Origin of the sequence: Pelosinus baikalensis, from assembly GCF_020819555.1 — a bacterium.
GTDB classification, from domain to species: domain Bacteria; phylum Bacillota; class Negativicutes; order DSM-13327; family DSM-13327; genus Pelosinus; species Pelosinus baikalensis.
Genome location: NZ_JAJHJB010000018.1, coordinates 57,672 through 107,339, shown reverse-complemented (window position 1 = coordinate 107,339; position 49,668 = coordinate 57,672). Strand labels below are relative to the sequence as shown.

Genomic DNA, 49,668 nt, shown 5'->3' with positions numbered 1-49,668 from the left:
AGATTGTCGGAGTTGTAGAATATCGGGATGGAACCATTATTGATGTAATTAGACGACCAATATTCTGATCAAGAGGGATGATTTAGATATTCACAGCTGGTCTCCAATTACAGTGGAGACCAGCTGTGAATTTTCCAGAATAGGTTATGTTAATCGTTGATTCTTATTATTTTGATTGTAATTATCGATTGAAAAGAGGCTGCGTTTAATATAAAATTTAGGAAGATCATTTACATTGAAAGAATATCTTGAAATGTAAATGATGGATACTACTATATTGCAAATGCAGTGCATAAACGTTATGATTATTTTTTGAAGGCAAGGATGCAATCATAGAAGGGAAGTAAGGTTTTAGAAAAGTAGTAATGCAGTAAAGTACTGATATGAATAAAGCTAGGTAGGAAATGTCGGGATAGTAACATATAAAGGGAGGCTAATTTAAATTGAGTAAGGTAATTGGGGAAGGAACACAGCCATTGATATGTACTCCACTGGTGGGAAGAAATCAAGAAATTGTATTAGCTGAATTAGCAAATGTTTTAGAAAAAAAACCGGATATTATTGAATGGCGTGCCGATTTCTTTGAAGGTATTGCCAATACTGATGAAGTAGTTACCTTAGCGAATAAAATCAAAGGGATTGCGGGCGATTTACCGATCATCTTCACGATTCGTTCTACTCGGGAAGGCGGTCAAACTATTCCGCTGTCAGATCGTGAAGCGATTGAACTAAATGCAGCCATCTGCACGAATACAAGTGTAGAATATGTGGATTGTGAATTGAGCAATCTGCCAGAACACTTTCAGCAGTTATGCAAAGCAGCACGAGAAAATAGTACGAAAGTAATTGCATCCTTTCATAATTTTAATTGCACGCCAAGTAAAGAAAGCTTAGAACAAAAGTTCAAACAAGCAGAACAATATGGTGCTGATGTTGCAAAAGTGGCAGTTATGCCAAAAACATTAGAAGATGTTCTTACGCTATTGAGTGTAACCTTAGAAGCAAAAAATAAGTTGAAGATTCCTGTAATTAGCATGTCAATGGGAGGGCTTGGTGCCGTAACTCGCCTGTTTGGAGGCGTTTTTGGCTCGACCGTTAGTTTTGCAGTAGGTCAAAGCAGCTCTGCACCTGGGCAAGTGCCGATTGAAGATTTAAATACAGTGTTCTATATTGTAAAAAAATCCATGGGGATGTAGGTAAGATCATAACGATTCAAGACTAATGGGTGGATGTGATAGAGGAAGAATGACTAAAATAGAATCGTTAAAAGAAATGGCTAACCCTTATTGAATAGCATCAGTACGTTAGCTGGCACTGCAGAAGAGATAACCGCTCAGTCCCAAGAACGCAATTAGCTTTAGGTGTAATATCTTCTTAATAAACACAATGTATAGATCAATGTACAATGTGCTTATTAAGAAGTTTTTTATTTGTTGTAATTTAAAATAAAAAGCAGCGATCTTTCAGACAAAAATTATTGTACATTTCTAGTTTTAGAGTGAATATATCGTAGAAGGACGTTTGTGTTTTTAAAATAATGAAATGATAACAATTTATTAATGCCATCATTGCGTTTTGATAGATACTTGACAATTATTGTTTATTTGGTATAATAAAAACAGTATTATGTTGAGCGGAGGCTATTATAATGATTACATTCTTAACTAAGAGATTTCAAAATCAATATTTTAGTTTTTTTAGTTGGGGTTATTTTTATAGCGCTGGCTATTTTGGGATGTATCAAATGAATAGGCTGTTAAATGAGAACTTAAACACGAGCAGGTAAACAGATGACTGTTTTGTGATAAAAAATAAGACTCATTAGAGTCTTATTTTTTTTGTTTTATGGTATTGTGATTTGCAAATTTTGTAAGTGAAAAAACATAAGGAATTATGAACCACAAAGACACAATGCCGCTGCTGCGGCACACAAGGGAGAACATAAAAAATAGTAGGCGGTGTATTGTAATGAAATTTCATAATAATATTGTGTTGATTGGTATGCCAGGTAGTGGTAAGACGTCTCTAGGTGCGATTATTGCAGAACGATTAGAGCTTGATTTCTATGATATTGACCAGTATATACAGAAAAAAGAGAATAAGACTATTTCTGAGCTTTTTTTATTAGGAGAGTCACATTTTCGTCAGATTGAAAGTAATGCAGTTCGTGAAGTTAGCAGCAAGAAACCAATTGTTATTGCTACTGGAGGCGGTGTAGTGACTCGTCCTGAGAATATAGCTGTATTACAGCAAAAAGGTACTATCTTTTATATTGACCGACCAATCGAAATGATAATAGAAACGATTGACGTTGCAGCTCGTCCGTTGCTAGCAGATAATGTAAAGAGGATTTATAGCTTATACGAACAGAGAAAGCATTTATATGAGGGACATTGTCATTATCGAATTACCAACGGGCTGTCATTACATTCTGCAGCAGACCAGATTCTAAAAGTAATTATAAAAAGCCAGGATAGTGAGCAATTAGGCATTTCTGACAAATCTTTTTAAATTATTAGATATGATGAAATCGCAAATTTAAAATTAAAAATCAGCGTCTAAGGTAAATACCTAGACGCTGATTTTTTGTGATTTCAAAAAATCCAAAGGATCTTAAAATTTAAGTCGCCTATAATACATCCCAAATAGCCATTGCAGCTGCAGCTTCGATAACAGGTATCGCACGATGGACAATACAAGGATCATGACGACCTTCCACCGTAATAGAGACATTTTCACCCTTTGCATTCACAGTACTCTGTTCTAAAGAAATTGAGGGGGTTGGTTTTATGGCTACACGAAAAATAAGAGGCATGCCATTGGAGATTCCTCCTAAGATTCCTCCATTGTGATTGGTGGAGGTCACAACCACATTGTCTTTGCTATACATCGCATCATTGGCCTCGCTGCCGCGCATCTGGGCAAAAGCAAATCCAGCACCGAATTCTACACCTTTAACGGCAGGGATAGAAAATAACAGATGTGCCAGTGTGCTTTCTAGGGAATCAAAGAAAGGATCACCTAGGCCGGCCGGCAGATGTATGACAGCTGCTTCAATGATACCGCCGACAGAGTCTCCCGCAGTCTTGGCTGAGAGAATGCATTGTTGCATTGATTCGCCCACAGCAGGGTCAAGTACAGGGAATGATTTTGTTTTTAATTGTTCTAGTATTGTCTGGTCAATTGTAACCGCATCAAATTGAGATTCTGAAATAGAAGCGATACGCTGGATATGAGAACCAATATGAATGTTTTGTTGCCTCAAAAGCTGCTTAACAATCGCACCGGCGAATACGAGAGGGGCCGTGAGGCGGCCGGAGAAGTGTCCACCGCCTCGTAAGTCATTAAAGTGATTGTATTTTATAGAGCCAGTATAATCCGCATGTCCAGGACGAAATTTCCATGCTAAGGATTCATAATCAGCAGATCTTTGATCTTTATTTTCGATGATGGAACATAGTGGGCTTCCTGTTGTTTTGCCATTTAAAAAGCCACTCCAAATCGTAAATGCGTCTTTTTCATTGCGTGCTGTTGATAAGGGACTTTTCCCAGGGGCGCGACGCTCTAGCTCCCGAGTTACTTCAGCTAAGTCAATTGCGAAACCGGGCGGTAATCCGTCAATGGTAATACCGATCCCCTTTCCGTGACTTTCGCCAAAAATAGTATACTGAACCTTTTTACCCCATGAGCCACTCATTTGTTAACCTCCTGAAGTGTAAAATTAGATAGTGCGATTTTCAATTTTAGCAATCTGTTCTAAGGAACCCATCAATGAGGCGAAACGTTCAGGTGTAATGGATTGTGGTCCGTCGCAGCTTGCATTGGCAGGATCGTTGTGTACTTCAATAATCAATCCATCAGCACCGACGGCAATGGATGCCTTTGAAAGGGCCTCTACCATCCACCATTTCCCCGCAGCATGACTAGGATCAATAATAACAGGAAGATGGCTTAATTTCTTTATAGCGAGTACAGCACTCAAGTCTAGAGTATTACGGGTATAGGTTTCAAAAGTGCGAATGCCTCTTTCGCATAAAATAACATTGTCGTTACCTTCAGCCATAATATACTCTGCTGACATAAGTAATTCTTCAATGGTAGCACTTAATCCTCGTTTTAATAAAATTGGTTTATTAGTTTGTCCTACTGCTTTCAACAGGTCAAAGTTTTGCATATTTCTTGCACCAATTTGAATAATATCAACATCTTCAACGAATTTATCCAGTTTGCTTACGGACATAATCTCAGAGACAATTGGCAGCCCTGTTTCTGCTCTGGCAATTTTCAATAATTCCAGTCCTTCTTCTTTTAAGCCCTGGAAACTATAAGGTGATGTTCTTGGTTTGTAAGCTCCGCCACGCAAGAAGCCGGCACCTGCTGCTTTGACTTGATTCGCTACAGACAAAATTTGACTCTCGCTTTCAACCGAGCAAGGACCAGCAATAATTGTTAATTTATTACCGCCGATGGTTTGATTTCCAATTGGAATGACTGTATCTTCTGGATGAAAGACTCGATTGGCCTTCTTATAAGGTTCCTGTACAGATAATACTTTTTCTACATAGTTTTTACTTGCCAGCTTATCTTTATCAAGTTTATGAGTGCTGCCAACTACGCCAATAATCGTCTGAAATTCCCCATACGTAGGCCAAGCACTGCAGCCACCTTTTTCTAGTTCTGCCTTTAACTCTTCAATTTGCTCTGTTGTTACAGACGGATGTAATACGATAACCATAATAAATACCCCCTATTATTTTCTTTTATAACTTAAAATTGGATCTTTGGTGATGGATAAGCGCGACTAACTTCTGCTTGTAGAATGATGAGAGTTTTAGAGCGGTTAGCCATCGGGTAAAAAAAATAAGACTCAAATGAGTCTTGTAGAGATGGTGGAAATAAATTGTCCTTATCGGATTGCTGCTAGTTGACATTTCCATCTATAATGCTCATTGAAAAACCATATATTCACATTTTTCCATCCGAAAAAGTCGAAGCTAAAAAAGTAGCTCCAACCAAAAAAGTAAAAATATTGTTTTTGTTCGATGGCTTTATAGGTTAGATGTGTCATAAAAAACATCCTCCGATAATAATTGATTTTCCAGTAACTGTTTTCTATTATATCAAAGTATTGAAAAGTGTCAAGTAATAGTTTTAAATTAAAAATAAAATAGATAAATGTTACATATTAATTATAGAATAAAAACATTTGTATAGTAGAAAAAAACAAAAATAAAAAAACTCTTGACAGCATCGCAAAATTTGAATAAAATGTGCCTTAATAGAATGTGTAATCCGCTATGAGCAGGAGAAGTACATATACGAACTTTGGATCAGCGAGTCGGTGACCAGGCAACTGGAGGTGTGATGACCGACCCAAAGAGTCTATGGAATGGGCCTGTGAGCTGCTCACTGAACGCAATACGTCAGTAGGATGAGTCGGTTGCCCCCGTTATTGGGCTAGGGTATCAGATGTAGTATCTCGTACCTGAGTAGAGGGAAAGCATTAGCTTTCTAAATTAGGGTGGTATCGCGAATCATTTCGCCCCTTTCAGGGGGTGGAATGGTTTTTTTTATTATATATAGGTTAATTGATAAGGAGGAATGGCTATGTTCAAGGAGTTTTTGGCTCAGGTGGTAGCAGGGGTAAATTTATCGCGAGAAGATGCACAATTGTCCATGGATATCATTATGTCTGGGGGCGGGACTGAGGCACAAATTGGTGCTTTTATTACAGCTTTACGGATAAAGGGTGAAACTATTGATGAAATTGCTGGTTTTGCCCAGACCATGCGCAATCATTCATTAAAGGTACAATTTAGCAGCAGGGAAATGATTGATACCTGTGGTACGGGCGGGGATAAAACAGGTACCTTCAATGTATCTACAGCGGTAGCTTTTGTGGTAGCAGGTGCTGGGCTTGTTGTAGCTAAACATGGCAATCATGGTTTATCGAGTTCTTGTGGCAGTGCAGACGTCCTTAACGCTCTGGGGGTTTCAATGAATCTGCCGCCTCAAGGAGTACGTAAATCCATTCAAATGACGAAAGTTGGTTTTTTGTATGCTCCTGCTTTTCATAAAGCGATGAAATATGCTGCGAAACCACGCAAAGAATTAGGATTTCGAACTGTTTTTAATATGCTGGGACCATTAACCAATCCTGCAGAGGCTAATTATCAATTAATCGGTGTATATGAGCCGTCTTTAACTCGGAAATTGGCGGAGGCGCTTGCCATGTTAGGCGTAAAGCGGGCCATGGTAGTGCATGGTTTGGATGGTCTGGATGAAATATCCACTACTGCACTGACACAGATAACAGAAGTCAATGGTCAAGAAACTCGAACCTATACGATTGATCCTGCTGTCTACGGATTTAGTGGTGGTGGTTTAGAGGGGTACCGTGGTGGTACACCGGAGGAAAATGGGAAATTTATTTTGGATATTTTCCAAGGGAAGCTGCTAGGTCCAAAACGTGATATCGTTTTGTTAAATGCTGCTGCTGCCCTGGTAGTCGCTGGTAAGGCAGAGAGCATAAAAGAGGGATTGAATATTGCGGCAAAGAGCATTGACGATGGAGCTGCCTATTCTAAATTAGAAGAGGTAAGGCGCTTTACCCAGGAATATAAGGAGGGATTGATATTATCATAAAAATTTGTGGAATCACATCTGTAGAAATAGCGCAAGGGGCTAAAGATCTGGGAGCTGATTTGATTGGATTTGTGTTTGCAGAAAGTAAGCGCCGTATCGATGTAAAAGAGGCTCATCAAATTGGGCAAGAAGTGAAAGGAATCGGCAAGGTTGGTGTTTTTGTTAATGCGCCTCTTCAGGAAGTACAAAAGATTGCAGAGTATTGTCAGTTAGACTATGTTCAGTTGCATGGCGAAGAGACTCCAGAGTATTGTCGGTCTGTTGGTAGGCCCGTTATTAAAGCATTTCGGGTAGCTCCTGGTTTTAATCTAGAAAGAAGTAAGGAGTATCCTGCTGATTGGATTCTTTTAGATAGCTTTACCCCTGGGCAATATGGCGGAACGGGAATCACTTTTGATTGGCAGTCGCTGCAGGATTTTACTTCTCAGAGTCATACCCCAGTGATGGTAGCTGGCGGCCTTACTCCTGAAAATGTTGGAACAGCCATTTCTCTATTATCTCCTAATGGGATAGATGTTTCAGGAGGTGTCGAAACCAATGGGAAGAAAGATATAAAAAAAATCCAAGAATTTATGATTGCCGCTCGCAGGGCAGAAGGAGGCAAAGGGAATGCTAAATGAAATTGTAACGAAAAAGCGCCGAGAGGTAGCGATACAAAAAAGGGAGAGACCTCTTAGCCAATTTGAGAAGGATATTATAAGAGGAGATTTTCGTTTCCGTAAAGGGATTAAAGAAAAGCCATGGGCACTTATCGCAGAATGTAAGTTGGCTTCCCCGACTAAAGGAGAGCTGTGTACTGCATATACGGAATGTGAATTAGCTCAGATCTATACGGCAAATGGAGCAACAGCTCTTTCGGTACACACAGATAAACATTTTAAAGGGAAGCTGGAGAATATCAAAATGGTCAAGGCTGTTACTCCTTTGCCCATTTTACGCAAAGATTTTATTATTGATGCATACCAGATTTATGAATCCAGATGGGCAGGGGCAGATGCCATATTGCTGATTGCAGCAGTGTTAAGCGATGAAGAGATGAACGAGTATCTAGAGGTTGCAGCTATGCTTGGTTTGGATTGCTTGGTCGAGGTTCATACATTGGAGGAACTCCTGCGGGTGCAAAAGACTTCAGCGGTGTTAGTGGGGATTAATAATCGCGATTTGAAGACCTTTACTACTGACATTAGTAATACGTTTGCTTTAATGCCTTATTGCTCTTCGAAGATTGTACTAATTAGTGAAAGCGGCATCAAAAATCAAGAAGATGCTAAAAGACTGCAAGAGGCAGGAGTAAAAGGAATATTGGTAGGAGAAGGATTGGTTTGTGCTCATGATATTGGTATGATGACACAGGAAATGGCATTATGCCAAGGGCAGCGATGCAGCTGAAATAATAAGGAGGAATAGAATATGCCTGATAAAAATGGGAAATTTGGAGGATTTGGTGGTCGATTTGTACCAGAGACGGTGATGCCAGCTTTGATTGAACTGGAAGAACGTTATGAATTATTAAAGAATGATACATCTTTTCAGGAGGAACTACACTTTTATTTACAGGAGTATGCAGGTCGTCCCACTACCTTATATTTTGCAAAGAATTTGACAGCACATTATGGACGGGGGAAAATCTACTTAAAACGGGAAGATTTACTGCATACAGGAGCTCATAAAATCAATAACGCCATTGGGCAGGCACTGTTAGCTCGTCGTATGGGGAAAAAGAAAATTGTGGCTGAGACAGGTGCCGGACAGCATGGTGTAGCTTGCGCTACTGTTGCAGCTCTCTTTGGTCTAGAATGTCGCGTGTATATGGGAAAAGAAGATATAGAACGGCAGGCGTTGAATGTATTTCGTATGCGACTCTTGGGAACCGAGGTAATACCCGTGACGAGTGGTACTGGTACACTAAAGGACGCTACAAGTGAAGCCATTCGTTACTGGGTTACGAATGTAGAGGATACTCATTACATTATTGGCTCCGTCGTAGGACCTCATCCTTATCCTATGATTGTACGGGATTTCCAAAAGATCATTGGTGAAGAAGTAAAAGCACAAATTATGAAATGTAATATAGAAAAATTAAAGTATATTGTTGCTTGCGTCGGTGGAGGCAGCAATGCTATGGGAATGTTTTATTCCTTTCGCAATGACAAAGAGATTATCAAAATTGGTGTAGAGGCGGCAGGTCAGGGCATCACTACCAATGAGCATGCAGCATCTTTAACGAAAGGGCGGCCGGGTGTGTTGCATGGGGCATTTAGTTATTTATTGCAAGACGATGATGGACAGATCATTGAACCGTACTCCATATCTGCTGGTCTTGATTATCCTGGCGTTGGTCCCGAACATTCCTTTTTTAAAGATAGTGGAATCGTTGAATATAAAGCAGTTACGGATGAGGAGGCATTACAAGCCTTTAAACGTCTGGCTCGTATAGAAGGGATTATTCCAGCTTTGGAAAGTTCTCATGCACTCGCATATTTAGAAGAAATTATGCCGAAGACGCAAGTGGATGAAACGGTAATTGTTTGTCTTTCTGGTCGTGGTGACAAAGATGTAGATATGGCAATAAAAGTAATGGGGGGATTATAATGTCAAATTTGTCGGAAAATTTGCAAGGATTAAAAGAGTCAGGACGCAAAGGGCTCATTGTCTATCTAACAGCTGGTTACCCTGATTATGCCACAACATTAGAAACTGTTTTGGCGATGGAAGCAGAAGGGGCAGATGTGATTGAAATTGGCATTCCTTTTTCTGATCCCATTGCCGATGGACCCGTGATTCAACATGCCGCTACCTTAGCCTTAAAATCGGGTGCAACTACTGCAAAGTCCATAGAATTAGTTGCCCAAATACGTAAAACCTCTAGTATTCCATTAGTGGTTATGACCTATGTCAATAGTATATTGGGATATGGAAAAGAAAAGTTTATTGCTGATTTTGTTAAGGCGGGAATCGATGGGCTTATTGTACCTGACTTACCTCTTGAAGAGGCAGGTTTATTAGAAGATATTTGTACGAAGCAAGGTATCCCTCTTATTGGGCTTATTGCGCCAACATCGACAGTAGATAGGATCAAATGCATTGCGCAAAAGGCCGAGGGTTTCTTATATTGTGTTTCTAATACTGGCGTAACAGGCGGTCAGCATAATAATTATGATCAGATTGGCACCGTGATAGAGGCAGCTCGTCAGGTCAGTCAGATACCTATGGCAATTGGATTTGGAATTGGCAACTCTCAAGGAGCGTCTGCCGCAGCTCAATATGCTGATGCTGTTATTGTTGGTAGTGCCATTCTTGAAAAACTTACGAATGAGGGAGTTGCTGGTGTTCGTAGCTTGGTCAGATCCATTCGTGAAACATTAGATGAGGAGGGTGAATAGGATGAAAATCATTCCTAGCCTAGCTGATTTTTCTGAATTAGCGCAAGAACATAATCTGATTCCTATTTTTACTGATTTATCTGTTGATCTGGATACTCCTGTGTCCATTTATTCTAAAATTACAGGCGATAACCCTGGGTTTATTTTAGAAAGTGCGGATACGAGTAAAGCTTTTGGACGATATTCATTTATTGGAGCGGATCCTTTTATTACGGTATTGGGGAGGAGTAAAAAGACTGAGGTTAGAAAAGGGCAGGATGTTACTACAATTGATGCTCCACCGCTTGTTGCACTACAAAGGATATTAGGACAGTTCTCTTTTCCTAATATCCCTGAATTACCTCCCTTTAGCGGCGGGGCAGTCGGATATTTTAATTATGAAACCGTTGGTACATGGGAAAAAATTAGAGGAATGAATATTTCTGAAGACGAAATTTTAGGCGAATTTATGTTCTGCCGTATTATTATCGTTATGGATCATCTCACCCATTCAGCAAAATTATTATACCTGGCTAGTATTGAGCCTGGTATCGATACTCGTGCAGAATACGAAAAAGCCGTTGGACATTTGCGTGGCTTAATAAATAAAATACAGCAGTCAGTTGCGATAGCCAAAAATACAGATCGTAAGTCAGAAGTACAAGTAACTCCTGTAGGGCTAGATGATGAAAAAATTAAACAAAATTATTTAGCCATGGTAGAAAAAGCAAAGGAATACATTGCTGCAGGAGATATTTTTCAAGTTGTACTCTCTAAACCCTTTCACTTAAAAACGACTAAAACCCCTTTTAATTTGTATCGCCGCTTACGTCAAGTCAATCCTTCTCCCTATATGTTTTTTATTAATGTTGGTAATAGACAAATTGTTGGCGCATCACCAGAGATGCTGGTAAAATTAGAAGGCGGGAATGTATTTACTTGTCCCATTGCTGGTACTAGACCTCGAGGAAAAAACCAGGAAGAGGACGAGAAATTAGCAGTGGAATTAATTGCTGATGAAAAGGAAAGAGCAGAGCATTATATGCTGGTTGATTTAGGGCGTAATGATGTTGGTCGTGTAAGTATGCCAGGGACTGTAAAGGTGAAGCGCATGCTAGAAGTAGAAAAATTTTCTCATGTGATGCATTTGGTTTCTGAGGTATCTGGTGTTCTTAATCCTAAATATACTCCGATGGATGTATTGGCAGCTTGTTTTCCAGCGGGTACCTTAAGTGGTGCACCAAAAGTTCGGGCTATGGAAATTATTCATGAGTTGGAACAATTACCCCGCGGACCTTATGGGGGGGCAGTCGGTTACTTTGACTTTAGAAATAATATGGATACTTGCATTACAATACGTACAATGGTCATTGATGGTGATCAGGTAGGAATCCAAACAGGAGCTGGCATCGTAGCAGACTCAGTGCCAGAAACGGAATATCAGGAGATCTTAAATAAAGCCAAAGTTTTGTTTAAAGTTATTATGGAGGATGAAAATTATGATTTTAATTATTGATAATTATGATTCCTTTACGTATAATGTTTATCAATACGTTGCTAGCTTAGGGTATGAAGTAGAAGTTGTCCGTAATGATGCTATTACCGTAGATGAAATTAGGGCAAGAAAATACGACGCCATTATTATTTCACCAGGCCCAGGTACACCTAGTGACGCTGGAATTAGTAAAGAGGTCATTGCAGCCTTTGCTGGCCAATTGCCGATTTTAGGTATCTGTCTTGGTCATCAGGCAATTGGTGAAGTTTTTGGCGGGAAGGTAGTGCGTGCTCCTAAGCCCATACATGGTAAGGTATCAGATGTCTATCATAAAGAGGATGGAATTTATCAAGGCTTGTCTCAGCCTTTTGTTGCAGGGCGCTATCATTCTTTGCTGCTGGAAGAGGAGAGTATACCCGATTGCTTAGAAATAACAGCCAGAACAGCAGACGGTTTGATAATGGGACTTAGGCACAAAGAATACCCGATTGAAGGCGTGCAATTTCATCCCGAATCGGTGTTAACGCCAGAAGGAATGAGATTGTTTGAACATTTTTTAGATAAGTAGATGAAAGGCACAGGAGGAGCAACATGGAGCTTAGCAGTTGGTGTGGGAAAGAGGCGATCATAGGTTATCTTGGTCCCCATGGTACTTATAGTGAAGAAGTGGCATTTCGTCTATACAATAAGGATCAAGTGAGTTTTAAAACCTATTCCAGCATTGATATGGCCATCAAAGCGGTAGAGTCTGGCGAAGTATCCCAAGGGATTGTTCCTGTGGAAAACTCCCTTGAAGGTTCAGTAAATGTTACGTTGGATATCTTAGCTCACGAAGTCAATTTATATATTAGGAAAGAAGTGATCTGGCCAGTACGACATAATCTTTTAGTCAAAGAGCATTGGGATGATGTTAAGATCATCGTTTCTCATCCCCAGGCGCTGGCCCAGTGTCGTCATAATCTGAGGCGGCTTTATCCCGATGCTGAGCTAAGAGCTATGAATAGTACGGCTGATGCTGCGACTCTTGTTGCTAGTGGCGTAGAAAACTATGCAGCTGTAGGGAGTCAAAGTGCCGGCGCTCTTTATAATTTACAAACCATGGCTGGTGATATTCAGGATAGTTCTACCAATTGTACACGTTTTATTGTCTTAGGCGATAGCCCGATAGATACTCATTCTTTGTCAGATCCATGTAAAACTTCTGTTGTTTGCAAAATGAATGGAGAACGTCCAGGTAGTTTATGTGAGATTCTACAGGAATTTTCCAGACGGAATGTTAATCTTACAAGAATCGAATCCAGACCGGCACGAACCGGCATGGGAAATTACATTTTTTTCTTTGATATGGATGGTAGTATGGAAAATAATAGTGTTCGCAGTGCAGTAGAGGCTGTAAAAGAAAAAAGCCTATGGTTTAAGAGTTTTGGCTCATATCCTATATGCACGTTGTAGGAAGGGATTAGAGGGGATACATATGCAATATAGTATTGTAAATACAGATTATGAATTACAATTATGTTTAGCCTTACGTCGGAAAGTATTTGTGATCGAGCAAGGCATCCCAGTTGATCTTGAAATTGATCAATATGATGCCGCTCCTCATGAATGTGTACATGGACTGATTATCGCTGAGGATGGCGAAGCGGCGGCTACAGGGCGGTTAATACCCTACGGAGAAAATAGCGGCAAACTGCAGCGTATTGCTGTACGTAAAGAGTTGCGTGGCAGTGGAGTAGGGCGAGAAATTGTGAAATTGTTAGAACAGCAGGCGGTTGCTGGTCATTTTTCCAATGTGCTTTTGGACGCCCAATGCAGTGCAGAAGCATTTTATGCTAACTTGGGTTATGTGACCTTATCGGTGGAACCGTTTTTAGATGCTGGTATCTGGCATGTTAGAATGAAAAAGGATTTAATAGCACATCATATAAGATAATCTATTTAATTTTAGAGGGAATTTATCGATAATCTTGAAATAATAATCATATATATAATAACCATTTAAGATTATCGATAGGAGATAGATATGGTAGACATGGCGAAGCATTTAATTTTTGACTCTGCGATTGGGAGTTTTAAACCAGAGAATATTGTGAATACAGAAGTGAAATGTCCATTTTGCTGTAGGGAGAAGTTAGAGCATGTATTAGCAGAAGATGGTACAATTATACTTTTAAAAAATAAATACCCGGTTTTGCGGGATACCTTACAAACGGTCATTATTGAAACTGATCAATGCCACTCGGAATTGTCTCTTTATCCGAAAGAACATTTGCATAAATTATTTCGCTTCAGTATGGAAAAATGGCAAGACATGATAGCAAGCAGAGAATTTGCATCGGTACTCTTTTTTAAGAATCATGGTCCTTTTTCCGGAGGTACGATCCGTCATCCTCATATGCAGATTGTAGGTTTAAGAACGATTGATTATGCTCCGCGGATCCCAGTGGAAACGATGGATGGAACTGTGATTCATCAAAGCAGAGGGGTGGAGTTAAATCTTGCCAAAGAACCGAAAATTGGATTTTGTGAGTTCAATGTGAAGCTAAAAGATGTATCGGCTGTAGACAAGATGGCGGATTATATACAAGTCATAGCGCATTATTTATTGAATCATTTTCATAAACGCTGTAATAGTTATAATATATTTTTTTATCAGCTAGAAGGTAAAATTTCTGCTAAAATTATGCCTAGGCTTGTTACTTCTCCTATATTTATTGGCTATTCAATTCCTCAGGTGTCAAGTCGTGGGGAAGAGGTTATCAAAGAGATTCAAAAACTATATTTTTAAAGCTGAAAAAATAGTAGGATATAAATAAACAAACGGCTTCTTCACCAATGGATGAAGAAGCCGTTTGTTTATTTGATTAAGGTAGAGGTTAAGAAAGAGATTGTATTACAAAGTTTTTGAATCGTTGAGCGGCGGGAGATAAATAACGTTCTTTTGTCCAGGCGATTCCGATGACCCGCTGGCATTGAGGCTTGGAAACAGGTAGAAAGGATACATTGGTTTTATCTAGACCAAAAACATGGGGAATGAGTGCCACTCCTAATTTAGCTTCGACGAGACCGGCAACGGTCAGAATTTCCTCACCTTCAAAAGTGATAAATGGCTTTAGATTTACTTCTTTAAAGAAATGGTCAGTTAAAATACGTAAGCCATAATCTTTTTTAAACGTAACAATTGGATCAAGGGCAATTTCTTTAAGCTCGATGGATTTTCGCTGGGCAAGTCGGTGTCCAAAAGGAACTACAACAAATAACTCTTCGGTAAAGAGTGGTTCCCACTCCATATAGTCTTTTGTTGTTACAGGAGAACAAAGACATAAATCAACTTCTCCTGCTTTTAGTTGATCTAAGAGGAGAGTGGTAGCATTTTGATAAAGCTTAAATTGTATATTTGGGAATTTGGAGCGGAATTTACTTAAGAGACTTGGTACAAGATTCGAACCAAGAGAGTGAAGAAAGGATAAGGACACGCTGCCATAGTCAGGATGTATTAAATCGTGAATAACTTGTTTTCCTGCATCAATTTCTTGTATCGATCGTTCTACATACTGCAGAAAGATGACTCCATACCGATTGAGGACAATGTGTTTACCGCGACGTTCAAATAGTGGAAATCCTAGTTCCTCTTCAAGTTTAGCGATAGAACGGCTAAGAGCGGGCTGAGAAATCGATAATTGTTCTGCAGCATGAGTAACGTGCTGCAATTGGGCAACTAATCTAAAGTATTCCAGTTGATGCCACTCCATATCTTGACCACCTTTTGTCATGTTTATTTCAATATATAAGTTAGATGATGCGTTGGGAAATATCTTTATATAATTATAACACATTAATTATATAAAAATGATGCATTGGACAGATGATACTCTGGAGGTTAATATGATAAAAAGAGAATGATCGTTGATTAGAAAGGACTGTGGGTTATGAAGACCTATATACAAAAGAATAGTACAGCATATTGGCGAGGGATATCAGCTATGTTTTTAGGAAGCTTTGTTACGTTTGCTTTGCTTTATTGCATGCAGCCCTTAATTCCGGTTTTTTCAGAAGAGTTTCATATAGCACCAGCTTATGCGAGTTTGTCAATATCTCTTACTACAGGAATTATGGCAGTTTTTATGTTGTTAGTTTCTTGGTTTTCTGATGCAAGGGGAAGGAAAATCGTGATGGCAATATCGTTATCAGTCTCTGCCATATTAGGGCTTATAATTGCTTTTTGCAATAACTTCTCCATCTTGCTCATAATACGGATCTTGCAAGGAATCATGCTGGCAGGATTTCCCGCTATTGCCATGGCATACGTAAATGAGGAATTTGACCCTAAAATAGTAGGTATGGTAATGGGGATTTATATTAGTGGAAATTCTGTTGGCGGTTTAGCTGGGCGTATTATGGTTAGTACATTGACAGATTTTTCTACATGGCATATTGCAGTGGCTGGCATTAGTGCAATTGGGCTATTATTGAGTATTTGGTTTTGGATTGCTTTACCCAAATCCCAGAATTTCTCCCCAAAGAAAAGGGATTTGAGAGAAGTGCTTGCTGCTTTGACTAAAAAGTTGCAGAATATAGAATTACTCATGCTATATAGTATTAGTTTTTTAATTATGGGGGGATTTGTAACCTTATATAATTATATTGGTTACTCTTTAATGGCTCCGCCCTACAATTTAAGTCAAACCCTGGTTGGCTGTATCTTTATTGTTTATCTGATTGGAGCCTTTAGCTCTACGTTTATGGGAAAGCTGGCGGATAGTAATGGCAGTTCAAAAGTGCTGTGTCTGTCCATAGGTATTATGTTACTAGGTTGTTTGACTACCGTACATGGAAGTCTATCCATTAAGATTATGGGCGTAGCCTTATTTACCTTTGGCTTTTTTGGCAGTCATTCTGTAGCAAGCAGTTGGGTAGGGAAATGTGCTCATTCTGACAAAGCGCAGGCTGCTTCTTTATATCTGCTTTTTTTCTACTTGGGCTCTAGTACAATTGGGACAATCGGAGGAAAATTCTTGCTTTGGTATGAGTGGGAGGGAGTCGTTATTGTTATTGCTCTTGCCCTAGTACTGGCCTTATTACTTTCAAGTGTCTTATTACTACGGGAAATTCGTTATAAGATATACTCGGCGACTCAAAGCTGACTTCTTTCTCATATAATGATATAATTAGAAAAAATCCCCTGGAAAGGAATTGTAATTATGAGTGAGATTATACAGTCCATTGACCAAGAGATCCTTTCATTCTATCGGCGAGGTGATCATGATCAAGCACTAAAGCTGTTTATAAATCAATACCAAGCTAGATTATATGCTTTAGCATATAAAATGCTGGGAATCATGATGATGCGATGGATGCTTTGCAAGAGATTCTATACCAGGTAAATCGGTCTATGCCAAATTTTAAGGAAAAGTCCAGTTTATACACTTGGGTGTATCGCTTGGGTTCAAATGTTTGCTTTAACTTTCGTAAGAAAAGGAATCAAACTGCAAATCAGGTAGAATGGGATGAGAGTTTATACCACTCGATGATGTTGCCCATCGAGCAGCCAAATGAAGATCCGGATAGAATGTGTGAGGTTAAGTATAAGCAGTACTTGGTTCAGCAGGCTATTTTAAAATTGCCCGAAAACCAGAGGATTCTTCTTGTTTTACATGATATTGAAGGAATTTCAAGTTCAGAAATTGCACAAATCCTAAATATTACTATCAATGCGGTCAAGTCCCGCCTTCATCGCAGTAGAGTAGCCTTGCGTAATATTATCAGTAAAGGATTCTCCGTTAAAGGAATGGAAGGGGTCGGAACGTTTTCTGTCAATTCTTCTGGTCATTTACGATAAGTGTTATAGCAATTTGCAAATGATATCCAGGTATGGGAGACTATCCGTAAGAAGAGGTTTTGCAATCATTGTACTGTAATTCATACATATAAATAATAAGAAGGCTTTTACTAGTCTTTAGTAAAAGCCTTCTTATTCCTTTACATAAAAATATAATTAATTCTTCGTTCCTAACTTCCGTAAACAATATACAAGATTTTCTTTTTTACGATGGAATTTGATACACTCACAGCATTTACCGTGGCGTTCGCAATCTGCCTTTGGACAGGTACAATTTTGTTCATTACAGCCAGCCATAAAAAAACCTCCCTACCATTCTTTTATTACTATATTTTATTATAAAGGCAGGCGAGAGTAAAACATTTATTAAGAGTAACGAAATAATTTTACGAAGAGATACGATAAGGAGACTACGAATGTCTGAAAATAAAGTTTGTCTACTAATGGTCTTTACAGCTCTTTTCTGGTCGGGTGCATTTATAACAGGGAAAATCGCAGTACTGCAATTTCCGCCCTTTGCTCTGACCTTTTTTCGTTTTTTGCTTGCATTACCGTTTATATTCTTTTTGTTATACAGTAGGGAGAGGGAGAAGTGGTTACCGAAAAGAAATCAGTGGCTGCCTCTTACTATATTAGGGATTATAGGTACCTTTTTTTATCATGTCTTATTTTTTAGTGCATTACGATATACTACAGCAATTAATTCTTCCTTGATTGGTGCAACCAATCCAGTATTGACAACTCTTATGGCGGTTTTATTCTTCAAGGAACATATGACACCAAAACGTTTAGTTGGCATTATTTTTTCTTTTTCAGGTGTCTTTCTGATTGTAACGAATGCAGATTGGCTGCTGATCTCTACGTTTAATTTTAATCTTGGGGATATACTCATGTTTAGTGCTGTTTTTAATTGGGCATTATATGCTCTTTTAAGTCGTTCTTTTATGCAGAAGTATTGTTTGTCACCATTAATGGTGACAGCCTACACATTTTTAGTTTGTGTAGTCATATCCATACCCTTTGTAATAGCAGAAAATCCTACATCTTATTTATCTAAAACTAGTGTAGCTGGCTGGTTGTCAATTGCATATATGAGTATATTTGCGTCTGTATTAGGATATTTAATTCAATTGTTTGCGATTGAAAAAATTGGTGCATCTCGTGCTGCAGTATTTGTTAATTTGGTACCTATTTTCACAATTGTCCAATCGGTTTTCGTCTTAGGAGAATCTCTAGCGACAAGATCTAATTGAATTTAAGTAAAGGAGTCAAATTCTAAGGAAATAAAAAAGTCCCTGTCATAGACAGGGACTCTGACATCCTAGCGGTTCTGGCTAAAGCAATCTCTGCAATAAACAGGACGATCACCACTTGGACGGAAAGGAACTTGTGTTTGAACGCCACATGCTGCACAAGTTGCATCATGCATTTCACGTTGTTGGAAGCTGCTGTTGCGACCGCCACCGTTACCGTTTCTTTGTTTGTGAGCTGCTCTGCATGAAGGGCAACGTCCTGGCTCGTTAGTAAAGCCTTTTTCAGCAAAGAAATCTTGTTCTGAAGCTGAGAATACGAATTGGTCTGCGCAATCGCGGCAAGTTAAAGTTTTGTCTTGGTTCATGTGTTGTATAGCCTCCTAAAATCTGTTACTAAAATAGGTAATGAGAATATTCATTGTCTCTTGTTAAAGTTACGTTAACAAGAAAGATGAGAAATCCAATCGATCTATTTAAGTGCTTCTAAATCATACGCTGAATTGATATAAAAGTAAAGAGGATTTTTACTAAATTTAAAAAAAAATTATAAAAATTATAAAAATAGTCTCTATTTAACAATTAATTGATAAATTTGCTCATAAATAAAAGAGAAAAACGGTATTGTTTAGCTCTCTTTTCCAGAAAAAATGTTTATATTTTAGTGGATAAATTATATAATGAGCAGGTAGGAACTTGTCTCTTTTAGGTAAATGACAAAGAGAATGCAAGTAAAATGGAGGAACTAAATATGGAGTTTTTTGAATGGGATGAAAGCTTTTCAACAAAAGTTCAAAGATTTGATGATGATCATAAAAAATTACTGACTTTATTCAATAATGTATATCATCGTGTGTTTGAATGTGAAAATTTGGAAGAAGAAAGAGAATTAACGCAACATACCTTAGTTGAATTATTAGACTATGTGAAGTATCATTTTTCCGCAGAAGAAGAATTAATGATACAGTTGGGTTATCCTCAATATTTAGAGCATAAAAAAGAACATGGATCTTATATAGCCGAAGTGAATAAATTCTTAGACCAGCATAAAAAAGGGGCGGCGGCATTGTCTTTTCCGACCTTTATGTTTCTTAAAGAGTGGATTACTAAGCATATTTTAGTACGTGATAAGGAGTATGGACAATTTTTTAATAATAAAGGAATCAAATAAAAATCGTCCATTCTCTAACTTTTATAGCAATTTTGATAAATAGTTGGGGCTTTTCCACACTATGAATAGTAAATTTTAGTGTAAGTCACAAGGGATCTGGGTAGTGCTGCCGTAAGTATGAAGATAAGAAGTAGTGGGATGGTTACTATTATGATCGAAAATAATAGTAGCCCGATGAAGAAATTGTTTATCTAAAACATAGCGAAGGTCATAAATTGTAACCGAGATGGAATGAGGATTTTTCTGTTCTTCGAAATAAATAAAGGGCGTAAAGGTAGCAAAAAAGTCTCCTATTAGCGTTTTTTTTGCTTGCAAAGTAAGAATCGAAAGGTCCTTTTGCTTTACTAAATCAGCATGAAGTTTTAATGCCGGGGAAATGGTTCCTAATTGTCCGACCAAGTAAGCATTTTTGGTTTCTAAAACAAAATCCCAGAATAATATGCGTTTCAATGATGGCATGACAGTGATTTGCAAAATATCTCGTTGGGAAAATAACCGATGAAGCTGTTTTGTTGCTTTTTTGCGCAAGACCATTCTAAAAAATATATATGCTGTAAGAATGATAAACGTAAGGCACGATAATGTGAACATTGTAAAATCGAAAGCGTATACACTGAGTAATAGCACGAATAGTATAGGATCAAATACATTTAAAAGTTGTAAGCTTTTGCGTTCTTTTTGAATTGGCCATAAGATAGCAGCGCCATGGGTATTAAAATAATCCATAATGATATGAGATAAACTACCAGAGAAAGTCCATCCCAATAAGGTAAGGAAATTAGCTTGTGGCATAATAATAGATAAAACTGCACTGATCAGGAACGACCATAGAACTAAGCCCGGGATGGAATGAGAAAAAGCACGATGTTGCCTAAGATAAGAGAATTTTCCTTTAATTTGTGCAATGATATCAAAATCCGGCGCTTGCGAGCCAAGAATAGCAGCTAGATAAATCGGATCATAAATGGACAAAGGATGACCAGATAATCCTGCAATCGCGATGCCAACAAGTGCATGAGAGAAAGAATCCATAATGAATGTGCCTCCAACTTTCTATTTTGTTTACATAACATTATAACACAGAACTACGGGTGCACTTCCATAGTAAGTTTTGCCTTTCGATACACACTTATCTCAAGATATGAAATAAAAAAGTGGTGACCTCATAGCCGAGACCACCACTTTTTACTATACTAAATTTTAAAAAAACGCGTCAAGGTTTTTTAGCCCATTTTTTCTTTAATTTTAGCTGCGCTAACTTTCTTGTCCAAGAATAAAATATAGTATAAATAGACACCTAATAATGCAGGAAGACCTGTATATAAAACAATTCGTTGGGATTCATCAAAATACAAGCTACATATGACCCCAAGGTTCAATACTAAAGCTAATATTGGAACCAGAGGATAAAAGGGAGTCCGAAATTTTAGCTGCTCTATTTTGCCGCCTAGACGGAAAAATTCTCTACGGAAGTTGAGCTGACACCAGGCAATAATAACCCAGATCAGGCAGCCAGTCAGTCCTGTACTAGACATAAGCCACAGGTACACTGTATCGGCAGCATATTCACTAGTGAGTAAAGACATACACGCCAAGATAACAGTAATATAAACCCCATTGACAGGAACACCGCGAGAATTTAATGTACCTAAACATTTTGGTGCTAAGCCTTCTTTAGACATAGACCAAAGAAGGCGAGAGCAGGCATATAAGGCTGAATTGCCTGCAGATAAAGCTGAAGTCATAACAACGAAACTCATAATATCCTTAGCTAAAGGAAAACCTAAGATGCCGAATACATGAGCAAAAGGACTTTCTAAAACACTGGCTTCTTGCCAAGGGATAATACCTGCCAGTACGATCATTGCCAACACATAGAAAAAAATAATCCGAAAGGTAATACCTTTAATAACACGAGGGACATTTTTACTGGCATCTTGGCATTCGCCGGCTGCGATACCGACAAGTTCAGCACCTTGGAAAGAATATACTACAGCAATCATAGTTAAAAATACAGCTTGAAATCCATTAGGAAATAAACCTGCTTCCGTATTAAAGTTGGATAAGCCAACAATAGGGACGGAATGACTGGAAAAGCCAAAGAGCAAACCTGCACCTGCGACAATAAATGCTAAAATAGCGGTTACTTTAATACTAGCAAACCAAAATTCAGCTTCGCCATAAGCCCTTACAGAAATGATGTTTAGTAAAGCAAGCATAATAGCAAAAAAACCGCACCATATCCAAATAGCAATTTGCGGAAACCAATTGTGCATGATAATACCCGCAGCAGTAAAGTCGGCAGCAATACAAATGGCCCAATTCAGCCAATACAGCCAGCCGGTAGTGAAGCCAGCACCAGGAGAAATAAAACGTGAAGCATAACTTTGGAAAGAACCAGAAACAGGCATGGCTGAGGTGAGTTCTCCTAAGCAAAGCAATACTAGATACATGATAAAACCGCCGGTTAGATATGCAAGAACGGCACCTAAGGGACCTGCTTGATTAAGAGTTTGACCCGATCCTAGAAAGAGTCCGGTACCAATTGTACCACCAATGGATATCATCATGAGATGCCGTGAGTTCATGCCGCGTTTGAGTCCTTCTTTTTCAGGACATAAATCTTTAAGATTCACTGTAGAATTTGACATATTTGACCTCCTATTCGATTTAAAACAAAAATGGTTGTGATCTATCTCACAACCAAAAAATTTACTCCAAAGAATAAACTAACGCTTGCGTGAGATAGCACTTCATCTAAAAGAATCTTTTTGATGACAGTCTTGTACTTATTTAATACAAGCCCAACAACAAGAAATGGCATTTCCTTTTGTTTCGGCAATTATTCCTTTCTATATAGTTCATTGCTGCCAGCTCACTACATATACTGATAATATTTGCGCCTCTATAATCACAACATATTTAATTTCTTGCTTATTTTAATCAATATCGGATTAGTTGTCAATCATTAGATTCGTATTAGAAACCTTTACTATAGGAAAGTAAAGAGTCTTTACAAAAGGGAATAAAAAAATGTATGTTAAAAGTCATTGCGGAGGATTGAATTATGAACAATACATATGGACGGATGGATGCAGAATTTGCTCAATCCTTAGTTGATATCGTTGCTGCTGAATTAAATAAAAATGTAAATATCCTTGATGATCAAGGTGTGATTATTGCATCTTTTAGTAGAGAGCGGATTGGGCAAGTACATGAATCAGGGGCTAGAATGCTTGGCGCTGGAGTTGTAAAAGAATTTTATGTCACAAAAGAAGAAGAATGCTATCTAAAGGGTATACGGCAAGGATATAATGTACCCATCATGTTTGAGAACCGATGTATCGGGGTAATTGGTATTACAGGGGATCAAAAAACGGCAGGACCTTATGCCCGATTAGCAGCACGCTTTGTAGAGGCCAATGTGCAGTCGAATGCCCAGCAGGAAAAGTTAGTAGGAGCATTACAAGAAAAAGAAGAATTACGTTCTGTATTCTTAAATAAAATTATCACGGTACAAGAAGAAGAGCGTAAAAGAATTTCCCGCGAGCTGCATGATGAAACAAGCCAATCTCTTACCTCGATTATTGTAGGTTTGCGTATGCTGGCTGAGCAGGTAGAAAGCAGTGAAGATAAAGAAAAAATATTAAAAATACGTGACCTTGCTGTTACAACTCTAGAAGCGGTTCATCATATTGCAGTTGAACTGCGCCCTGTACTATTAGATGATTTAGGACTAGTTGCTGCAGCTAAAAAGTATATAGAAAATTATGCTAAGCAATATGAAATTTCTTTACATATCGATTTTAGTAATTTGTCTAGAGAGCGATTTTCACCAGAAGTTGAGATTACGTTATACCGAATTTTGCAAGAGGCGTTAACGAATATTGTGAAGCATGCGCAGGCAACGGAGGTTTGGGTATCATTAAACAAAAGACAGGACAAACTTATGTTAATGATCCAGGATAATGGTGTAGGATTTGATACGAAAATGGTTAAAAATACTCATAGTCGTACTTGTTTAGGAATCTACGGCATAGGTGAACGGGTAGCCTTAGTAGAAGGAACCTTTACGATTACGTCTGTTATTGGTCAAGGAACTAAACTTTCTGTAGAAATTCCTTTGGGAGAAAATTGGAGAAACTCTAATTTGGCTCAATTATAAGTAAATATTATCTGCTAAATGAGGGAATGCTTGTATATTGTAGAAAGATCAAGTACAATGTAGGTAATGGGTTGTGAGCGGATATTTTCATTTATGAACATTTGGATGAAGTCAGCCATTTTTTTATCTTGGTGGGGTGACTTACGGAACGTCTATTGGTGAAAACAAAGTTAAATATACAAACTCAAATAATGGAGGTATTTTTTTTTGGAAAAACAAAATAAGCTCGCTATTATTCCACTGGGTGGATTGGGCGAAATAGGGAAAAACATGACGGTTATTCAATATGAGGATGATATTGTCATACTTGATTCTGGGCTGGCATTCCCAGAGGATGATATGTTAGGGATTGATTTAGTGATACCCGATATATCCTATCTTCTTGAAAACCAGGATAAGATAAGGGCAGTTGTCATTACTCATGGTCATGAAGATCACATTGGATCTTTATCTTATTTACTCAAGCAGATTGATGTACCTGTCTATGGTACGCGCCTTGCAATGGGACTGGCTGAGTGCCGCTTGAAGGAAAATAATGTGGCAAATTATAAATTGATTTCCATAAAGCCAGGAGATCAGATAACATTTGGTAAAATTCAAGTGGGATTTATGCGGGTGAGCCATTCTATTCCTGATTCTGTAGGGATGTATTTTAAAACCCCAGTTGGTACTATTGTCCATACTGGAGATTTTAAAATTGATTACACACCAGTTGATGGTAAGGTAATGGATCTTCATAAGTTTGCTGAACTGGGCGATGAAGGCGTAATGGTTTTAATGTCCGACAGCACGAATGCGGAAAGGCCTGGTTTTACGAAGTCAGAGCGTCAGGTGGGTCTTGCCCTTGATGAAGCTTTTAATGCAGCAAAAGGGCGAATTCTTCTGGCAACCTTTGCATCTAATGTTCTAAGGGTGCAGCAAGCGATTACTTCTGCTTGTAAATATGGCCGAAAAGTGGCAATTATTGGACGAAGTATGATCAATGTTGTAAATATTGCTACAGAGCTTGGATACTTAACAGTGCCTGAAGGTGTGTTAATTGATATTGATGAAATTAAAAATTACCCAGGCAATCAAATTTTAATTTTGTCAACAGGAAGTCAAGGAGAGCCTATGTCAGCCTTGACACGTATGGCAATGAATGATCATCGAAAAGTTGAAATATATCCTAGTGACACCGTTATTATTTCTGCTTCACCGATTCCAGGAAATGAAAAATCAGTATCAAAGACCATTGATGCTCTGCTGCGCTTAGGAGCGGAAGTTATTCACGAACGTTCTGCTGGTATTCATGTTTCTGGACATGCTAGCCAAGAAGAATTGAAATTGATGCTGACTTTGGTGCGACCTCAATATTTCATTCCAGTGCATGGGGAGTATCGAATGTTAATGAGCCATGGAAAACTTGCTCAAGATTTGGGCGTTGCCAAAGAGAATATTTTTATTGGCAGTAATGGACAGGTCTTTGAGTTTAGCAAAGATGCCGGCACTATAACAGGAAAATTGGCTGGTAAGGTAACCTCAGGTAAAGTATTTGTTGATGGTTTAGGTGTAGGTGATGTGGGTAATATTGTTATGAGAGATCGAAGTAAATTATCTCAGGATGGTGTACTTATTGTTGTAATAACCATGGACAAAGAAAGTGGTTGTGTTGTGGCTGGACCGGATCTCGTTTCTCGGGGATTTGTTTATGTGCGAGAGTCGGGGCAATTAATGGTTGAAGCCAAACAAAAAGTCAAACAGGTTTTGGCTAATTGTGAAGCGAATAAAGTGATAGAATGGGCATCGATAAAAGGCAGCGTACGGGATGCTTTAAGTAAATTTGTGTATGAGAAGACTCGCCGCAGTCCTATGATTTTACCCATTATTATGGAAGTATAACAAAATGTTGTTAAGGCATTGTAATTATCAATAAAGAAGGAAGCCTGCTTGCAGGCTTCCTTCTTTATAAATAAAAAGTGCTTCATAAAGACGAATTTTATATTCATTTATAGATGAAAATCATATTATAGATGAAAAAATTAGGCATATCGAGGTAACATAATTTACTTATGTTACCTCGATATGCCTAATTTTGATATATTACGTCATTCATGTTTTTTCCTTCTTTTACGACTTTATTTTTTTGAAAATATGAATATTTTTTTGTTATTCTTAGGAAATAGTTAAAATCGTTTGCTAAATAAGTGAGAATTATACTAAATCTATCTCCTAAAAATACAAGTTTAATGTAACATAAGTAAATTGTGTTACATTAAACTTGTATTTTTAGGAGGTCTGCATGCCCAATAACGCTACTATTTTTCCAAAGTCTGAGGTAATAGCCTATCTATTTCAATTGATAGTCAATTATAATCTCTCTACAGCCAAACATTCTTGTAGGGTTGCGAAACTTGCAGTTGGATTTGCAGTAAGGCTTGGTCTTTCATTTCAGATCATCCAACTAATGCCAGCAGCGGCTTTACTTCATGACATCGGAAAAATAATTTAATGGATGATTTGAGTAAGAAAGCATCTGGCGAAGCCCAGGCAGTATCGGCTGCAACAGAGGAACAATCAGCATCTATGGAAGAAATCGCATCCTCTAGTCAGGCGCTGGCTAAATTAGCAATGGATTTGCAGGGAGAAGTTAATAAGTTCCAAATATAATAAGATAAACAAAAGGAGTATAGCAAAAGCTATACTCCTTTTGTTTAAGTTTTTTTAGTCAATAGGATGTATAAAAAAGTAATGAACCACAAGGCACAATGCCGCTGTGCGGCACACAAAGGAGTGCACGAGAAATATAAATAGTCCCCTTTGTGTCCTTTGCGTCTTTGTGGTTCAATTCATTTTAAAGTTTTTCGTATTACTTTCGATGACCCGCTTTGTAGGATCTGTCTAGGACTTGAATGACATGAAGAGCGTCTTGATTCATGTTATTTTGGAATAGACCATCTGTCAAATGCATTCGGCAAGTTCCACAACTAGTTACTACTGTATCAGCATTAGTAGATGCAATGTCAGCAATTTTCTTATCATTAATCTTACGAGAAAGTTCGTAGTTACCCAAGCTAAAGGAACCTCCTGAACCGCAGCAGCGATCAGGTGCTTTCATTTCGACAAAGCGTAAGCCAGGGATCGATTTTAGAACCTCCCGAGGCTGTTTAGTGACTTTAATGCCTCGTGCCATATGGCATGGATCATGCATTGTCACAGTAGCATTTACCGGACCTAGTTTTGTTTTATCAATTTTTACAATGTCAATGAGAAACTCACTAATTTCATAGGTTTTCTTAGCAAGTTTTTCAGTCATAGCACTCATCTTTGGATCATCATGAAAAAGATGAGGAAATTCAATGCGGAAAGCTTCTGTACAGGAACCGCAAGCGGAGACAATGTAGTCAAAGTTGTAGCTGTCAAAAGTTTCGATATTGTGTTTGGCTAGTATTTTAGCAGAATCTACGTCGCCAGACATATACACCGGTGTACCACAGCAGTGCTGCATACTAGGCAGTGTTACTTCTATATTATTTTCTTTTAAAACATTGATGACGGATTGTCCAACATCAGTATAGATATAGTTGATTGTACAGCCAGTAAAGAATCCAACTCGCATTGTAGGTCTGTCAACTTTTATTACTTCAGGATATTGGCTTCTAAGAGGAGTGGAGGCAAAAGGAGCTGTTACCCTTTTATAGTCCATTCCTGGCATTGGAAAACGGGCTAAGGCTGCCATTTTGCCAGGGATTTTTTTAAAAGATAATGGGCCAAAGATACCTGCCATTCGTAGAGAAAAGTCAAATAGATGTCTATTTTTTAAGAGGGCAAATACTTTTTTCTTAATAGGGTGCAGACCACGTGCTTTTACAGCAGCTTGGCGTCCACGGAGGATTAATTCATCAGCTGGTACGCCACAAGGACATTTTGCTGTACAAGCTTTGCACGAAACGCATTTGGACATGGCCGTATCAAAGGCAGCAGAAAGGGGAATTGAGCCTTTAAGAACTCCTTCCATTAACGATAATTTACCACGTGCTACCGCAGCTTCCTTACCAACTTCTTTATATACAGGGCAGACTTCCATGCAATTGCCGCATTTCATACAATTGGCAAGAGCATCTTGAAGGTCTGATAATAAAGCTTTATCTTGTTCATTTATATCCTTAGCTGTTATTCTTTCAGTCATATTAACACTCTCCCACTAATTTTCCTGGGTTTAAAATCAAGTTAGGATCAAGTGCGCGCTTGATTGATCTCATCGCATTCATGGTTACTAGGCCATGTTGCTGTTCCATCCATGGTAGTTTGCCAAGACCAATGCCGTGTTCGCCACTTAATGTACCGCCTAGAGCAATTGCCGCTTTAAACATTTCATCCATAGCTTGGTAAACTCGTTCCATTTCTTCTGGAATACGAATGTCACACACAATTGTAGGGTGCATATTGCCATCGCCAGCATGACCGAAGGTACCGATTGTCACATTATGTTTTTTTGCAATGCTGCTTACTTCACGAAGGAAATCAGGTACTTTATTACGAGGTACAGTGGCATCTTCTACATAGGTGGTAGGACGAAGTTTGGCCAAAGCTGGCAAAGCAGCACGACGAGCGGCCCACAACTTATCGCGTTCAGCATCATCTTTAGCGATTTGTACAAAATCAGCATGATTTGCTTTAAGAGCTTCCATAACTTTTTCAGCTTCTTTTTCTACAACGATGGGGTTGCCATCGACTTCAATTAAAAGTACGGCTTCTGCATCTAGTGGCAGGCCTACTTTCGCATAATCTTCTACGGTACGAATTGTAGCGTTATCCATAATTTCTAGAGTGGCAGGGATGATTTTTGCTGCAATAATAGCGGAAACTGCTTTGCCAGCATTATCAAGATCTTTAAAGATTGCCATCATAGCTTTTTTGGCTTCTGGTGCAGGGACTAGTTTGGAAATAATTTTAGTGATGACACATAAGGTGCCTTCTGATCCAGTAAAGAGTTTGGTCATATCATAACCAGAAACATCTTTAACATTTTTTCCGCCTGTATTCATAATATCCCCGTTTGCTAAGACAACTTCTAAACCCATAACATAATGTTTAGAAACGCCGTATTTTAGACCACGCAAGCCACCTGCATTTTCTGCTACCGTGCCGCCTAAAGTTGCAGTTGCCACAGTACCAGGATCAGGAGGATAAATAAGACCTAATGAAGCTATTTCTTTATTTAAGTCAGCCACAATAACACCGGGTTCTGCTACAGCTACTAGGTTTTCTAAATCAACTTCTAAAATTTTATTTAGGCGAGTCATTAATAATACAATACCACCTTTTGTAGGGACACAGCCTGCGCTAAGGTTAGTGCCTGATCCTCTGGTATATACTGGGATATGATTTTCGTTAGCCAGTTTTAAAATTTTAGAAGTCTCTGCAGTATTAGCTGGTGATACAACTGCATCTGGCATGTGAGCATGACCAGGTGTTGCATCATAGGAGTAACAGTATAAGTCCTCGGCGCTTGTCAATACATTTTCTTCTCCAACAATCTCTTTCAACGCATTGATGTGGTGTTTTTCCATTTTAAATAACCCCTTTATCTTTTAATTGGAACCTTGATGATAAAATATAATACCTTCATTGTAACATGTTTGAAAAATACAAACTATTTGTATTTTCACTTAAATATGAAAAAAAGTAAATAAGGCATATACAGTAAAAACCTGTAGGGTTGCATCCTACAAGAATGTAGGATGCAACCCTACATCATGATGACAGATTAAATCGTTATTAATTTATATTGAATTGCATAATTCACTAAATCAGATTTTTTATGAATATTTAATTTATTCATAATCCGTGAACGATAGGTGTCAATGGTTTTAGGACTAAGAGAAAGAGTATTGGCAATTTCGCTGTTCGTGTGCCCAAGAGCCAGAAAGCGAAGCACTTCACGCTCACGTACACTGAGCACTTTATATGGATGCTGCAGATCATACGTATCAGAGTCGTTATAAAGCAAATTATTCAATAAGGATTGGGAGAGCTTTTCACTTAAATAACGCTTACCTTTATGGATATTAATAATACTTTCCATCAATTCTGTATCGGCTGACTTTTTTAAGACATAGCTATTGGCTCCGGAACGCATGACTTCCTTAATATATTCTTCATCATCGTACATACTTAAAACCAGAATAGGACATGTTAGTCCTCGGGAGCGAATTTCTTTAATACAATCAATACCATTCATATCTGGCATTGACAAGTCAAGAATTAGAACATCAGGAGCAAGAGATTTGACCAAGGAGATCGCTTCAATGCCATTTTCTGCTTCTCCTACTACTTCAAATTGAGGATCACTATTGAGCAGCGATTTTAATCCTGAACGTAAAACAGCGTGATCATCAGCTAAAATAATACGGATCTTATTTATAATGACACCCCCCTCTTTAAAGTATAGAAGTTCTTACTTATACTGTAACATATAAAAAAAAACACGTAAACCTAATTACATGATTGAGTGATCAATTGGTAATCGGTTAAGGAGATTGCAAGGCAAAAGTATATTGCTTGGAGGAAAATGAATAGCATATTGTATACGATCCAGTTATAAGTGTTATTGTCCGCGGAGAGTAAACATGTTAATATGATAATAGATGAACAGGTGAGTACATTCAGGAGTTTTTGAGTTACATGCATCTTGAAGGAGATGAAAATTTAAATGAATATTTTTGATGTAATTGGTCCAGTCATGATCGGTCCTTCCAGCTCCCATACAGCTGGCGCAGTGCGCTTAGGAAATTTAGCATTAGCTATTTTAGGGGAAGGCGTGAAAGAGGCTGTGATTGGCTTGCATGGTTCTTTTGCTCAAACGTATCGAGGACATGGTACCGATTTGGCTCTGTCAGCAGGTCTGCAGGGATGGGCAACAGATGATATCCGTATTCCAAAATCTTTCGATTCAGCAAAAGAGGCGGAAATTGAAATCTCTTTTACCACTATTAACCTAGGTGATTTGTCTCATCCTAATTCGGTTCGGTTCTGGCTGACGGGCGTGAATGGAAATAAGTGCACAGTAACGGGGGCCTCTATTGGTGGAGGTCGTGTTGTGGTTACGAATATAGATGATTTTCCTGTAGAATTTAGTGGTGAATTCCCAGCCATTTTGACAATGCACCGTGATCGTCCTGGTGCCATTGCCTTAGTTACAAGTATTTTGTCTACACAAGGTGTGAATGTTGCGCAGATGAAGGTATTTCGTAAACAAAAAGGTGGTTTAGCGGCTATGATTGTTGAGACTGATCAGCCAATTGACGATGCAGCATTTGAGGTCATTGGAAAGTTGCCTCATATACAATCGGTGCGCCGTATTCAGTTAGTATAAGATGGTAAAGTGATGAGGTGAAAAAAGTATGGAAGAAAAGTTATCTCTGCAAGAATGGATTGATCTAGCAGAAACAGAAAATAAAAGTTTTGGTGATTTTTGTATAGAATTCCAAGCAAAAGAGTTAGAGATGGACAAAAGAGTCTTACTAGAGCGCATGGAGGAAATGCTACATGTAATGGAGCAGTCTGTTGTGATTGGTCTTACAGGTATTACTTCTATGGGAGGTCTGGTTGGTGGTAATGGAAAAAAAGTAGAGACTTACAGGGCCGAATCTGCTGATAAGAGTGTTGTAGGCAGTGTGATGTCTAAAGCTATAATGATTGCTCTGGCTGTAGGAGAAGCGAATGCTTCCATGGGGCGTATTGTGGCTGCTCCTACGGCAGGTGCCAGCGGTACCTTGCCGGCTGTTTTATTTTCCTTGGCCGAAACTCGTGGTTCTTCCATGGAAGAACTTGGGAAATCTTTGATAGTGGCAGGTGCTATTGGCATGGTGATTGCCTCCAGAGCTTCGTTGTCAGGAGCGGCTGGCGGTTGTCAAGCTGAGTGCGGCTCGGCTGCCGCTATGGCAGCTGGTGCAGCTGTAGAACTATATGGGGGCAGTCCAGAGCAAGTGGGGCATGCAGTTGCGATTACCTTAAAAAATATGTTGGGATTAGTTTGTGATCCGGTAGCTGGATTAGTGGAGGTACCTTGTGTAAAACGTAATGCAGGAGCCGCCGCTCAAGCGATGGTAGCTGCTGAAATGGCATTAGCTGGAATTTGCAGTGTCATACCTGTTGATGAAGTAATTGATGCTATGGCTGCAGTTGGGAATGCAATGTCTTGTACCTTGAAAGAAACCGCTCAAGGCGGGCTGGCTGCATCACCTACAGGAATTCTTCTAGCCAATAAGCTATTTGCCAAAGTGGAATCATAGTACATACGATCTATATGCTGTGGATATTGTAATTTGAAATTTACAACTAAAAGTAATTTTTAACCTAAAATTACAGGAGTTTTTTTCTTCACAACGAAAATAATAAGATATTAAAGTCAAAATTAAAGGAGAATGAATATGAAGACTGTAGTTAATACTGATTTTGCTCCTCAAGCGATTGGACCTTATTCACAGGCAATTAAGGCCAATGGATTTTTATTTGTTTCAGGACAAATACCTTTAGATCCGATGACAGGACAGATTGTTTATGGTGGAATTGAATCACAAACCTATCAGGTACTAAATAATCTTAAGGCAATTTTAGAAAAAGAGGGACTGCTCTTTGAACATGTTGTAAAAACGAGTGTATTTTTAAAAGACATGGAAGATTTTGCTGCCATGAATAAAGTTTACGCAGAGTATTTTAAAACGGAGCCACCAGCTCGAGCATGCGTACAAGTTGGCAGACTGCCTCGTGATGTAAGTGTGGAAATTGAAGTAATTGCCGTCTACGAAAAGTAAAAAATACAGTCTCAAACCTTTCGGTTTTGAGGCTGTATTTTTTAAAAATTGTATATTTAATAGATTGACAAATGATCTAAATGTTATACTATAAATGATAATTATTTTTTCCCTTTTTGTTTTTTAGGTTCCGAAGGTTGTGACTTTTGTTTTAAACCGCACCACACAAAAAAGATACTGCCGATAATGATTAGGGCAAGGCTGGTTAACTGAGCAGATTTTAAGCCTAAAAGCAGTGTGCCATAGTCACCTCGCAAAAATTCCAAGAAAAATCGAGCGATAGAGTATAAAATGGCATAGAGAATAAACACCTGACCTTTAGCATGGTTGGTAGTGCGAAAGAGTAGTAACAGAACGAAAATGATGATGTCAATTTGTCCTTCCCAAATTTCAGCAGGCCAAAGAGGTTTATCCCCATACACTTGATAAGCCAAGGTTGTTGCAGGATAGATAATACCAAAAGGACCACCTGTAGGATGTCCAAAAGCATCGCCATTTAATAAATTTGCCATGCGCCCAATGGATTGCCCCATGATGATTGCTGGAGCTATAATATCAGCAAAGGCCCAGGTATCAATGTGATGACGTTTCGTATAAATATATCCAGCAAGGAAACCGAAAAGGATGCCGCCTTGTATCGCCATTCCACCTTGCCAAACGAAAGGGATTTCTAATAGATGATGCTGGTAATAATCCCAATCAAAGAAAAAGACATCCCATAAGCGGGCGCCAACAATTCCAGATAAGCCGCCATAAATTCCTATATCCACAACATGTTCATGCCAGCGGCCATCTTGTTTTGCTAAAAAATATGCTGTGCCTGTTGCAAGAATAATACTTAAGCTAAGTATTAAGCCATAGGCCCGAATTGGGAAGTCGCCGATAAAAAAAAGATATTGGTGCATAAAGCCCTCCTAGTATGGTTTTATTTTTGTACGTTCAGCTTGTGTCTATAGTATAACAAAATTTGGTTATTAAACAAATCATAAGATAATATTAATGAGATGAGGCAGATGCGATGAGAAAAAAACTGTTTATTACGTTGCTGGTACTTTTAGCCTTTGCAGGAGTTTGGTATGTTGGGTTCTTCGAGAAAGAGCCAACACCACAAACACAGCCACCAGATGGAAAAATTGATGTAAAAGTGGGAAAGAATTCACCATCTTTTACTCTTGATAGCTTGGCAGGCAATCAAGTTACTGTTGGGAAAACCGGCAGGATTACTGTCATTAATTTCTGGGCTACCTGGTGTCCACCTTGTTTAGAAGAAATGCCTGAATTAGAGAAGTTTGCTAAGAAAAATCAGCAAAAGGTACAATTTTATGCTGTTAACTTGCAGGAATCTCAAGAAAATGTAAGGGGTTTTATGAATAAGCATAATTATACCATGCCCGTCCTATTAGATAAAGATGGCATAGTTGCTAAACAATTTCAAATTACTGCAATCCCCACTACGATTATAGTGGATAAAAACGGTTTTATAAAGCATCGGCAATCTGGGGCGATGACGATGAATCAGCTAGATGGCATCATAAACAGTTTGTAGGGGAGATGACATGGATTATAATGAAGTTACTTTATTAACAGCTTTTATTGCCGGCATCATTTCGTTCTTATCTCCTTGCATACTACCCTTGCTGCCTACGTATATGGCATTTCTGACAGGAGCAGAATCTGAAAAAATACATGATAATAAGCCTGTTAGCACATGGCCGTTTTTGCTGCGCATAAGTTGTTTTCTAAGTGGACTTAGCCTAGTATTTATAATGATGGGAGCTACGGCTTCTTATTTTGGACAGCTTTTTCTGGATTACCAAGACGCGATTCGCCAAATTGGTGCAATCTTCATGGTGATTATGGGAATTCATTTATTAGGAATTGTAAAGTTAGAATGGTTAGAACGGGAATATCGCCCGTTATTACAAAATACCTTCCAAGGACCGATTGGCGCATTTATTTTGGGGGTGGCTTTTACGGCAGGCTGGACTCCCTGCACGGGTCCAATTCTAGCTTCTATCTTAGTATATGCAAGTACCACCATCACTCTTGGTCAGGGGGCTTTCTTGCTGTTCATCTATTCATTAGGATTTTCAGTACCTTTTTTATTAATGGCTTTGTTCTTTAAAAACTATTTTTTCCGGATCAAAATCGTTATGAAATGGCTGCCATATCTACAGGGCCTATCAGGAGTAATGATCATTATCATCGGTATAATGCTATATTTCAATCTAATTCAAAGGGTACTGGGCATCTTTTTAGGATTTGACGGATTTCAATTGTAGATGTAGAGTGATTGAATCCTGAATCTTAGCGCAGTTAGTCATCGGATAAAAGGAAAAAGCCATAGAGCATTTGCCCTAGTGGAAGGAATATTTACAAGAAGGTAGAAAAGATACACATAGATAGCGTGGGATTGAACAAAGGAAACGGAGTTATTATTCTAGGAGGTGGTTTGATGAAAAATAGTATTTTAATCGTTGATGATCTGACTTTTAATCGAAAGCAAATTAAAGCAGTATTAAAAGATATGCAGCAGATTGAATTTTATGATGCGGAAGATGGATTTCAGGCGATTAAAGAAGTTGAAGATAATGATATTGATTTAATTATATTAGATTTAATGATGCCAGGCAAAGATGGATTTGATGTCCTTAGAGAACTAAAAGCTGATGCTAAATACAAAGATATTCCGATTATTGTCTATTCAGGAATGGATAATATTGATAGTATAAATCAAGCATTAGAATTAGGTGCTTATGATTATTTTTCCAAACCCCTGACAATGGAGCAAATACAATTTGTCGTTCCTGTAAAAGTTAAAAATGCATTGGACAGTTATGTTCAGCGCAAAGCGTTACTGCGTATGCATGAAAAGATGAAGTTAGAATTAATGCTGGCAAATGTTTTGCAGCAAACATTAATAGCAACCTCAAAAAAAGACCACTGGCTGATATGTATGGTAAATATCTTTCTTGTGATGAAATTGGTGGGAATTTTTATGAATGTGTACAGTTTGAAGACAATGTCTGGTTTATTATGGCAGATGTTTCAAGTCATGGAGTAGCGGCAGCTATGATTGCTTCGATGATTAAAGTGGATTTTACGAATTCGATTAAGTACTTGTCTTGTCCTGCAGAAGTTTTGCGTCATATGAATGATACTTTCTATTCTATGATGCAAGGGGATTATACTTTCACTGCTGTTGTGGGCAAAAGGCAAGGCAATGTTCTTGCATTCGCTAATGCGGGTCATAGCCATCCTATGGTTTATACACATGAAACAGATCACGTACATGTTCTCTATTCAAAGGATAAGCCTGTCGGCCTTGTGGAGAAGGCAGAATATAGTTCCCATAAGATTATAGTTAGTACAGAAGATATTATTTTTCTTTATACAGATGGATTATTTAATACCCGGGAACAATATGATATGGAAATGAATTATCAGGACTTAAGTGGTTGTTTTATGAACTATAAGCATATCGTTCAAGAGAATCCGGAAGAGTTTTTTAATGTCGTGTTACGATTATTTGCAGGAATTGCGGATGAAAAAGTAATTGATGATGTTTCCTTGATGTTGATTAAAATTCACTAGCTGTAGATGAGTCTATGGTCGAAGCGCTGATAAGATGTGAGGGGAATCAAAATGACATATGTGGCGCGCAAGGAACGGTATGATACAATGAAATACAATTATTGTGGGAATAGTGGCTTAAAGATTTCAGCGATTTCTCTTGGACTTTGGCATAACTTTGGAGATGTAAATAGTTATGAGAACAGCCGTGCTATGTCCGTCGAGCTTTTGATTTGGGCATTACTCATTTTGATCTTGCCAATAACTATGGTCCGCCTCCAGGCTCTGCCGAAGTAAATTTTGGAAGAATTCTTCGTGATGATTTTAAAGGTTATAGAGATGAGATAGTGATATCTACTAAAGCTGGCTATAGAATGTGGCCAGGTCCCTATGGTGATTTTGCTTCTAAGAAATATCTGGTGGCTAGCATTGATCAAAGTTTAAAACGTATGGGATTAGACTATGTGGATATCTTTTATCATCATCGTCCGGATGAGATGACTCCATTAGAGGAGACAATGGGGGCGCTTGATAGTATCGTTCGTCAAGGTAAGGCACTGTATATTGGACTATCTAATTATAAACCTGATCAGGCGAAAAAAGCCTTTGCCATTCTTACAGCTTTGGGAACGCCTTGCCTGATCCATCAGCCTAGGTACTCGATGCTAGATCGATGGATTGAGGATGGTTTACTTACTCTACTGGAGGATGCAGGGGTTGGTTGTATCGCTTTTTCCCCTTTAGGCAAGGGAGTGCTGACCAATCGGTATTTATATGGAGTACCTGAAGATTCTAGAGCTGCTAGTCAAAGTACCTTTCTAAAATCAGAAGACATTACAGAAAATCTGATTTTGAAAGTTGCCATGCTAAATAAGATTGCTGAACAAAGAAAGCAAAGTATGGCACAGTTGGCTTTAGCTTGGGTTCTGCGCAATAAGCAGATGACTTCTGTTTTAATTGGTGCCAGTAAGGTTAGCCAAATTGATGATTGTGTAGGAGCATTACAACGTCTTGATTTCACTGTAGAAGAGTTAGATGCGATTGATCGTATTTTAGAGAATCACTAGTGAGGTAAGTATCATTTTATTATACATAGATGTTAATCCAGAGACTGAACCACTTCTGTTTTGAGGTTTGTATAAATTTAGTCATATACCTAAAATAGGCACATATCGTAAAATAACTTAGCATTTTGTTAAGTTATTTTTATTTATAAAAAAGTTATCGGAAAAAACTGAAAAATGCAGCAATAAAAAAGGAATTTACCAAATAATAGCGAATACATTATTTTACTTAGTAAAACATTTAAAAAAGTATTGTTATTTGATCATCGATAGAGAAATGGGCATACTGATTCACGCCATAGCAGATTGATTAGCAGAGGGTCTTTTAATTAGGAGGGGTTAGTCATGAATGTTCTTCAATTTAAGGACAGATTTCACAAAGAATATGGAAGCAGTAACAATCAGCCAATACATTGCTTTTTCTCACCTGGTAGAGTTAACTTAATCGGTGAACACATTGATTATAATGGCGGTCATGTATTTCCAGCAGCCTTATCTTTAGGGATTTATGGTACAATACGCTTTCGCTCAGACAACCTAATTCAGTTGAAATCTACCAATACAGAGCCGACTGTTTCTGTAGATCTAAAGCAGCCCATTGCATTTAACGAAGAAGATCGTTGGGCTAATTATCCCAAAGGCGTAATTAAGCATTTGCTGGATGATGGATGTTCGCTAAAAGGCTGTGACATTTTGTTTTCAGGTAATCTTCCTGATGGAGCAGGTCTTTCTTCTTCGGCAGCTCTCTTAGTTTTGGTAACCTTCATGTTACGTTATGTTGGCGGAGAAACCAATATGGATAGGGTTGAATTGGCGAAGTTCTGCCAGCAGGTAGAAAATCGATTCATGGGAGTTAATTGTGGAATTATGGATCAATTTTCAGTGGCGATGGGAAGGCAAGACCATGCCATATTATTGGATTGTGATACCTTACAATATAAATATACTCCTTTTGTATTAGGAGAATATAGTTTAGTCATTATGAATACCAATAAGAAACGAGAATTAGCAGATTCGAAATATAATCAACGCCGAGGCGAATGCGAAGCAGTATTAGGGATTATACGAGAGCAGCGTCAAGTGGCGAGTCTTTGCCAAGTATCCTTTGAGGATGTAGAAGAATATGTGAAAGATGATGTATTGCAGCGTAGGGCGCGTCATGTTATTTCGGAAAGCCGTCGAGTCTTATTAGCCGTTGAGCTTCTGGGTCAAGGGGATATTACGGGTTTTGCTAATCTTATGACTCAGTCTCATATATCTTTAAAGAATGATTATGAAGTAACAGGTTTAGAATTAGATACGATGGTTGAATGTGCTCTTAAGAGGACTGGATGTATTGGTGCACGTATGACAGGAGCTGGATTTGGCGGTTGTGCTATTGCGTTGGTTGCAACTGATCAATTAGAATCATTCACAGTAACAGTAAGCCAGGAATATAAACAAAAGACAGGTTTGAAACCGGACTTTTATGTGGCAAGAATTTCAGATGGTGTAAAAGCCATTGACTGCTCCAGGTAAAAGATTGGATATTTATAGTGATTATGCAAAGGATTCTCAATATTCCTAATTGCGAAAAAATATTGCGAATAATAATAGCAGGAAGTTGCATAAATGTTAAATCCATGGGAGTGTTGGCATATAATCTGAAATGATTTTTAGATATTGTGCTGCATTCTTGGGTCCAGAAGAATTTTAATGGTGTGCGCCACTAAAGGGTAGGGGATAGAGTGGAAAATGTTATGGCAAATAGTTTTAAATTAGGAAGCAGTAATGATGCATTAACGCTGAATGTGATTCGACGCCAGGGACCCGTATCCAGGGTGGAAATTTCCAAGATGACAGGTTTAACTCCGCCAACGGTTACCAATATTACAACGAAGTTACTAGAATTGGGTTTGATAGCGGAAGATCGAATTGGGGAGTCCAGTGGTGGGCGTCGGCCATTATTATTAAAAATTAATAGTCTTTTGGCAACTGTTATTATTGTATATATTCGCTCTGAAAGAATGATCGGATATGTGATAGATCCCGAATTTCAAATCCAATTAGAAGACAGCAGAAGTATTAAAGGCAAAAAAGAAGATGAAATTTTAAAGATGTTGCTGGATATTATTAGTGATTGTCGCAAAGGAGCTGGTGTTCCTGTGCTTGCTGTAGGAGTTGTGGTTCGCGGTCCAGTGAGAAGAAAAGATGGAATTGCTGTATTTGTGCCTAATATTGGCTGGCGGAACACACCCTTAAAAGGGATTATTGAGGAACATATTGGGTTACCTGCCTTTATTGAAAATGATGTGAAAGCATTAAGTAATGGTGAATATTATTATGGTTCTGTAAAAGATGCCAAAAGTATGATTTTATTAAAAGTTAGTCATGGTATTGGCGGTGGTATTATCTTTAATGGCAGTCTCTATCGAGGTGTCAATGATAGTGCCGGTGAAGTGGGTCATACGACAATTGACATTGCGGGTCCTATATGTAGTTGTGGGAATTACGGTTGTTTAGAAGCATTAGCTTCAGAGAATGCTTTAGTGGATGCAGTAGCAAAAGCGATTAAGGAAGGACAAAGCTCTATTATTTACGACATGGTAAAGGGCGACTTGAAAGAGCTGACTCCCGAGGTCATTTATGAAGCCGCAGATGCTGGTGATGAGTTAGCGATTCGTATGTTAGGACAGGTAGCAAGATACTTGGGCATTGGCATTGCGAATCTTGTTAATACTTTTAATCCTGAAATTCTTATAATTGGCGGAGGTATAGTGAGAGGACGTCAATATATTGAAGATATAGTTAGACAAATTGTTGAAGATCGATCTTTTGAAAGTTCTAGCAATGTTTTAGAAATTAGTTTTTTAACTACGACAACAGAAAATACTCTAAAAGGTGCAGCCGATATTGTATTTGCTGAAATTACAGAATCAATATGGCTGGGTCAGCGGTAATTGCTAATGGTGGCACTATTATAAGACCAAGAGTACGTATTCTAGGTTTTATAATCTGTAATATCCACACTAAATTATTGGAGGAGGGTTAAACTATGAAAAAAAACTGGAAGGGACTTATGGTGGCAACGCTCTTAGCTGGGGCATTGGTAGCTGGATGTTCGAGCTCAACACCACCTGCTGCAGATGCAAACAAAGGTGGTAAAAATTTAATTGGTGTCGCAATCTATAAATTTGATGACACATTCATGAGTGGTGTACGAAGTGCCATCTCCAAGGCTGCTGAAGGCAAGGCCCAATTGGAGATCGTTGACAGTCAGAACTCCCAACCAACTCAGAACGATAAAGTTGATTTATTTATTAACAAAAAAGCAAAAGCTCTTGCCATTAATCCAGTTGATCGCAATGCGGCAGGTGTAATTATTGATAAAGCAAAAGCTGCGAATATTCCTGTAGTATTCTTAAACCGTGAACCTTTGCCAGAAGATATGAAAAAGTGGGATAAGGTATACTATGTGGGAGCCAAGGCTGAGCAATCTGGAATCATGGAAGGTCAATTAGTAGTAGACTACTTTAAAGCTCATCCTACCAAAGATGGAGTCATCCGCTATGTTATGTTAAAAGGTGAGCCAGGTCATCAAGACGCTGAAATGCGTACTAAATTTGCTATTAAAGCAATTGAAGATGCAGGTTTAAAAGTTGAGAAAGTAGCTGAAGATACTGCAATGTGGGATCGTGTAAAAGGTCAAGAAAAAATGGCGGCTTTTCTAGCAGCTCATGGGGACAAAATTGATGTTGTGCTTGCCAATAATGATGATATGGCTTTAGGCGCTATCGAAGCGTTAAAAGCTAAAGGTTATTTTAAAGATGGTAAATTCATGCCTGTAGTTGGTGTTGATGCTACTGCTCCTGCATTAAAGGCACTGGAAGAAGGTACACTTTATGGTACCGTTTTAAATGATGCTAATAATCAGGGCAAAGCTACTTTTAATCTTACTGATGTATTGGCTCAAGGTCAGACTCCTAGTAAAGAAAACACTGGTTATACGATCACAGATGGTAAGTATGTCTGGATTGATTATAAAAAGATTACGAAAGAAAACATGAACGAAGCTAAATAAATTTCTTCTTTTGGGATCGAAAAATTTAAAAATGGCAAGGGTTAATGTATGTTAGATTGTACCCTTGCCATTTTGATTACTAAGGGATAGTAAAATGCCTTTGAGAGAAAGAGAGGCGCTTAATAATGACAGAAATTGAATTTTTACTTGAAATGAATAACATCTCTAAAGAATTTCCGGGCGTTAAAGCACTTGATGACGTAACGCTTAAGGTTAGGCCTGGTACTGTACATGCTCTCATGGGAGAAAACGGTGCAGGAAAATCAACGTTAATGAAATGTCTTTTCGGGATTTACCAACAAGATGCTGGTGAAATTATCTTAAATCAGCAAAAACTAGAAATACATAATTCTAAAGATGCATTGAATTATGGCATATCCATGATTCATCAGGAATTGCATCCTGTTCCTCATCGAGATGTAATGGAAAATGTATGGCTAGGACGTTTTCCTATGACTGGTTTTGGTCCCTTTCAATTTGTGGATCATAAAAAAATGTATACTGATACTGCTGCTTTATTTCAACAATTGGAAATTGATATTGATCCCAATGCATTGGTTAAAACCCTATCTGTATCGAAAGTGCAGTCTATTGAAATTGCTAAAGCTGTATCCTTTAATTCGAAAATTATCGTGATGGACGAACCAACATCTTCTTTGACTGGTAATGAGGTGGAACAGTTATTTAAGATTATACGTGACTTACGAAAAAGAGGAGTTTCGATCATTTATATATCTCATAAAATGGAAGAAATTCTCCAAATATCAGATGATGTTACGATTATGCGGGATGGCAAATATATTGGTACCTGGAATGCTTCGGAGCTGACCACTGACTTAATTATTTCTAAGATGGTTGGACGTGATCTCACCCAACGCTTTCCGGAGCGCAGCAATGTACCTGGTAAAGTGGTGCTGAGAATAGAAAATCTTACGTCGCCCAATCCCCGGTCTTTTAAAAATATTACTTTTGATCTTCGAAAAGGCGAAGTACTTGGAATCAGTGGGCTTGTAGGTGCCCAACGTACGGAGCTGGTGGAAGCAATTTTTGGATTGCGTACCATAGCAGATGGTAAATTTATTTTGAATGGGAAAGAGGTCAAAATTAAGTCGCCAGCAGATGCCAAAAAATATAAAATTGCTTTACTTACGGAAGAACGACGTGTTACAGGAATCTTTCCGGTTTTACCGATCGTGGAAAATACAGCAATTGCTGATCTGAATGCTTATCAAACATCTTATTTCTTTCTTAACGAGAAAAAGATGAAAGAAGATACAGCGAAGAGTGTTGAAAAACTTAGAATAAAAACGCCCTCTATCAAGGAGCTAATTAAGAACCTGTCCGGGGGGAATCAGCAAAAAGTTTTAATTGGGCGATGGTTGCTTACTGATCCAGATATATTACTTCTTGATGAGCCAACCCGTGGTATTGATGTTGGTGCAAAGTTTGAAATTTATACGATTATTACAGAGCTTGTCAAGCAAGGGAAGAGCATCATCATGATATCTTCTGAAATGCCTGAAATCTTAGGAATGTCGGATCGAATCATGGTAATGTGTGAAGGACGACTTACGGGTATACTGGATCGAAAGAATGCTACTGAACGAGAAATTATGCGCCATGCAACCTTATATTTGGCGTGAAAAAGGAGGTTAAAAAATGAACTTTGATACGAAAAAATTAAATGAATTCTTTTTGCAATATGCAATCTATGGTGTCCTAATCGTTCTTATCATAGCAATTGCCATCTATAATTCAAATTTTTTATCAATAAATACCCTGCGTGATATTTTAATGCAGTCTTCCACTCGGGTAATCATTGCTCTCGGTGCTGGCTTTGTATTGATAACAGCAGGTGTTGATCTTTCCGCCGGACGTGTAGTAGGTTTGGCTGCTGTATTATCCGGTTCCATGTTGCAAATAGCAGATTACTCGCGAAGGTTTTTTCCAAACCTGCCTGATTTGCCAATCTGGATCCCAATTCTTGTGGCTGTTATTGGCGGTCTTATTGTAGGTATAGTCAATGGATGGATTGTGGCTAAATTTAGTGTACCACCGTTTATTGCAACATTAGGTACCTACGTTATGGTTTATGGCGTAAATTCGATTTATTTTGATATGAAGCCAAATGAATCACAGCCAATTGGTGGCTTAAGACCTGATTTTACAATCATCGGCTCGGGATCAATTGGCACTGGTCCCTATTCGATTCCCTATATCGTGCTGATAGCCCTGATCGTAGCTTTTGTTGTTTGGGTGATTTTCAACAAAACAAAGCTAGGTAAAAATATGTATGCCATTGGCGGTAATATTAATGCTGCAAAAGTGTCGGGAATTAATGTTGGTCTTAATTTGATTATGATTTATGCAATTGCGGGAGCACTTTATGGCTTTGCTGGTGTACTGGAAGCTGCAAGAACAGGTGGTGCGACTAACAATTATGGTAACATGTATGAGTTAGATGCAATTGCTGCTTGTGTCGTAGGCGGTGTTTCTACGACCGGCGGTATTGGCACAGTGCCAGGCATACTAGTAGGGGTAGTAATTTTTACGGTTATTAACTATGGCTTAACCTTTGTTGGAATGAACCCTTATTGGCAGCTTATTATAAAAGGTCTCATTATTGTTTCAGCAGTTGCAGTGGATATTCGAAAATATATTTCCAGAACCTAAGAAAAAAACGCTGCGCGTCCTTTAAAAATAAGACCTTTTGAACGCGAAGACATGAAGAATAGGAAGAACACGAAGCAAATTATAAACGTTTGCCATGAAAAAGCAAAGTGACTACCGATTGGCAGCCACTTTGTTTTTTATTGATTGTATCATATTTATTTCAGTTTATATCAGAAGGGATTAAAGGAAAAAATGCTGGAATTAGAATTAGCATAAAGAACTTTTTGCTTTCGTTTTTTTGTTATTGGTGTGTGTTTAGAGTAGTTATACAACAGCTCAGTTGTTATTTCGGAATAGAGTGTACCGTCTGGTCTTTGGATTTGATCTTCTACCATCCATTTTTTTATATCTGATATGGTAAATTGGGTAGGTAACATTTCAGCATCAACTGCTAATTTCATATCCTCAATCAGAGATGCTTCACACAATACAAGAGACTCTGCTTTTTTGCCCTGGTTTAATTCCATAATATGAATTCTCCTTTCTAGTAAGGGTCTTTTATTAATAAATGATACGAATACTGCCATCTTTATATATTTCTATATCATTATAGCTATCGAATATTCTTTTTGCTGCATCGCTGCTTACGGTGCTAAGTTCAATGTTGCCATAGATAATCTCATGATAATGATTGAAAGTTCCTAAGTTGTTAATTGCCATATAACAGTGAGCGTTATTTCGATAGCCTGTAGGTGCTAGCTTCACGCCATGTTTTTTTAGCCATTCGACCGTTGCCTCGTGATTTGGAAGGCTTTTGGTCAGATGGGCAATAGCATGGCGATCTGTACCGACATGTCCTATTTTAAAATGATCCAGACATTCTTGGCAAATACCTTTAGCTCCGACAAAAGCGACTGCTACAGGTTTATCCTCATAGCAATAAAAACAGGTACCATTATTATGACGGTGCCATTTATAAATATCTTCATATGTTTTTTTCTTGCGAAAGGTCATGAGTTCAAATCTCCTATGTATTTTATAGTATAAACCCTAATGGCGCAGGTACAATGTCCTCGCCAATATTCACAAGGCTAGGGATGATGCTGTACTAGTATACCTGTTTATCTTCATCTTGTATACACGAGTTTTTGTAAGAAATCAACGTGATTCTGACTATTATGAGTATAGTCTAACATAATAGCGATTCTGAAAAAATATAAGGTAGGAGATGAGGTAAGCAGGATACTTCTGTCTTATTTGCGAATAGTACAAGAAATGATGATCGTAATCCTCATTGTATTCATTTAAACTTCTTCTTTCATTATTCTACATTGTTATTTGAAGATAGTAAACATGCTAACTAAGATTTTGCAGGTATGATTATAAAGAAGCAGAAAGCCACTTTTAAGGAGGAAATTAGTTTTGTTAATACCATGGGAAATTGTAGCCGAGGATAGCGAAGAGGCACGTAACCTTGTAGAAAAATTATTGGAGGTTGCGGCTAGCGATCCTCTTATTTTGAGTGAAATCATGCGGGGGGTATTGCACGAAGATCCCTGTATTAAGATGCAAGCTGCATCTATGGTAGAAAAGGTGACACGTGTTCGTCCTTTATTCTTGACGCCTTATAGAAGAGTATTACTCAATGAATTCTCGAAGATCAATCAGCCTGGAGTACGCAGGCAAGTTGCAGTGCTCTATGGGCGCATTATGTGGGATGAATGGGAAATGAAGCAAGTGGTTGTTTTGCTTAGCCAATGGATTGAGACACAAGAAGATGAAGATAGTGTTAAGAACTCCATCGAGTCTCTTCATAAACTGACTATGCAAAAGGAATGGATTCTTCCTAAATTTAGGGAGTGCCTGGTGAAGACTACAGAACATGGAAATCCTGGCATCAGCAGTTTAGCCAATGAAATTCTTCATCGCAGTAGCGACTTCTAATTCTAGAAATGAATGGAAGTATTAAAGCGGTTTAGTTCTTTAGATAAAAAAATTGACTATTGGAAAGTTTTATGTTAGAGTAGAACCCAAAATTAGTATCGTGTGGCTGATCAGGAGACTGAAGGCAAAGAAAATGGATTATTTTCTTTGCCTTCAGTCTTTTTTGTACAAAGTGAATAGGCTGTGTTAAATCCAAAGAAATATTTCCTGTATTCATGATTAGTTTATTAAAAATGACAAGGGGTGAATTTTATGTCAATTAATCTTACAAGTTGCTTGATTATCTGCTTTAATTACTAGAAGTGAGTCTCTTAGGTTGGAAGCGCAGTCTTCGAGAGAAGAGAGGATCAATCAAGTAGCAAGAAAAAAATGAACTGCCGCCTAGATTTGTAGGCGGCAGTTTATTTTAAGTATTGTCGTTTTCTTACTTTATGTGCTTAACCAGTTCTACAGCCAAGCCGATATACTTTTGTGGCGTTAAAGCGAGTAAGCGAATTTTATCTTCTTTTGGCAACTCTACGCTTTCGATAAAAGAACGAATTTCTGCTTCGCCAATTGCTTTTCCTCGAGTAATTTCTTTTAACTTATCATAGGCATTCGTATGTCCATGCTTACGCATCACGGTTTGTATAGCTTCTGATAGGACCTCCCAAGCATCGGTCAAGTGACTTTCAATAACCTGATTATTAGTCAGGGTTTTGCCAAAACCTTTTAAAGCATAAGACAAGGCTATATGAGAATATCCAATGGCAGCTCCTATATTGCGTTGCGCCGAGGAGTCGCTAAGATCTCTTTGTAAGCGGGATATAGGCAGTTTATTTGCCAGATGATCCAGTAGCGCATTGCTAAGCCCCAGATTTGCCTCTGAGTTCTCAAAATCGATAGGGTTGACCTTATGAGGCATGGTTGATGAGCCAACTTCACCACTTATGGTTTTTTGTTTAAAATAACCCAAAGAGATATACAGCCACATATCTCGGTCAAAATCTAGGACAATATTATTAAAACGGTTGATGGCATGGAAACATTCTGCCACATAATCATGAGATTCTATTTGGGTTGTCAGCGGATTGTATTCCAGACCCAGTCCCTCAACGAAATTCTTGGCAACATTTTCCCAGTCGATTTCAGGATAGGCAATTTGATGAGCGTTAAAGTTACCAACGGCTCCATTGAATTTTCCTAGAAACTCAAGACTACGGATTTGTTTCAACTGTCGATTCCATCTGTACACAAATACAGCAAGCTCTTTTCCCATAGTGGTAGGAGACGCAGATTGTCCATGAGTATGTGCCAGCATTGCAACGTTTTTTAAAGTTTCGGCTTTGTTTGCCACTTCGGCAGCAAGCTCTTTAGCTGCTGGCAGCCAAACTTTATGGATGCCGTCCTTTAGCATTAATGCATAGGATAAGTTGTTGATATCCTCAGAAGTACAAGAAAAATGAATAAACTCAAGAACATCAGATAATGAAGTCGTACTCAGTGTATCTCTTAAGAAATATTCAACAGCTTTCACATCATGATTCGTAATTTTTTCGATCGCCTTAATTTTTAAAGCAACTTCCTCATCAAAAGTAGTAACAATCTTTCTCAGCAACTGTACTTCGTCAGATGTAAAAGTTCGTACTTGATTGAATGCGGGGTTAGATGCCATAGTAATCAGCCATTCAATTTCTATATGGGTGCGATATTTCATTAATGCCCATTCTGAAAAAAAGTCGCCTAATGGTTTGGTAACAGATTCATAGCGTCCGTCAAGCGGAGTTAAAGATTTAATACTCATAAATACCCTCTTTATTCTATAGATTTTTGTAAAAACCCTAAGTAAGCAGCGAAAGCGTAAGATAGGGTGTCAAATGCATGACGCACTGATACTTTTTGGGGTTGCTAGTATTATTTTATCACTATAGTCAAACTTTTTCCAAGAAGAAATATCGTATTTCGATATATATTGTCAAAAAAGATAGTGATAGAAACGATAAAGCAACAGTGCTTGCTGCCAATACACTAAGTTTAAGATATTTATCAAGGGTTCTTTTTAAAGAAGTTAAGTACTGGAGTTAAAAATGACTTGAATTCTAAATCCAAATGCAGTAATATTTAAACGACTAGTAATTTAGAAAAACAAAATTAGGACTGAGAAGATATTTAAGGCTAAGATCGTTGTATCCTGATAAAGGAGATGTCTTAGTCTTTTTTAGATTTGTAGTTTAATAGTAGGAAGGTGTAGTTTCTATGATCTATCTGGATAATGCTGCCACCTCTTGGCCTAAGCCGGAAAGCGTATATCAAATGGTTGACAAGGTTATGCGACAAATCGGAGCAAATCCTGGCCGTTCGGGGCATACCATGGCAATTGAAGCTGGCAGACTAGTTCAAGAAACAAGAGAATTAGCGGCAGCATTGTTTGCGATTCCTCATCCGTCTCAGGTGGTATTTACCTTAAATGTTACTGATTCTCTTAATCTGGCTTTAAAAGGATTGTTGCAGCCAGGTGATCATGTTATTACCAGTTCTATGGAACATAATGCTATGGCTCGCCCCTTAGAAGCGCTGCGTAAAAATGGAGTAACTGTTACCAAGGTGGCGACATCGCCTGTTAATGGAATTTCTCTCCGGGAGATTCAGAATGCTATTCAGGCAAATACCAAGTTAATTGCCATAACTCATGCTTCTAATGTGACTGGTACATTAAATCCCATTGGGGAAATTGGACAAATTGCAAAAGAGTTTGGTGTTACCTTTTTAGTAGATTGTGCCCAAACTGCAGGAGTTTTTCCAATCAATGTGCAGGAAATGGGAATTGACCTTTTGGCTTTTCCTGGTCATAAATCTTTATTAGGCTGTCAGGGGGTTGGCGGGCTATATGTCCATAAGGGGATTATTCTAAAAACCTTGCGTGAAGGCGGTACTGGCAGCCATTCCGAGTCTTTAGAACAACCTGATGAATTACCAGAACGGTATGAGAGCGGCACACTTAATACTTCAGGAATTGCCGGACTTGGAGCCGGCATTCGATATATCATGGAAACTGGTATGGAAAAGATAAAGCAGCGGGAAGAAGAATTGACAAATCTGTTAGTAGCAGGTTTGGCGAAAATACCGGGAGTGGTGCTTTATGGTCCGCCATTGGGACAGCAGCGAGCTGCTGTTGTGTCTTTTAATCTTGAGCAGATCAGTGCGAATGAGCTGTGTATGATTTTGGATAAATCCTTTCAGATTGCTGTCCGTCCAGGTCTGCATTGTGCCCCGGATGCTCATCGAGTACTGGGAACCTTGCAGGGGGGCACAATCCGTATTAGTCCAGGCTATTTTACTACAGAAGAAGAAATAGAAACGTGCTTACAGGCAATTACTGCCATTGGGAAAGAATTGGTGGAGGAAATGAAATGATACATGTACCAGAACGATACTCCAGGCAAGCTATTTTTCAAGGTATCGGTTCAGCGGGTCAGGAGAAGATTGGGCACAGTCGGGTGGCGATCATTGGTTTAGGAGCACTGGGAACTGTAGTTGCCAATAACTTGGTGAGAGCTGGGATTGGATATATACGCTTAATTGACCGTGATTTTGTAGAGATAAGCAATTTACAGCGGCAAACGATTTTTGATGAAGCGGATGTTCGTGAGCAACTTCCTAAAGCCGTTGCTGCTGCTCAGCATTTGGAAAAGGTCAATTCAGAAATAACA

The 49,668-nt window shown here is 38.5% G+C and carries 51 protein-coding genes, 1 pseudogene, 1 riboswitch and 1 other annotated feature (1 of these 54 cut by a window edge); of the genes and pseudogenes, 38 read left to right on the top strand and 14 right to left on the bottom strand.

From position 1 onward, the window contains the following. The first annotated feature begins 443 nt into the window (after positions 1–443). Both aroD and LMF89_RS13915 read left to right on the top strand, forming a co-directional pair. Positions 444–1,196: a type I 3-dehydroquinate dehydratase gene (gene aroD, locus LMF89_RS13920; protein ID WP_229535617.1), complete on the top strand. Its 753-nt coding sequence runs from the start codon at positions 444–446 to the stop codon at positions 1,194–1,196. A gap of 772 nt (positions 1,197–1,968) precedes the next feature. After that, positions 1,969–2,511, top strand: coding sequence for a shikimate kinase (locus tag LMF89_RS13915; protein ID WP_229535616.1), 543 nt, complete (start codon positions 1,969–1,971; stop codon positions 2,509–2,511). Between the two features lie 118 nt (positions 2,512–2,629). Here LMF89_RS13915 and aroC read toward each other — a convergent pair whose 3' ends face one another. Together aroC and aroF are read right to left on the bottom strand one after the other, a co-directional pair. Next, on the bottom strand, positions 2,630–3,697 hold the full coding sequence (aroC, locus tag LMF89_RS13910; RefSeq protein WP_229535615.1) for a chorismate synthase: 1,068 nt from the start codon (positions 3,695–3,697) through the stop codon (positions 2,630–2,632). A 24-nt stretch (positions 3,698–3,721) separates the two neighbouring features. After that, positions 3,722–4,735, bottom strand: a complete 1,014-nt coding sequence (gene aroF, locus LMF89_RS13905) for a 3-deoxy-7-phosphoheptulonate synthase (RefSeq protein ID WP_229535614.1) — start codon at positions 4,733–4,735, stop codon at positions 3,722–3,724. A 553-nt stretch (positions 4,736–5,288) separates the two neighbouring features. Beyond that, positions 5,289–5,550: a binding site (T-box leader), on the top strand. Positions 5,551–5,607: 57 nt separating this feature from the next. Here aroF and trpD point away from each other — a divergent pair. The 10 genes from trpD to LMF89_RS13855 all read left to right on the top strand — a co-directional run bounded on the left by trpD (position 5,608) and on the right by LMF89_RS13855 (position 14,290). Continuing rightward, complete coding sequence (gene trpD / locus LMF89_RS13900; RefSeq protein ID WP_229535613.1) at positions 5,608–6,645, top strand: anthranilate phosphoribosyltransferase; 1,038 nt, start codon at positions 5,608–5,610, stop codon at positions 6,643–6,645. Continuing rightward, the gene (locus LMF89_RS13895; RefSeq protein ID WP_369412607.1) at positions 6,630–7,265 is read left to right on the top strand and encodes a phosphoribosylanthranilate isomerase; all 636 of its coding nucleotides are present in this window, start codon (positions 6,630–6,632) and stop codon (positions 7,263–7,265) included. The genes trpD and LMF89_RS13895 overlap by 16 nt, the downstream gene beginning before the upstream one ends. Continuing rightward, positions 7,255–8,034: an indole-3-glycerol phosphate synthase TrpC gene (gene trpC, locus LMF89_RS13890; RefSeq protein ID WP_229535611.1), complete on the top strand. Its 780-nt coding sequence runs from the start codon at positions 7,255–7,257 to the stop codon at positions 8,032–8,034. The genes LMF89_RS13895 and trpC overlap by 11 nt, the downstream gene beginning before the upstream one ends. Positions 8,035–8,055: 21 nt before the next feature. After that, entirely contained in the window at positions 8,056–9,237 is a 1,182-nt protein-coding gene (gene trpB, locus LMF89_RS13885) for a tryptophan synthase subunit beta (protein WP_229535610.1), read from the top strand. Next, entirely contained in the window at positions 9,237–10,028 is a 792-nt protein-coding gene (gene trpA / locus LMF89_RS13880) for a tryptophan synthase subunit alpha (protein WP_229535609.1), read from the top strand. The genes trpB and trpA overlap by 1 nt, the downstream gene beginning before the upstream one ends. A gap of 1 nt (position 10,029) precedes the next feature. Further along, entirely contained in the window at positions 10,030–11,523 is a 1,494-nt protein-coding gene (gene trpE, locus LMF89_RS13875) for an anthranilate synthase component I (RefSeq protein ID WP_229535608.1), read from the top strand. Beyond that, entirely contained in the window at positions 11,507–12,070 is a 564-nt protein-coding gene (locus LMF89_RS13870) for an anthranilate synthase component II (RefSeq protein ID WP_229535607.1), read from the top strand. Before trpE ends, LMF89_RS13870 begins: the two co-directional genes overlap by 17 nt. A 23-nt stretch (positions 12,071–12,093) precedes the next feature. Beyond that, positions 12,094–12,954, top strand: a complete 861-nt coding sequence (gene pheA, locus LMF89_RS13865) for a prephenate dehydratase (RefSeq protein WP_229535606.1) — start codon at positions 12,094–12,096, stop codon at positions 12,952–12,954. A gap of 22 nt (positions 12,955–12,976) precedes the next feature. Continuing rightward, the gene (locus tag LMF89_RS13860) at positions 12,977–13,435 is read left to right on the top strand and encodes a GNAT family N-acetyltransferase (protein ID WP_229535605.1); all 459 of its coding nucleotides are present in this window, start codon (positions 12,977–12,979) and stop codon (positions 13,433–13,435) included. A 90-nt stretch (positions 13,436–13,525) separates the two neighbouring features. Beyond that, a complete protein-coding gene (locus tag LMF89_RS13855) occupies positions 13,526–14,290 on the top strand; it encodes a DUF4931 domain-containing protein (protein ID WP_229535604.1) in 765 nt (254 codons plus the stop codon). Between the two features lie 88 nt (positions 14,291–14,378). Here the strand turns inward: LMF89_RS13855 and LMF89_RS13850 are convergent, their stop codons facing one another. After that, positions 14,379–15,254, bottom strand: a complete 876-nt coding sequence (locus LMF89_RS13850; protein ID WP_229535603.1) for a LysR family transcriptional regulator — start codon at positions 15,252–15,254, stop codon at positions 14,379–14,381. A gap of 177 nt (positions 15,255–15,431) precedes the next feature. Here LMF89_RS13850 and LMF89_RS13845 point away from each other — a divergent pair, with 177 nt between their 5' ends. The 3 genes from LMF89_RS13845 to LMF89_RS13835 are packed head-to-tail and all read left to right on the top strand — an operon-like array spanning position 15,432 to position 17,341. Then, a complete protein-coding gene (locus LMF89_RS13845; protein WP_229535602.1) occupies positions 15,432–16,646 on the top strand; it encodes an MFS transporter in 1,215 nt (404 codons plus the stop codon). 57 nt (positions 16,647–16,703) lie between these two features. After that, positions 16,704–16,886: an RNA polymerase sigma factor gene (locus LMF89_RS13840; RefSeq protein WP_229535601.1), complete on the top strand. Its 183-nt coding sequence runs from the start codon at positions 16,704–16,706 to the stop codon at positions 16,884–16,886. 8 nt (positions 16,887–16,894) lie between these two features. Then, positions 16,895–17,341, top strand: coding sequence for an RNA polymerase sigma factor (locus LMF89_RS13835; RefSeq protein WP_229535600.1), 447 nt, complete (start codon positions 16,895–16,897; stop codon positions 17,339–17,341). 156 nt (positions 17,342–17,497) lie between these two features. Here LMF89_RS13835 and LMF89_RS13830 read toward each other — a convergent pair whose 3' ends face one another. Next, complete coding sequence (locus LMF89_RS13830; protein ID WP_229535599.1) at positions 17,498–17,638, bottom strand: hypothetical protein; 141 nt, start codon at positions 17,636–17,638, stop codon at positions 17,498–17,500. Between the two features lie 119 nt (positions 17,639–17,757). Here LMF89_RS13830 and LMF89_RS13825 point away from each other — a divergent pair, with 119 nt between their 5' ends. Next, the gene (locus LMF89_RS13825; protein WP_229535598.1) at positions 17,758–18,594 is read left to right on the top strand and encodes a DMT family transporter; all 837 of its coding nucleotides are present in this window, start codon (positions 17,758–17,760) and stop codon (positions 18,592–18,594) included. A gap of 68 nt (positions 18,595–18,662) precedes the next feature. Here the strand turns inward: LMF89_RS13825 and LMF89_RS13820 are convergent, their stop codons facing one another. Beyond that, complete coding sequence (locus tag LMF89_RS13820) at positions 18,663–18,959, bottom strand: zinc-ribbon domain containing protein (RefSeq protein ID WP_007936327.1); 297 nt, start codon at positions 18,957–18,959, stop codon at positions 18,663–18,665. 383 nt (positions 18,960–19,342) lie between these two features. On the opposite strand from LMF89_RS13820, the gene LMF89_RS13815 reads away from it, so the two are divergent. Further along, the gene (locus LMF89_RS13815) at positions 19,343–19,762 is read left to right on the top strand and encodes a bacteriohemerythrin (RefSeq protein ID WP_229535597.1); all 420 of its coding nucleotides are present in this window, start codon (positions 19,343–19,345) and stop codon (positions 19,760–19,762) included. A gap of 75 nt (positions 19,763–19,837) precedes the next feature. On the opposite strand, the gene LMF89_RS13810 is transcribed toward LMF89_RS13815, so the two are convergent. Both LMF89_RS13810 and LMF89_RS13805 read right to left on the bottom strand, forming a co-directional pair. Then, a complete protein-coding gene (locus tag LMF89_RS13810) occupies positions 19,838–20,794 on the bottom strand; it encodes a metal-dependent hydrolase (protein ID WP_229535596.1) in 957 nt (318 codons plus the stop codon). Positions 20,795–20,985: 191 nt separating this feature from the next. Beyond that, positions 20,986–22,413, bottom strand: a complete 1,428-nt coding sequence (locus tag LMF89_RS13805; RefSeq protein ID WP_007953137.1) for an amino acid permease — start codon at positions 22,411–22,413, stop codon at positions 20,986–20,988. An 87-nt stretch (positions 22,414–22,500) separates the two neighbouring features. Beyond that, positions 22,501–22,678: riboswitch (Lysine riboswitch) on the bottom strand. Positions 22,679–22,829: 151 nt separating this feature from the next. Between LMF89_RS13805 and LMF89_RS13800 the strand changes: the two genes are divergently transcribed. The 4 genes and pseudogenes from LMF89_RS13800 to LMF89_RS13785 form a co-directional block, all read left to right on the top strand. After that, positions 22,830–23,927: a sugar diacid recognition domain-containing protein gene (locus LMF89_RS13800; RefSeq protein WP_229535595.1), complete on the top strand. Its 1,098-nt coding sequence runs from the start codon at positions 22,830–22,832 to the stop codon at positions 23,925–23,927. Between the two features lie 207 nt (positions 23,928–24,134). Then, the gene (locus LMF89_RS13795; RefSeq protein WP_007936343.1) at positions 24,135–25,808 is read left to right on the top strand and encodes a ribonuclease J; all 1,674 of its coding nucleotides are present in this window, start codon (positions 24,135–24,137) and stop codon (positions 25,806–25,808) included. A gap of 400 nt (positions 25,809–26,208) precedes the next feature. Further along, positions 26,209–26,418, top strand: a complete 210-nt coding sequence (locus LMF89_RS13790) for an HD domain-containing protein (RefSeq protein ID WP_229535594.1) — start codon at positions 26,209–26,211, stop codon at positions 26,416–26,418. Then, a pseudogene (locus LMF89_RS13785) lies at positions 26,418–26,576 on the top strand (hypothetical protein); the annotation flags it as partial. The gene LMF89_RS13790 and the pseudogene LMF89_RS13785, both read left to right, overlap by 1 nt. Positions 26,577–26,775: 199 nt before the next feature. Here the strand turns inward: LMF89_RS13785 and LMF89_RS13780 are convergent. The 3 genes from LMF89_RS13780 to LMF89_RS26225 form a co-directional block, all read right to left on the bottom strand. After that, complete coding sequence (locus tag LMF89_RS13780; protein ID WP_229535593.1) at positions 26,776–28,095, bottom strand: (Fe-S)-binding protein; 1,320 nt, start codon at positions 28,093–28,095, stop codon at positions 26,776–26,778. A 1-nt stretch (position 28,096) separates the two neighbouring features. After that, complete coding sequence (locus tag LMF89_RS13775) at positions 28,097–29,479, bottom strand: FAD-binding oxidoreductase (protein WP_229535592.1); 1,383 nt, start codon at positions 29,477–29,479, stop codon at positions 28,097–28,099. 197 nt (positions 29,480–29,676) lie between these two features. Further along, on the bottom strand, positions 29,677–30,315 hold the full coding sequence (locus LMF89_RS26225; protein WP_229535620.1) for a response regulator: 639 nt from the start codon (positions 30,313–30,315) through the stop codon (positions 29,677–29,679). 306 nt (positions 30,316–30,621) lie between these two features. On the opposite strand from LMF89_RS26225, the gene sdaAB reads away from it, so the two are divergent. From sdaAB to LMF89_RS13755, 3 genes are all read left to right on the top strand, one after another. Next, positions 30,622–31,284, top strand: coding sequence for an L-serine ammonia-lyase, iron-sulfur-dependent subunit beta (gene sdaAB, locus LMF89_RS13765; protein ID WP_229535591.1), 663 nt, complete (start codon positions 30,622–30,624; stop codon positions 31,282–31,284). Positions 31,285–31,312: 28 nt separating this feature from the next. Next, the gene (sdaAA, locus tag LMF89_RS13760; RefSeq protein ID WP_229535590.1) at positions 31,313–32,203 is read left to right on the top strand and encodes an L-serine ammonia-lyase, iron-sulfur-dependent, subunit alpha; all 891 of its coding nucleotides are present in this window, start codon (positions 31,313–31,315) and stop codon (positions 32,201–32,203) included. Between the two features lie 138 nt (positions 32,204–32,341). Continuing rightward, positions 32,342–32,725 (top strand): RidA family protein, encoded by a 384-nt coding sequence (locus tag LMF89_RS13755; protein ID WP_007953356.1) that lies wholly within the window; start codon positions 32,342–32,344, stop codon positions 32,723–32,725. 101 nt (positions 32,726–32,826) lie between these two features. Here LMF89_RS13755 and lgt read toward each other — a convergent pair whose 3' ends face one another. After that, on the bottom strand, positions 32,827–33,630 hold the full coding sequence (lgt, locus tag LMF89_RS13750; RefSeq protein WP_229535589.1) for a prolipoprotein diacylglyceryl transferase: 804 nt from the start codon (positions 33,628–33,630) through the stop codon (positions 32,827–32,829). Positions 33,631–33,743: 113 nt separating this feature from the next. Here lgt and LMF89_RS13745 point away from each other — a divergent pair, with 113 nt between their 5' ends. The 11 genes from LMF89_RS13745 to mglC all read left to right on the top strand — a co-directional run bounded on the left by LMF89_RS13745 (position 33,744) and on the right by mglC (position 44,095). After that, positions 33,744–34,271 (top strand): TlpA family protein disulfide reductase, encoded by a 528-nt coding sequence (locus LMF89_RS13745; RefSeq protein ID WP_229535588.1) that lies wholly within the window; start codon positions 33,744–33,746, stop codon positions 34,269–34,271. Positions 34,272–34,281: 10 nt separating this feature from the next. Beyond that, positions 34,282–35,007 carry a cytochrome c biogenesis CcdA family protein gene (locus LMF89_RS13740; RefSeq protein WP_229535587.1) on the top strand — a complete coding sequence of 242 codons (726 nt, stop codon included), beginning with the start codon at positions 34,282–34,284 and terminating at the stop codon, positions 35,005–35,007. Positions 35,008–35,180: 173 nt separating this feature from the next. Next, the gene (locus LMF89_RS13735; protein ID WP_229535586.1) at positions 35,181–35,789 is read left to right on the top strand and encodes a response regulator; all 609 of its coding nucleotides are present in this window, start codon (positions 35,181–35,183) and stop codon (positions 35,787–35,789) included. After that, entirely contained in the window at positions 35,762–36,319 is a 558-nt protein-coding gene (locus tag LMF89_RS13730; protein WP_229535585.1) for a PP2C family protein-serine/threonine phosphatase, read from the top strand. The genes LMF89_RS13735 and LMF89_RS13730 overlap by 28 nt, the downstream gene beginning before the upstream one ends. Before the next feature lie 51 nt (positions 36,320–36,370). Then, a complete protein-coding gene (locus tag LMF89_RS26065) occupies positions 36,371–36,595 on the top strand; it encodes a hypothetical protein (RefSeq protein WP_304622606.1) in 225 nt (74 codons plus the stop codon). Further along, positions 36,532–37,365 carry an aldo/keto reductase gene (locus tag LMF89_RS13725; RefSeq protein ID WP_304622605.1) on the top strand — a complete coding sequence of 278 codons (834 nt, stop codon included), beginning with the start codon at positions 36,532–36,534 and terminating at the stop codon, positions 37,363–37,365. Before LMF89_RS26065 ends, LMF89_RS13725 begins: the two co-directional genes overlap by 64 nt. Before the next feature lie 342 nt (positions 37,366–37,707). Next, the gene (locus LMF89_RS13720) at positions 37,708–38,880 is read left to right on the top strand and encodes a galactokinase (protein WP_229535584.1); all 1,173 of its coding nucleotides are present in this window, start codon (positions 37,708–37,710) and stop codon (positions 38,878–38,880) included. A 209-nt stretch (positions 38,881–39,089) separates the two neighbouring features. Beyond that, positions 39,090–40,301 (top strand): ROK family transcriptional regulator, encoded by a 1,212-nt coding sequence (locus tag LMF89_RS13715; RefSeq protein ID WP_369412604.1) that lies wholly within the window; start codon positions 39,090–39,092, stop codon positions 40,299–40,301. A 95-nt stretch (positions 40,302–40,396) separates the two neighbouring features. Continuing rightward, on the top strand, positions 40,397–41,422 hold the full coding sequence (locus LMF89_RS13710; RefSeq protein WP_007953342.1) for a galactose ABC transporter substrate-binding protein: 1,026 nt from the start codon (positions 40,397–40,399) through the stop codon (positions 41,420–41,422). Positions 41,423–41,547: 125 nt separating this feature from the next. Next, on the top strand, positions 41,548–43,065 hold the full coding sequence (locus tag LMF89_RS13705) for a sugar ABC transporter ATP-binding protein (protein ID WP_229535582.1): 1,518 nt from the start codon (positions 41,548–41,550) through the stop codon (positions 43,063–43,065). A gap of 16 nt (positions 43,066–43,081) precedes the next feature. Further along, the gene (gene mglC / locus LMF89_RS13700) at positions 43,082–44,095 is read left to right on the top strand and encodes a galactose/methyl galactoside ABC transporter permease MglC (RefSeq protein WP_229535581.1); all 1,014 of its coding nucleotides are present in this window, start codon (positions 43,082–43,084) and stop codon (positions 44,093–44,095) included. A 170-nt stretch (positions 44,096–44,265) separates the two neighbouring features. Here the strand turns inward: mglC and LMF89_RS13695 are convergent, their stop codons facing one another. Both LMF89_RS13695 and LMF89_RS13690 read right to left on the bottom strand, forming a co-directional pair. After that, a complete protein-coding gene (locus LMF89_RS13695) occupies positions 44,266–44,562 on the bottom strand; it encodes a hypothetical protein (RefSeq protein WP_229535580.1) in 297 nt (98 codons plus the stop codon). A 34-nt stretch (positions 44,563–44,596) separates the two neighbouring features. Then, positions 44,597–45,049 carry a hypothetical protein gene (locus LMF89_RS13690; protein ID WP_007953337.1) on the bottom strand — a complete coding sequence of 151 codons (453 nt, stop codon included), beginning with the start codon at positions 45,047–45,049 and terminating at the stop codon, positions 44,597–44,599. Positions 45,050–45,457: 408 nt separating this feature from the next. Between LMF89_RS13690 and LMF89_RS13685 the strand changes: the two genes are divergently transcribed. Beyond that, positions 45,458–45,979 (top strand): hypothetical protein, encoded by a 522-nt coding sequence (locus LMF89_RS13685; protein WP_229535579.1) that lies wholly within the window; start codon positions 45,458–45,460, stop codon positions 45,977–45,979. Positions 45,980–46,403: 424 nt separating this feature from the next. On the opposite strand, the gene purB is transcribed toward LMF89_RS13685, so the two are convergent. Next, positions 46,404–47,762, bottom strand: a complete 1,359-nt coding sequence (gene purB / locus LMF89_RS13680; protein WP_229535578.1) for an adenylosuccinate lyase — start codon at positions 47,760–47,762, stop codon at positions 46,404–46,406. Between the two features lie 452 nt (positions 47,763–48,214). On the opposite strand from purB, the gene LMF89_RS13675 reads away from it, so the two are divergent. Together LMF89_RS13675 and LMF89_RS13670 are read left to right on the top strand one after the other, a co-directional pair. Next, the gene (locus tag LMF89_RS13675; protein WP_229535577.1) at positions 48,215–49,372 is read left to right on the top strand and encodes an aminotransferase class V-fold PLP-dependent enzyme; all 1,158 of its coding nucleotides are present in this window, start codon (positions 48,215–48,217) and stop codon (positions 49,370–49,372) included. Continuing rightward, positions 49,369–49,668 carry the beginning of a ThiF family adenylyltransferase gene (locus tag LMF89_RS13670; RefSeq protein WP_229535576.1) on the top strand. 723 nt of this gene lie beyond the right edge of the window, so the window shows 300 of its 1,023 coding nt (coding positions 1–300); it begins with the start codon at positions 49,369–49,371; its stop codon lies beyond the right edge, outside the window. The genes LMF89_RS13675 and LMF89_RS13670 overlap by 4 nt, the downstream gene beginning before the upstream one ends.

Excerpts from the sequence above, each read along its gene's own strand:
- LMF89_RS13915 (WP_229535616.1), top strand. The coding sequence starts at position 1,969 with ATGAAATTTCATAATAATATTGTGTTGATTGGTATGCCAGGTAGTGGT.
- aroC (WP_229535615.1), bottom strand. The coding sequence starts at position 3,697 with ATGAGTGGCTCATGGGGTAAAAAGGTTCAGTATACTATTTTTGGCGAA.
- aroF (WP_229535614.1), bottom strand. The coding sequence starts at position 4,735 with ATGGTTATCGTATTACATCCGTCTGTAACAACAGAGCAAATTGAAGAG.
- trpD (WP_229535613.1), top strand. The coding sequence starts at position 5,608 with ATGTTCAAGGAGTTTTTGGCTCAGGTGGTAGCAGGGGTAAATTTATCG.
- trpC (WP_229535611.1), top strand. The coding sequence starts at position 7,255 with ATGCTAAATGAAATTGTAACGAAAAAGCGCCGAGAGGTAGCGATACAA.
- trpB (WP_229535610.1), top strand. The coding sequence starts at position 8,056 with ATGCCTGATAAAAATGGGAAATTTGGAGGATTTGGTGGTCGATTTGTA.
- trpA (WP_229535609.1), top strand. The coding sequence starts at position 9,237 with ATGTCAAATTTGTCGGAAAATTTGCAAGGATTAAAAGAGTCAGGACGC.
- trpE (WP_229535608.1), top strand. The coding sequence starts at position 10,030 with ATGAAAATCATTCCTAGCCTAGCTGATTTTTCTGAATTAGCGCAAGAA.
- LMF89_RS13870 (WP_229535607.1), top strand. The coding sequence starts at position 11,507 with ATGATTTTAATTATTGATAATTATGATTCCTTTACGTATAATGTTTAT.
- pheA (WP_229535606.1), top strand. The coding sequence starts at position 12,094 with ATGGAGCTTAGCAGTTGGTGTGGGAAAGAGGCGATCATAGGTTATCTT.
- LMF89_RS13860 (WP_229535605.1), top strand. The coding sequence starts at position 12,977 with ATGCAATATAGTATTGTAAATACAGATTATGAATTACAATTATGTTTA.
- LMF89_RS13855 (WP_229535604.1), top strand. The coding sequence starts at position 13,526 with ATGGTAGACATGGCGAAGCATTTAATTTTTGACTCTGCGATTGGGAGT.
- LMF89_RS13850 (WP_229535603.1), bottom strand. The coding sequence starts at position 15,254 with ATGGAGTGGCATCAACTGGAATACTTTAGATTAGTTGCCCAATTGCAG.
- LMF89_RS13845 (WP_229535602.1), top strand. The coding sequence starts at position 15,432 with ATGAAGACCTATATACAAAAGAATAGTACAGCATATTGGCGAGGGATA.
- LMF89_RS13840 (WP_229535601.1), top strand. The coding sequence starts at position 16,704 with ATGAGTGAGATTATACAGTCCATTGACCAAGAGATCCTTTCATTCTAT.
- LMF89_RS13835 (WP_229535600.1), top strand. The coding sequence starts at position 16,895 with ATGCCAAATTTTAAGGAAAAGTCCAGTTTATACACTTGGGTGTATCGC.
- LMF89_RS13830 (WP_229535599.1), bottom strand. The coding sequence starts at position 17,638 with ATGGCTGGCTGTAATGAACAAAATTGTACCTGTCCAAAGGCAGATTGC.
- LMF89_RS13825 (WP_229535598.1), top strand. The coding sequence starts at position 17,758 with ATGTCTGAAAATAAAGTTTGTCTACTAATGGTCTTTACAGCTCTTTTC.
- LMF89_RS13820 (WP_007936327.1), bottom strand. The coding sequence starts at position 18,959 with ATGAACCAAGACAAAACTTTAACTTGCCGCGATTGCGCAGACCAATTC.
- LMF89_RS13815 (WP_229535597.1), top strand. The coding sequence starts at position 19,343 with ATGGAGTTTTTTGAATGGGATGAAAGCTTTTCAACAAAAGTTCAAAGA.
- LMF89_RS13810 (WP_229535596.1), bottom strand. The coding sequence starts at position 20,794 with ATGGATTCTTTCTCTCATGCACTTGTTGGCATCGCGATTGCAGGATTA.
- LMF89_RS13805 (WP_007953137.1), bottom strand. The coding sequence starts at position 22,413 with ATGTCAAATTCTACAGTGAATCTTAAAGATTTATGTCCTGAAAAAGAA.
- LMF89_RS13800 (WP_229535595.1), top strand. The coding sequence starts at position 22,830 with ATGAACAATACATATGGACGGATGGATGCAGAATTTGCTCAATCCTTA.
- LMF89_RS13790 (WP_229535594.1), top strand. The coding sequence starts at position 26,209 with ATGCCCAATAACGCTACTATTTTTCCAAAGTCTGAGGTAATAGCCTAT.
- LMF89_RS13780 (WP_229535593.1), bottom strand. The coding sequence starts at position 28,095 with ATGACTGAAAGAATAACAGCTAAGGATATAAATGAACAAGATAAAGCT.
- LMF89_RS13775 (WP_229535592.1), bottom strand. The coding sequence starts at position 29,479 with ATGGAAAAACACCACATCAATGCGTTGAAAGAGATTGTTGGAGAAGAA.
- sdaAB (WP_229535591.1), top strand. The coding sequence starts at position 30,622 with ATGAATATTTTTGATGTAATTGGTCCAGTCATGATCGGTCCTTCCAGC.
- sdaAA (WP_229535590.1), top strand. The coding sequence starts at position 31,313 with ATGGAAGAAAAGTTATCTCTGCAAGAATGGATTGATCTAGCAGAAACA.
- LMF89_RS13755 (WP_007953356.1), top strand. The coding sequence starts at position 32,342 with ATGAAGACTGTAGTTAATACTGATTTTGCTCCTCAAGCGATTGGACCT.
- lgt (WP_229535589.1), bottom strand. The coding sequence starts at position 33,630 with ATGCACCAATATCTTTTTTTTATCGGCGACTTCCCAATTCGGGCCTAT.
- LMF89_RS13745 (WP_229535588.1), top strand. The coding sequence starts at position 33,744 with ATGAGAAAAAAACTGTTTATTACGTTGCTGGTACTTTTAGCCTTTGCA.
- LMF89_RS13740 (WP_229535587.1), top strand. The coding sequence starts at position 34,282 with ATGGATTATAATGAAGTTACTTTATTAACAGCTTTTATTGCCGGCATC.
- LMF89_RS13735 (WP_229535586.1), top strand. The coding sequence starts at position 35,181 with ATGAAAAATAGTATTTTAATCGTTGATGATCTGACTTTTAATCGAAAG.
- LMF89_RS13730 (WP_229535585.1), top strand. The coding sequence starts at position 35,762 with ATGGCAGATGTTTCAAGTCATGGAGTAGCGGCAGCTATGATTGCTTCG.
- LMF89_RS26065 (WP_304622606.1), top strand. The coding sequence starts at position 36,371 with ATGACATATGTGGCGCGCAAGGAACGGTATGATACAATGAAATACAAT.
- LMF89_RS13720 (WP_229535584.1), top strand. The coding sequence starts at position 37,708 with ATGAATGTTCTTCAATTTAAGGACAGATTTCACAAAGAATATGGAAGC.
- LMF89_RS13710 (WP_007953342.1), top strand. The coding sequence starts at position 40,397 with ATGAAAAAAAACTGGAAGGGACTTATGGTGGCAACGCTCTTAGCTGGG.
- LMF89_RS13705 (WP_229535582.1), top strand. The coding sequence starts at position 41,548 with ATGACAGAAATTGAATTTTTACTTGAAATGAATAACATCTCTAAAGAA.
- mglC (WP_229535581.1), top strand. The coding sequence starts at position 43,082 with ATGAACTTTGATACGAAAAAATTAAATGAATTCTTTTTGCAATATGCA.
- LMF89_RS13695 (WP_229535580.1), bottom strand. The coding sequence starts at position 44,562 with ATGGAATTAAACCAGGGCAAAAAAGCAGAGTCTCTTGTATTGTGTGAA.
- LMF89_RS13690 (WP_007953337.1), bottom strand. The coding sequence starts at position 45,049 with ATGACCTTTCGCAAGAAAAAAACATATGAAGATATTTATAAATGGCAC.
- purB (WP_229535578.1), bottom strand. The coding sequence starts at position 47,762 with ATGAGTATTAAATCTTTAACTCCGCTTGACGGACGCTATGAATCTGTT.
- LMF89_RS13675 (WP_229535577.1), top strand. The coding sequence starts at position 48,215 with ATGATCTATCTGGATAATGCTGCCACCTCTTGGCCTAAGCCGGAAAGC.